30 protein-coding genes (1 of these 30 running past the window's edge) are annotated in these 41,123 nt (G+C 54.5%); 10 read left to right on the top strand and 20 right to left on the bottom strand.

Going from position 1 to position 41,123, the window contains the following annotated elements:
- Positions 1-440 (bottom strand): BapA prefix-like domain-containing protein (locus tag GVJ63_RS15625; RefSeq protein ID WP_159227102.1); only part of this gene is annotated, 440 nt, incomplete at its 3' end.
- Positions 441-1,178: 738 nt separating this feature from the next.
- Here GVJ63_RS15625 and GVJ63_RS15620 point away from each other — a divergent pair.
- The 3 genes from GVJ63_RS15620 to rcsB are packed head-to-tail and all read left to right on the top strand — an operon-like array spanning position 1,179 to position 5,662.
- Complete coding sequence (locus GVJ63_RS15620; RefSeq protein ID WP_022625065.1) at positions 1,179-2,333, top strand: MFS transporter; 1,155 nt, start codon at positions 1,179-1,181, stop codon at positions 2,331-2,333.
- A 19-nt stretch (positions 2,334-2,352) separates the two neighbouring features.
- Entirely contained in the window at positions 2,353-5,010 is a 2,658-nt protein-coding gene (gene rcsD / locus GVJ63_RS15615; RefSeq protein WP_010248389.1) for a phosphotransferase RcsD, read from the top strand.
- Position 5,011: 1 nt separating this feature from the next.
- Positions 5,012-5,662, top strand: a complete 651-nt coding sequence (gene rcsB, locus GVJ63_RS15610; RefSeq protein ID WP_009089068.1) for a response regulator transcription factor RcsB — start codon at positions 5,012-5,014, stop codon at positions 5,660-5,662.
- A 54-nt stretch (positions 5,663-5,716) separates the two neighbouring features.
- Here rcsB and rcsC read toward each other — a convergent pair whose 3' ends face one another.
- Positions 5,717-8,569: a two-component system sensor histidine kinase RcsC gene (gene rcsC, locus GVJ63_RS15605; protein ID WP_159227101.1), complete on the bottom strand. Its 2,853-nt coding sequence runs from the start codon at positions 8,567-8,569 to the stop codon at positions 5,717-5,719.
- 900 nt (positions 8,570-9,469) lie between these two features.
- A complete protein-coding gene (gyrA, locus tag GVJ63_RS15600) occupies positions 9,470-12,142 on the bottom strand; it encodes a DNA topoisomerase (ATP-hydrolyzing) subunit A (protein ID WP_064690246.1) in 2,673 nt (890 codons plus the stop codon).
- A 177-nt stretch (positions 12,143-12,319) separates the two neighbouring features.
- Between gyrA and ubiG the strand changes: the two genes are divergently transcribed.
- From ubiG to yfaE, 4 genes are all read left to right on the top strand, one after another.
- On the top strand, positions 12,320-13,045 hold the full coding sequence (ubiG, locus tag GVJ63_RS15595; protein ID WP_010671459.1) for a bifunctional 2-polyprenyl-6-hydroxyphenol methylase/3-demethylubiquinol 3-O-methyltransferase UbiG: 726 nt from the start codon (positions 12,320-12,322) through the stop codon (positions 13,043-13,045).
- Between the two features lie 526 nt (positions 13,046-13,571).
- On the top strand, positions 13,572-15,857 hold the full coding sequence (nrdA, locus tag GVJ63_RS15590; protein WP_010258098.1) for a class 1a ribonucleoside-diphosphate reductase subunit alpha: 2,286 nt from the start codon (positions 13,572-13,574) through the stop codon (positions 15,855-15,857).
- 72 nt (positions 15,858-15,929) lie between these two features.
- Positions 15,930-17,060 (top strand): class Ia ribonucleoside-diphosphate reductase subunit beta, encoded by a 1,131-nt coding sequence (gene nrdB, locus GVJ63_RS15585; protein WP_010258096.1) that lies wholly within the window; start codon positions 15,930-15,932, stop codon positions 17,058-17,060.
- Positions 17,061-17,062: 2 nt separating this feature from the next.
- Positions 17,063-17,323 carry a class I ribonucleotide reductase maintenance protein YfaE gene (gene yfaE / locus GVJ63_RS15580; protein WP_010258095.1) on the top strand — a complete coding sequence of 87 codons (261 nt, stop codon included), beginning with the start codon at positions 17,063-17,065 and terminating at the stop codon, positions 17,321-17,323.
- A gap of 335 nt (positions 17,324-17,658) precedes the next feature.
- Here yfaE and GVJ63_RS15575 read toward each other — a convergent pair whose 3' ends face one another.
- Positions 17,659-18,855, bottom strand: coding sequence for a nicotinamide mononucleotide deamidase-related protein YfaY (locus GVJ63_RS15575; protein ID WP_159227100.1), 1,197 nt, complete (start codon positions 18,853-18,855; stop codon positions 17,659-17,661).
- Between the two features lie 239 nt (positions 18,856-19,094).
- Entirely contained in the window at positions 19,095-19,406 is a 312-nt protein-coding gene (gene elaB / locus GVJ63_RS15570; protein WP_010258091.1) for a stress response protein ElaB, read from the bottom strand.
- A gap of 335 nt (positions 19,407-19,741) precedes the next feature.
- Between elaB and GVJ63_RS15565 the strand changes: the two genes are divergently transcribed.
- Complete coding sequence (locus tag GVJ63_RS15565; protein WP_029519447.1) at positions 19,742-21,400, top strand: glucan biosynthesis protein D; 1,659 nt, start codon at positions 19,742-19,744, stop codon at positions 21,398-21,400.
- A gap of 33 nt (positions 21,401-21,433) precedes the next feature.
- Here GVJ63_RS15565 and GVJ63_RS15560 read toward each other — a convergent pair whose 3' ends face one another.
- The 15 genes from GVJ63_RS15560 to lrhA form a co-directional block, all read right to left on the bottom strand.
- A complete protein-coding gene (locus GVJ63_RS15560; RefSeq protein ID WP_033788199.1) occupies positions 21,434-21,892 on the bottom strand; it encodes a GNAT family N-acetyltransferase in 459 nt (152 codons plus the stop codon).
- A 122-nt stretch (positions 21,893-22,014) separates the two neighbouring features.
- Positions 22,015-23,472, bottom strand: coding sequence for an NADH-quinone oxidoreductase subunit NuoN (gene nuoN, locus GVJ63_RS15555; RefSeq protein WP_010258083.1), 1,458 nt, complete (start codon positions 23,470-23,472; stop codon positions 22,015-22,017).
- A 6-nt stretch (positions 23,473-23,478) separates the two neighbouring features.
- Positions 23,479-24,999, bottom strand: coding sequence for an NADH-quinone oxidoreductase subunit M (gene nuoM / locus GVJ63_RS15550; protein ID WP_010258081.1), 1,521 nt, complete (start codon positions 24,997-24,999; stop codon positions 23,479-23,481).
- Between the two features lie 210 nt (positions 25,000-25,209).
- On the bottom strand, positions 25,210-27,045 hold the full coding sequence (nuoL, locus tag GVJ63_RS15545) for an NADH-quinone oxidoreductase subunit L (RefSeq protein ID WP_010258078.1): 1,836 nt from the start codon (positions 27,043-27,045) through the stop codon (positions 25,210-25,212).
- A complete protein-coding gene (gene nuoK, locus GVJ63_RS15540; protein ID WP_003854236.1) occupies positions 27,042-27,344 on the bottom strand; it encodes an NADH-quinone oxidoreductase subunit NuoK in 303 nt (100 codons plus the stop codon). The genes nuoL and nuoK overlap by 4 nt, the downstream gene beginning before the upstream one ends.
- A complete protein-coding gene (nuoJ, locus tag GVJ63_RS15535; RefSeq protein WP_010258075.1) occupies positions 27,341-27,892 on the bottom strand; it encodes an NADH-quinone oxidoreductase subunit J in 552 nt (183 codons plus the stop codon). The genes nuoK and nuoJ overlap by 4 nt, the downstream gene beginning before the upstream one ends.
- Before the next feature lie 10 nt (positions 27,893-27,902).
- The gene (nuoI, locus tag GVJ63_RS15530) at positions 27,903-28,445 is read right to left on the bottom strand and encodes an NADH-quinone oxidoreductase subunit NuoI (RefSeq protein WP_003854239.1); all 543 of its coding nucleotides are present in this window, start codon (positions 28,443-28,445) and stop codon (positions 27,903-27,905) included.
- Positions 28,446-28,456: 11 nt separating this feature from the next.
- On the bottom strand, positions 28,457-29,434 hold the full coding sequence (gene nuoH / locus GVJ63_RS15525; protein WP_003854240.1) for an NADH-quinone oxidoreductase subunit NuoH: 978 nt from the start codon (positions 29,432-29,434) through the stop codon (positions 28,457-28,459).
- Positions 29,431-32,154 (bottom strand): NADH-quinone oxidoreductase subunit NuoG, encoded by a 2,724-nt coding sequence (nuoG, locus tag GVJ63_RS15520; RefSeq protein ID WP_022625073.1) that lies wholly within the window; start codon positions 32,152-32,154, stop codon positions 29,431-29,433. The genes nuoH and nuoG overlap by 4 nt, the downstream gene beginning before the upstream one ends.
- 112 nt (positions 32,155-32,266) lie before the next feature.
- Positions 32,267-33,607: an NADH-quinone oxidoreductase subunit NuoF gene (nuoF, locus tag GVJ63_RS15515; RefSeq protein ID WP_029519446.1), complete on the bottom strand. Its 1,341-nt coding sequence runs from the start codon at positions 33,605-33,607 to the stop codon at positions 32,267-32,269.
- Positions 33,608-33,609: 2 nt separating this feature from the next.
- Entirely contained in the window at positions 33,610-34,125 is a 516-nt protein-coding gene (gene nuoE / locus GVJ63_RS15510; protein WP_010258066.1) for an NADH-quinone oxidoreductase subunit NuoE, read from the bottom strand.
- A gap of 2 nt (positions 34,126-34,127) precedes the next feature.
- Positions 34,128-35,927 (bottom strand): NADH-quinone oxidoreductase subunit C/D, encoded by a 1,800-nt coding sequence (nuoC, locus tag GVJ63_RS15505; protein ID WP_010258063.1) that lies wholly within the window; start codon positions 35,925-35,927, stop codon positions 34,128-34,130.
- A gap of 113 nt (positions 35,928-36,040) precedes the next feature.
- The gene (locus GVJ63_RS15500; RefSeq protein WP_159227099.1) at positions 36,041-36,718 is read right to left on the bottom strand and encodes an NADH-quinone oxidoreductase subunit B family protein; all 678 of its coding nucleotides are present in this window, start codon (positions 36,716-36,718) and stop codon (positions 36,041-36,043) included.
- Between the two features lie 15 nt (positions 36,719-36,733).
- The gene (locus GVJ63_RS15495; protein WP_010258058.1) at positions 36,734-37,177 is read right to left on the bottom strand and encodes an NADH-quinone oxidoreductase subunit A; all 444 of its coding nucleotides are present in this window, start codon (positions 37,175-37,177) and stop codon (positions 36,734-36,736) included.
- 639 nt (positions 37,178-37,816) lie between these two features.
- On the bottom strand, positions 37,817-38,740 hold the full coding sequence (gene lrhA, locus GVJ63_RS15490; protein ID WP_010258055.1) for a transcriptional regulator LrhA: 924 nt from the start codon (positions 38,738-38,740) through the stop codon (positions 37,817-37,819).
- A 960-nt stretch (positions 38,741-39,700) separates the two neighbouring features.
- Here lrhA and GVJ63_RS15485 point away from each other — a divergent pair.
- A complete protein-coding gene (locus tag GVJ63_RS15485; protein ID WP_010258051.1) occupies positions 39,701-40,918 on the top strand; it encodes a pyridoxal phosphate-dependent aminotransferase in 1,218 nt (405 codons plus the stop codon).
- Positions 40,919-40,993: 75 nt separating this feature from the next.
- Positions 40,994-41,123, top strand: partial view of a 5'-deoxynucleotidase gene (gene yfbR, locus GVJ63_RS15480; protein WP_159227098.1) — the 5' portion only. It continues 470 nt past the right edge of the window; 130 of the gene's 600 nt are visible here — the first part of the coding sequence; it begins with the start codon at positions 40,994-40,996; its stop codon lies off the right edge, out of view.

Genomic DNA, 41,123 nt, shown 5'->3' with positions numbered 1-41,123 from the left:
AGCACACCCAGACCGCCCGCCGTTATCACACCCATCGAGGTGTTGGCGTTATCTGCCAGCAGCAGCGGCTCTACGCTGTCGAGTGATTCATAGGTTGGCGTGACCGACGTGGAAGCGAGTTCAGCCCCTTCTGCGGTCTGTGGAAAGAGCGCATGTTCCGGTGGGTTGACGCCATCATCGAACACCAGTTCGCTGTGCTGGCCATCGGCGTCGTCGAGGAAGAATTTCTGATAGCGGACAGTCTTGCCGTCGCGCATATGCAGCACCAGATCGTTACCCTGGCGCTCATACTGCGTCACCATGTCGCGGGTGCCGCTGATGCGCACGACGCTGGGCTCGGTGAGGTTAATGGATTGTGACGAACCGCTGACGGACTGCGAGATGAGTGTGCCGTTTTCGCGCGAGATAATGTCTACACGGCCTTGCGTGAGTTCTGCCATTTGTAACCTCTACTCCACCAGATTAGCTAATATACTGAATCCATAAACATAAAATTATTTTATGCTTACAGTGTTCACACATAGTTTCACCTTCTGAAGATCAGAAGATGTCTTAACCTGGTGTATGTCGAAACGGCAAAGCCAAAGCTGGTCGCACGCCCCTAATCAGAGTGGCGAGTGACGCTATTATTGTTAGTTTTACTTGTACAGACTCACGCAAAATGTAACGTTTCTGACAGATTAAGTTTTAGCGTAGCCGTGTTAAAAAACAATTTCAATGTACAGATTTCATTATGGTTTAATCTTCATTACATAAGCCTCACTTGAAAAAAGGTTTTCATAAAATCCGCTTTGCCTTTGTTTTTACATGTCAATTTATTGCTGACTGTTTCCGGAAATGATGCGGAGAGGTTAAAAAACCACCACTACCGGAACATCAGGGCTGTAAAAAAAATTTGTTCATTAAGCGATTCAGCCATCATTTATCAGTGGCCCTGTTCCGATTTTTCAGCAGCAAGTCGTTGAAAAACGACAGTGAAATTTGAGTTAAGTCATTCTGCGGGGCGGTGGTCATGCCAGGAAAGTTCTGGAAAAAATTCGCAGCGCGACAAAAGTCGGTAAACTCCCGGTTTTGTCATTTATGCCATGTTGCAATCCCCTTCCTGATAAGAGGCGCAACGACCACTGACTCACGGCCAGTGCTACACTTTTCCGCTTTACCATTGATGAATCTGACCTATGACCGCACTGGACGCTGCACAACAAAACAAACATCAGAGCCGCCTGAACTGGGGCACGCGCACCATCTTTTTGATCAATGGCTTAGGAATGTCAGCCTGGGCTCCGCTGGTGCCGTTTGCCCGCGATCGTCTGCAGCTCAGCGGCGCATCACTGGGCGCGTTACTGCTCTGTCTGGGTATTGGTTCGCTGGCGGCGATGCCGGTGACCGGCACACTGGTGGCGCGGTTTGGCTGCCGTCGGGTGATGTGCTTCTCTACCCTGTTAGTGCTGATGATGATGCCGCTACTAGCCACGGCTGACTCTCATCTGGTCATGGCGGCTGCGCTGATGCTGTTTGGCGCCGGGCTGGGCATGCTGGATGTGGCGATGAATTATCAGGCGGTTCAGGTTGAGCAGGCGGCGGATAAACCGATGATGTCCGGCTTCCATGGCTTCTTTAGTCTTGGTGGGATTCTGGGTGCGGGCACGGTCAGCCTGTTGCTGAGCCAGTCTTTTTCACCCCTGGCCGCCACGCTGGTGGTAATGGCAGTGATGTTGTTGCTGTTGCTGTGGCGACTGCCGGTCTTAATGAATGAACGCCTGCATCAGCCCGATCAACCCTGGCTGGTGATCCCACGTGGCTGGGTCGCGTTTCTTGGCCTGCTCTGCTTTATTCTGTTCCTGGCGGAAGGGGCCGTGCTGGACTGGGGCGCGCTGCTGTTGCTGCAGAACCCGGAGATGTCACCCGCCTGGGCCGGACTGGGCTATGCGGTCTTTTCCGTGGCGATGACGCTGGGCCGTTTTAGCGGCGATAAGATCATCCAGCGTTTTGGTCGCTACCCGGTGATGCTGACCGGCGCGCTGACCGCCGCCGCGGGCATGAGTCTGGCCGTCTGGCTGCCGTGGCCGGAGATCGCCCTGCTGGCTTTCCTGCTGGTCGGCTTTGGTTTATCTAACACGGTGCCGATGTTGTTCAATGCTGCCGGGAATCAACAGGATATGCCTGCGAACCTGGCGATTTCTGCCATGACAACGCTGGGATATGCGGGTATTCTCTCAGGTCCGGCTTTAATCGGATTCATTTCGCAATGGATCAGCCTCAGCGGCGCATTTTTAGCGATCGCCCTGTTGCTGTTAGCGGTAGCCGCCAGTGCGCGAAAAGTTGCGCAATAATTCAGGTACCTGACACGCTATGTTGTATAAGTTTCCACTGACCTCCGGCAACGTCACCCGCTTTTTTGTGGTTTTCAATCTGGTGCTCCTGCTGGCGCTGGGCTTTATGGTGCATAACTCGGTGAATGCCTGGCTGACCGGGAAGCGCTATGCCATGGACGATCTGGCTCGTGACGTTCAGAAGCGCATTGATGCCTATCGCTTTGCCACCTGGCAGATCTATGAAAACCTCTCTACCAGTGCGGCAGGTGCAACACCCGGCAGTAACCTGCAGGAGACGCGACTGCGTCCCGACGTCTACTACCTGGAAAAAACCCGGCGTAAAACGGAAGCGCTGATTTTCGGCTCACATGACAGCAGCACGCTGGATATGACCATGCGGATGTCGAACTATCTCGACACGCTGTGGGGCGCAGAAAATCCCACCTGGTCGATGTACTTTTTAAATGGTCAGGACAATAGCCTGATTATGATCTCGACCCTGCCGCTGAAAGATATGGCGACGCGTTATAAAGAGAGTGCCATCAGTTCAATGGTTGATGGCCGTCGTGCTGAGATGTTGCAGCAGGCGAATGCGCTCGATGAGCGCGAGAGTTTCTCACCGCTGCGCCACCTCGCCTTCCAGAACGATCACTATTTCACGCTGCGTACCACCTTTAATCAGCCAGGCCATCTGGCCACGGTGGTCGCCTTTGATCTGCCGGTTAACGATATTGTTCCGCAGAACATGCCGCTGGAAAATTTCCAGCTGCGTCAGGACAGCTCAATGCCTGCCAGCAGCAGTGAACAGCAGGAGGTGGAAAATACCCGCATCTCACTGGTTAATCCCAATATCGAGATTACGGCCACTCTGCCCAGCACCTCGCTGCAGCTGGTTTATCAGGTGCCGATTGGCCGTCTGATTATCGACACCCTGCATAATCTGCTCTGGCCGCTGCTGATTAACCTGCTGCTGTTCCTGCTTTCACTGGCGGGTATCGTACTGCTGCGCCAGCAGTCGCTGCGTCCCAGCGAGAACCAGAGCGCTGAACTCGATTCGCTGCGGGTATTAAATGAAGAGATTGTGGCCAGTCTGCCGGTCGGTCTGCTGGTGTATGACTTTGCCAGCAACCGCACCCTGCTGAGCAATAAGATTGCTGAACATCTTTTGCCTCACCTCAATCTGCAGAAGATCATTAATATGTCCGACCAGCATCAGGGCGTGCTGCAGGCCACCATCAATAACGAAGTGTATGAGATTCGCCACGCCCGCAGCGTGCTGTCGCCGCATACCCAGCTGTTTATGATGCGTGACCAGGATCGCGAGCTGCTGGTGAATAAGAAGCTGCAAAAAGCGCAGCAGGTGCTGGATCGTAACCATCAGATGCGACAGCAGCTGCTGCACAATCTGGGCCACGCGCTGAATCAGCCCCTGGAGAAGATGGTGACGCAGCTGGTACAGCTCAGCCAGCGTGATGCCGATGAGACCGTGCTGGATCTGCTCGATGAGAGTCAGGGGCTGGCGCGGCTGGTGGATGATATTGTGCTGCTGAACCGGCTTGAGGCGCACGACTGGTCACCCGATGCGACCGTCTTTAACCTGCAGGAACTGCTGGATGAGATCGCGCTGGAAAGCCTGCCGCTGATGCGCCGCAAAGGGCTGTCGCTGGTGGTGAATAATCACCTGGCTAATGATGAGACGCGCTTTGGCGACCGTCGCGCCCTGCGTAAAGTGCTGACCACGCTGATGCACTACGCCCTGACCACCACCCGCTGGGGGAAAATCACCCTGGAAGTTAAGGCTGCGGACAAGCAGGCCGATAGATTGATTATCGAACTGGTGGATACCGGTGCGGGCCTGACGGTGGATGAACTGGCCAATGTCGACTTCCCGTTCCTGGGTGATACCAGTCAGGATCGCTACGGACAGGCTTCTGGCATGGCGTTCTTCCTCTGTAAGCAGCTCTGCAAGCAGATGGGCGGCAGCCTGGATATCGTGGCAAAAGCGGATATCGGCACGCGCTACAACATGCAGTTGCCGCTGGTGCTGGAGCAGAAGCGCGAAGAAGAAGAGGAAAAAATTCTGGATGGCGTTACCGCGCTGGTGGAGATCACCGTGGAGGACGTGCATAAAATTGTTTGCCGCCATCTGGAAAACTGGGGAGCGCGTTGTCTGACACCCGACGAGCGCATTTCCGGTCAGGATCACGATGTGCTGGTGACCGACGATCCATCAAAGCTTAGCGGCTGGGCACTGCTGCTGGCGGAAGATGAACTGGGGCATCATGCACTGAACGACCAGCAGTATCGGGTCAATTTCAATCTCAGTAATGCGCTGCTGGATGCATTGCTGGCACTGATAGAGAAGCAACTGTCGCATGATGTGATGGATAACGACACGGAAGACGACGCGGCCACGCCATTGATGAGCGGCGGCTATTTCCAGCTGTTTACGGAGACAGTACCGGTTGATGTGAAGAGGCTGTATACTGAGTCGGCGGAAAAGGACTACGCCTCGCTTGCTCAGACAGCGCATCGCCTAAAGGGCGTGTTTGCCATGCTCAATCTGACTCCCGGCAAACAGCTTTGTGAAGAGTTAGAACACCACATTAAAGCGTGTGACGATTCAAACATTACAAATACCACCAGTGATATTGACGCTTACGTCAATCAACTGCTGCAGCAAGGTAACCAATAAGATGAATAACTTAAACGTAATTATTGCCGATGACCATCCAATTGTCCTTTTCGGTATCCGAAAATCTCTGGAACAAATTGAATGGGTTAACGTTGTAGGTGAGTTCGAAGACTCAACAGCACTGATCAATAATCTGTCCAAGCTTGACGCCAACGTCCTGATCACCGACCTCTCTATGCCAGGTGAGAAGTATGGCGATGGTATTACGCTGATTAAATATATTAAACGCCACTACCCGGATCTCTCGATTATTGTTCTGACCATGAACAATAACCCGGCGATTCTGAGTTCAGTGCTTGATCTCGATATCGAAGGGATTGTACTGAAACAGGGCGCGCCAACCGATTTGCCAAAGGCACTGGCTGCACTGCAGAAAGGCAAGAAATATACGCCGGAAAGCGTTGCGAAACTGCTGGAGAAAATCAGCGCGGGTGGTTATGGCGACAAACGCCTGTCACCGAAAGAGAGCGAAGTGCTGCGTCTGTTTGCAGAAGGTTTCCTGGTCACCGAGATTGCCAAGAAGCTGAACCGCAGTATCAAAACCATCAGTAGCCAGAAGAAATCAGCGATGATGAAACTGGGCGTGGATAACGATATCGCACTGCTGAACTACCTGTCGTCTGTCAGCCAGACTCAGGTCGAAAGAGACTAAGTTACTTCCTGAGGCGGTGCAGCCTGCACCGCCTCGCCTCTGCCCTTTCCTGCCCTACCCAATCCGCGTTTTACGTACCCGATCAGCATAGATTGCCAGCGTCACTTTCAGCACATCTAACGTCACCGGTTTCGACAGGCAGTTATCCATGCCCGCATCCATGCAACGCTGTTTCTCTTCCGCCAGCGCATTCGCCGTCACGCCAACTACCGGGAAGAGATGGCCCAGCTGACGCAACCGCTGCGTCAGGCGATAACCATCCATATTCGGCATGTTCACGTCGGTCAGTACGATATCAATCTCATTACGACTCAGTACGTTAAGTGCATCAACGCCATCCTGCGCAGTTTTCACCTGATAGCCCAGCGTACCGAGCTGTTCCGACAGCAGCATGCGGTTAATCGGATGGTCATCGACAATCAACACCATGATGTCATCGTTATGCACTTTCTCTTCTACCGGTGCAGCCAGCAACAGCGCATCTGCGGCGTCGTTGCCGAGTGCGATCCGATAGATGCGCGCCAGCAGCGCCGGAACCTCGTGCAGCGTGGCGGTAGAGTGGATCCAGCGGCCAGGCTGACGTTCACGCGGCATATCCACATGCGATCCATCGAAAGTGACCAGTGCCCGCAACGGAACATCAATATCCAGTTCGTAATCGGTCATCACCACATCGTCATGGCCAGGCTTACCGTTATACTCCCCGACCTGAATGCCCTGCTGCTGAATCTGACGCGTAATAAATTCCGCGAGGTACTCGTTGCGCATCGCCAGCCAGATTTTCTTATCCTGTAAATCCTCCAGCAGCATCAGTGACGGCTTCTGCCCTTTGTAGATTGGAATACGCACAATAAACTGGCTGCCCATACCTGGCTCTGAGTCGACCTCGATGTCGCCATCCATCATATTGATCAGCTTTTCACAGATCGCCAGTCCCAGCCCGGTGCCCTGGAAATTACGCTGCACGCCATTTCCCACCTGGAAGAAAGGATCAAACAGGCGTGGCAGCTCTTTCGCCGGAATGCCAACGCCAGTATCACGGACGCGGAATGCCAGATAGCCCTGCGCAACGTAAGCGTGGAGGATAATACAGCCCGTATGCGTGAACTTAATCGCGTTATTCAGCAGGTTAGAGATCACCTGCTGCAGACGCAGCGGATCGCCGTCCAGCACCTGCGGAACGTCATGTTCTATAAAGCAGTAGAGCGTAAGCCGCTTCTTCACCACCAGCGACAGATAGTTGCCGACGATGTGGGTCACGATTTCACGAGGTGCAAACGGACGCGGCTCAATTTTCAGCTGCTCTGACTCGATTTTTGAGAAGTCGAGAATATCGCTGATGATTTTCAGCAGCAGGCTGGAGGAGTTGTTCATCGCCGTCACCAGCGAGTCGATACCGCTGGGCAGCTCTTTGGTCTGCAGCAGATCGAGATTCCCGATAATGCCATAAAGCGGCGTGCGCAGTTCGTGACTGACCGTGGCAAGGAACATCGATTTTGACTGGCTCGCCTGCTCTGCCGCGTGGGCCATCTCCTGCAGCGACTGCTCCATCCGCACGCGCGCCGAAACATCGACCAGCACGCAAATCGCCACGTTCTCATTACGATAGCGCGAATGCACGAAGCTGATTTGCAGATTGGTATTACTGCCGGTGAGCACATCGACAAAGTTGACCTGCTGCCCGCCAATAATCTCATTCAGCCGCAGGCGATCTTCCTGCGTCAGCAACGTCAGATAATTGTGCGCCAGCTCGTTACTCAGAATATTGGTGCCGTCGCTGGTGCGTAAAATACAGATCCCGACCGGCGCAGAGGCGACAATCTTACGGTTAAACTGCTCATGCTCTTCCAGCCGGTGCGCGTTCTCCTCCGCCGGCAGGAACATCCGGCGCTCAAATAGCCAGGCGAGGGTAAACAGAATGACAGCGCTGAAAATATTGAGCAGCAGCGCATTAATGATCATCAGCTTGAGCTGATCCACCATCACGTCGGTAGATATCGACCACACCACGTTAAGATCGGAAGGCGGCAGCGGCTTTTTCAGAACCAGCTGACGATAACCATTCAGGTATCCGAACCAGGTTTTATCATCAGGAAGACTATCGAGCGAGAAGCCCAGCCCGCCGCGCCGCGAATTTAGCAGTGGACGATAATTTTCATCGGTAATGGACGCGATAATCGGCAGGCTGCCCGGCTGAATAAACTCATCCAGACGGATATTCTGTTCGACGCCAAGCAGCGCCTGTAACTTATTAGCAACGTAGACGGGCACCACCATAAAGAAGGTTCCGACGCCTGGCTGAGCACTGCTGTTAATCCAGTACATCGGATTGCGGCGATCTTCTTCGCTGCTGTTGCGATAGCGCAGCACATTCTCACGCAGCGATTTCAGGCTGCGTTCCCGGTCAGCATTGCTGCTGCCAATCGTGAAGTCGGCCAGACACTGACTCTCGCCACCGATAAAGAACACCCGATTCAGCTCATACGATGAGGCGAAGTTACTTTTCCAGTAATTGATGTAGTAACTGAGTGAATCGAGCGAGTTGCGCCAGGTATTGCTCATCGAGGTACAGTCGCCATCCGAAAACAGGGGCGTAAACTGCGGCTGAGATGTTTTGCCTGGCATCATACCGGTCAGCACATCCAGACCGCTGCTGGCGTTGGTTAAGCGGTTCTCGGTGATATATTTCAGCTCACGCATCATGTCCGCCGAATGACGCACATACCACTGTATGGTGCCGTAGTTGCTGGCAAACTCCTGCCGAACCTGCGTCTCTTTATTGTGCAGCACGCTGATAATGTAAAACGCAGTAAGAACGGCGCCCAGCGTCCAGATTAGCAGCGCCAGCGCGCGGAAAAGATAGCGCGAGATGCGAAGCGTAGTGCGGAAAGAGACAGGATATTTCAAAGGTAACTCGCAGTTGGCAAGGTTAGTCGCATCATCGATTTTTAATGCCCATACACTAGCTTTATCGGGCGTAAAAAGCCAGCCAGCCGCAGGCTTAGCGGGCGGTTTGAGAATCTTTTAAGACAGCCAAAGCAACATCTTTATCTTAGGAAGAAGTCGCCGCCTCTCCCCCTCAAACAAATGCACGCACACATCTCCTTAAAGCGACACCACAACCCCAACAAGAAAGGCCTGCTATGCCCGAAGAGCAAAGCGTCTGGCCCGCGATGGCGTGGCCGATCCGCATGGATGCGGGAACCCTTTGCGATCGGGCACAGCAGTCCTTTCGACGGCTCCCATCTGACTGCCATCAGCCAGCCATTTTCCCGCCCCGCCTCTAAGACCTCAAACAACACGCCCATCCCCTCAAAGCGACACCCAAATCCCACCAAGAAAGGCCTGCTATGCCCGAAGAGCAAAGCGTCTGGCCCGCGATGGCGTGGCCGATCCGCATGGATGCGGGAATCCTTTGCGATCGGGCACAGCAGGCCTTGCGACGGCTCCCGACTCACAGCCACCAGCCACCAGCCACCAGCCACCAGCCATTTTCCCGCCCCGCCTCTAAGACCTCAAACAACACGCCCATCCCATCAAAGCGACATCACAACCCCAACAAGAAAGGCCTGCTATGCCCGAAGAGCAAAGCGTCTGGCCCGCGATGGCGTGGCCGATCCGCATGGATGCGGGAATCCTTTGCGATCGGGCATAGTGGGCCTTTCGGCGGCTCCCAACTCACAGCAACCAGCAACCAGCAACCAGCCCTAAGCTCCCTGCTCCCTCCCCATCACACAAAAAAAACGGCAGGCCGGGTTTCCCCTGACCTGCCGTTTCTGCAACGAACCTCAGCTCACGCCAGACAAATTACTCTTCGTCTTCAGCCGCGTCGTCTTCGTCTTCTGCATCCGCTTCCGGCGCAATCTCTTCATCGTCGTTCTCTGCTTCCGGCGCGATATCTTCCTCGCCTTCCGCCACGCTACCGTCGATTGAATCCAGCTCTTCTTCTTCAACCGGCTCGGCAACACGCTGCAGACCCACGACGTTCTCATCCTCTGCGGTACGAATCAGAATCACACCCTGGGTATTACGACCCACGACGCTCACTTCTGAAACGCGGGTACGCACCAGCGTACCGGCATCGGTGATCATCATAATCTGATCGCCATCAACGACCTGAACGGCGCCAATCACCGGACCATTACGTTCGGTCACTTTGATTGAAATAACACCCTGAGTCGCACGCGACTTGGTCGGGTATTCGCTGTTGGCCGTACGCTTGCCGTAACCATTCTGCGTCACGGTCATAATTGCACCCTCTTCACGCGGCACAATCAATGACACAACGCGATCGCCTTCAGCCAGCCTGATGCCGCGTACGCCAGAGGCGGTACGACCCATCGCACGGACTGCGGTTTCTGCAAAGCGCACCACTTTACCGGCCGCTGAGAACAGCATCGCCTCATCGTTACCGTTGGTCAGCGCCACACCGATCAGCTCATCGTCGTCACGCAGATTCACGGCAATAATGCCCGCGCTGCGTGGACGGCTGAACTCTTTCAGTGCGGTCTTCTTCACGGTACCGAGCGCGGTCGCCATAAAGATATTAAAGCCTTCGGTATACTCACGTACCGGCAGAATCGCCGTAATACGCTCGTTGGCTTCCAGCGGCAGCAGGTTGACGATTGGACGTCCACGTGCGCCACGGCTTGCTTCCGGCAGCTGGTAAACCTTCATCCAGTAGAGACGACCACGGCTGGAGAAGCAAAGAATCGTGTCATGCGTATTGGCGACCAGCAGACGATCAATGAAGTCCTCTTCTTTGATACGTGCGGCTGACTTGCCCTTACCACCACGACGCTGCGCTTCATAGTCGGTCAGCGGCTGATACTTCACATAGCCCTGATGCGACAATGTCACCACAACATCTTCCTGATTGATCAGGTCTTCGATATTAATGTCAGCCGTGTTGGCGGTAATCTCTGTGCGACGCTCATCACCGAACTGATCACGCATCAGCTCCAGCTCTTCGCGGATCACTTCCATCAGACGGTCCGCGTTCGACAGAATGCGCAGCAACTCAGCGATCTGCTCCAGCAGCGCTTTATACTCATCCAGCAGCTTCTCGTGCTCAAGGCCGGTCAGTTTCTGCAGACGCAGATCCAGAATCGCCTGAGCCTGCTGCTCGGTCAGATAGTATTGACCATCACGGATGCCGTATTGTGGATCCAGCCACTCCGGACGCGCGGCGTCATCACCGGCACGTTCCAGCATCGCTGACACGTTACCGAGATCCCACGCCTGCGCAATCAGACCCGCTTTCGCTTCTGCCGGGTTTGGTGCACGACGAATCAGCTCGATGATCGGATCGATATTCGCCAGCGCAATCGCCAGACCTTCCAGGATATGCGCACGATCGCGCGCCTTACGCAGTTCAAAGATAGTACGACGCGTCACAACTTCACGACGATGGCGAACAAAGGCGTCCAGAATCTCCTTCAGCGCCATGATCTTCGGCTGACCCTGATGCAGGGCGACCATGTTGATACCAAACGAGGTCTGCAACTGGGTCAGTGAATAGAGATTATTCAGCACGACTTCGCCGACCGCATCGCGCTTGATCTCAATCACGATACGCATGCCGTCTTTATCAGACTCATCGCGCAGTGCGCTGATGCCTTCGACACGCTTCTCTTTCACCAGCTCCGCAATCTTCTCAATCAGGCGTGCCTTGTTAACCTGATACGGCAGCTCATGAATGATGATGGTCTCGCGGCCCGTTTTAGCATCAGCTTCCACTTCGCCACGCGCACGAATATAAATTTTACCGCGTCCGGTGCGGTACGCTTCTTCGATGCCACGGCGACCATTGATAATAGCGGCGGTCGGGAAATCAGGCCCCGGAATGTGCTCCATCAGCTCTTCAATGCTGATGTCTTCATTTTCAATGTAAGCCAGGCAGCCGTTAATCACTTCACGCAGGTTATGCGGCGGAATGTTGGTTGCCATACCCACGGCGATACCGGAAGAGCCGTTCACCAGCAGGTTAGGAATTTTGGTCGGCAGAACTTCAGGGATCTGCTCAGTGCCGTCGTAGTTCGGTACGAAATCGACGGTCTCTTTTTCCAGGTCAGCTAACAGGTCGTGGGCGATTTTCGACATGCGAATTTCGGTATAACGCATCGCCGCGGCGGAGTCGCCGTCGATGGAACCGAAGTTGCCTTGTCCGTCCACCAGCATGTAACGCAGGGAGAAAGGCTGGGCCATACGTACAATGGTGTCGTAAACGGCGGAATCACCATGCGGGTGATATTTACCGATAACGTCACCGACGACGCGGGCAGATTTTTTATAGGGTTTGTTCCAGTCGTTACCCAGTACACTCATCGCAAAAAGTACGCGACGATGAACCGGCTTCAGGCCATCACGCACATCGGGTAAAGCTCGGCCAACGATGACCGACATGGCGTAACCGAGGTAAGAATTTTTTAATTCTTCTTCGATATTGACCGGTGTAATTTCTCTCGCAAGGTCGCTCATGGAGCCGCTATCCCTCTACTTAATCCCGGATTTTAAAGGTGCGAAAGTATATCACACTGCAATGCTCTGGTGAACGCTAACCACCGATTTCACCCGCTTTTCCTTGCGCCTGAAAGGTGTGCCATCTGCGGTTAAGCGTTTATACTGTGGGCACATTTTGTCAGGAGTTACGATTCAATGAATGCACAACCGCAGAATCATCAGCAGAACGTCGATGCGCAGGAAATTGCCAAGTTTGAGGCCGTTGCCTCGCGCTGGTGGGATCTGGAGGGTGAATTTAAACCGTTGCACCGCATTAACCCGCTGCGCCTGGGCTATATCGCGCAGCATAGCAACGGCTTGTTCGGTAAAACCGTGCTCGACGTCGGATGCGGCGGCGGCATCTTAGCCGAAAGCATGGCGCGCGAAGGCGCCGTGGTCACGGGTCTGGACATGGGCGCGGAACCGCTGGCCGTGGCGCGCCTGCATGCCCTGGAGAGCGGAGTGACGCTGGACTACGTGCAGCAGACCGTTGAAGAGCATGCGGAGCAGCACGCCGGAAAATATGATGTGGTGACCTGCATGGAGATGCTGGAGCACGTGCCGGATCCGCGCTCAGTGGTTCACGCCTGTGCGAAGCTGGTCAAACCCGGCGGCGAAGTCTTTTTCTCTACGCTGAACCGCAATCCAAAAGCCTGGCTGCTGGCGATATTTGGTGCGGAATATGTGTTGCGCATGCTGCCGCGCGGCACCCACGACGTGAAGAAATTTATCCGTCCTTCCGAACTGCTGGGCTGGGTCGATGAAACGGCCCTGCGTGAACGCCACATCATTGGCCTGCACTACAACCCGGTGACTAACCGCTTCAAACTGGCTCCCGGCACTGACGTGAATTATATGGTGCACACCCACCGCGCCGTCTGAGTGACCCGCCCGCCTGAATCAGGGCGGGCATCCCCTCTTCTGCGCCCGTTCTCCCTGTGCCGGTCACAGCACTCACCGCGCCAGAGGCATTCTGATGTCTGCCAATAGGTTACATCAGCCCGGTTCCATCCTCTTCAGCGTTACCGCATCCGATTCTCTGCTGACCAGCAACCCGCTAGCGGCTTTTAGCCATTTTTCATCCCTTTTCCTGCTGAATCCTGAGGATTGAATAAGAAACACGCGCCCGATCATAATAAGAAAAAAAAGTGTGATCTGGTTGACATGATGCCAGGCCTTACAAGGCGTGGGCTAAGAAATTTCGCAAGAATTACAACCCCTCCAGCCATCATTTTTTGCTCTTGTTAAGCGGCCGTAAAATACTAAAATATGCCCCCATGTAGTTATGGCTTTTCCCATCACCCCCTAGATGTAGTGTTTATCCACACATTATTCACAATGAATAGGCTGTGTATAAACCGGGATTTCTTTTAATTTTTGGATACTCACGCAAAGGTAAAAACGCGACATGAACCAGAGTCTGCTCGTTACTAAACGCGATGGCCGCCAGGAGCGCATTGATCTCGACAAAATTCACCGTGTGCTGGACTGGGCAGCTGAAGGGCTGAACAACGTCTCAGTTTCACAGGTTGAGCTGCGCTCTCACATTCAGTTCTATGATGGCATCAGAACCTCTGACATTCATGAGACCATCATCAAGGCCGCAGCAGACCTCATCTCCCGCGATGCCCCTGACTATCAGTACCTGGCTGCCCGCCTGGCGATCTTCCACCTGCGCAAAAAAGCGTATGGTCAGTTTGAACCGCCAAAGCTTTATGACCAGGTCGTTAAGATGGTCGACATGGGCAAATATGATCGCCACCTGCTGGAAGATTACAGCCAGGAAGAGTTTGCGCAGATGGACGAGTTCCTCGACCACTGGCGTGACATGAACTTCTCCTATGCCGCTGTGAAGCAGCTGGAAGGCAAATATCTGGTGCAGAACCGCGTTTCGGGTGAAATCTACGAAAGCGCGCAGTTCCTCTACATACTGGTCGCCGCCTGCCTCTTCTCCGGCTATCCGCGCGACACGCGTATGGATTACATCAAGCGTTTCTATGATGCGATCTCGACGTTTAAAATCTCCCTGCCGACGCCAATCATGTCTGGCGTACGCACCCCAACACGTCAGTTCAGCTCCTGTGTGCTGATCGAATGCGGCGACAGCCTGGACTCCATCAACGCCACCTCCAGCGCGATTGTGAAATATGTCTCTCAGCGTGCCGGCATCGGTATCAACGCCGGTCGTATCCGTGCGCTGGGCAGCCCGATTCGCGGCGGTGAAGCGTTCCATACCGGCTGTATCCCGTTCTACAAGCATTTCCAGACCGCGGTGAAGTCCTGTTCTCAGGGCGGCGTTCGTGGCGGCGCAGCCACCCTGTTCTACCCGATGTGGCATCTGGAAATCGAAAGCCTGCTGGTGCTGAAGAACAACCGTGGTGTTGAAGGCAACCGCGTGCGTCACATGGACTATGGTGTACAGCTCAACAAGCTGATGTATCAGCGCCTGCTGAAAGGCGAAGATATCACCCTGTTCAGCCCGTCTGACGTGCCTGGCCTGTATGACGCATTCTTCGCCAATCAGGATGAGTTTGAGCGCCTCTATACCAAATATGAGCAGGATCAGAGCATCCGCAAGCAGCGGGTTAAAGCGGTCGATCTCTTCTCACTGATGATGCAGGAACGCGCCTCTACCGGCCGTATCTACATTCAGAACGTCGATCACTGCAACACCCACAGCCCGTTTGACCCGAGCATCGCGCCGGTTCGCCAGTCTAACCTCTGCCTGGAAATCGCCCTGCCGACGAAACCGCTGGAAGATGTTAACGACGAAAACGGTGAGATTGCCCTGTGTACGCTCTCTGCGTTCAACCTCGGCGCCATCGAAAGCCTCGACGATCTGGAAGAGCTGGCTACCCTGGCAGTACGCGCGCTTGATGCGCTGCTCGACTATCAGGATTACCCGATTCCGGCTGCCCAGCGTGGCGCGATGGGTCGTCGTACTCTGGGTATCGGCGTCATCAACTACGCATACTATCTGGCGAAGCATGGTGTGCGCTACTCCGATGGCAGCGCCAATGGCCTGACGCACAAAACCTTTGAAGCGATTCAGTATTACCTGCTGAAAGCCTCAAATGAGCTGGCGAAAGAGCAAGGTGCCTGCCCGTGGTTCAATGAAACCACCTATGCGCAGGGCATTCTGCCTATCGACACCTACAAGAAAGATCTGGACGCGATCAGCAACGAACCGCTGCATCTCGACTGGGAAAGCCTGCGTGAAGAGATTAAAACGCACGGCCTGCGCAACTCGACCCTGTCTGCGCTGATGCCGTCTGAAACCTCGTCGCAGATCTCCAATGCCACCAACGGTATTGAGCCTCCGCGCGGTCACATCAGCATCAAAGCGTCGAAAGATGGCATCCTGCGTCAGGTCGTACCGGAGTATGAGCGTCTGAAAGATCAGTACGAACTGCTGTGGGAAATGCCGAACAACGACGGCTACCTGCAACTGGTGGGTCTGATGCAGAAATTCATCGACCAGGCGATTTCGTCCAACACCAACTACGATCCGTCGCGCTTCACCAACGGTAAAGTGCCGATGAAACAGCTGCTGAAAGATCTGCTGACGGCGTATAAGTTCGGCGTGAAAACGCTCTACTATCAAAACACCCGTGACGGTGCTGAAGATGCGCAGGATGACCTGGCACCTTCTATCCAGGATGATGGCTGCGAGAGCGGCGCCTGTAAGATCTAATGGTCAGGCGGGAGAATCTCCCGCCTCATTCATTTCACGAGGCCTGGCTTCGTCTACTTTTGGACAACTTTTATGGCTTACTCCACTTTCTCACAGAACAAAAATGATCAGCTGAAAGAGCCGATGTTTTTCGGTCAGTCCGTAAACGTGGCGCGCTTCGACCAGCAAAAATATGACATCTTTGAAAAGCTGATCGAAAAGCAGCTCTCTTTCTTTTGGCGTCCGGAAGAGGTCGACGTTTCACGCGATCGCATCGATTACCAGGCGCTGCCGGACCATGAAAAACATATCTTTATCAGCAATCTGAAGTATCAGACACTGCTGGATTCGATTCAGGGCCGCAGCCCGAACGTCGCGCTGCTGCCGCTGATCTCGATTCCTGAACTGGAAACCTGGATTGAAACCTGGGCGTTCTCAGAGACGATTCACTCCCGTTCTTACACCCACATCATCCGTAATATCGTTAACGATCCGGCAGTGGTGTTTGACGATATCGTCACCAATGAGCAGATTCTGGCGCGTGCTCAGGATATCTCACGCTATTACGACGATCTGATTGAGATGACCAACTACTGGCATCAGCTGGGTGAAGGCACGCATCAGGTCAACGGCAAACCGGTTGTCGTCAGCCTGCGCGCCCTGAAGAAGCAGCTCTATATCTGCCTGATGAGCGTCAATGCGCTGGAAGCGATCCGTTTCTATGTCAGCTTCGCCTGTTCATTCGCGTTCGCCGAGCGCGAGCTGATGGAAGGCAATGCCAAAATCATCAAGCTGATTGCCCGCGATGAAGCGCTGCACCTGACCGGCACCCAGCACATGCTGAATCTGCTGCGCAGCGGTGAAGACGATCCGGAGATGAAAGAGATTGCGGCAGAGTGCCGTGAAGAGTGCTTCGAGCTGTTTAAGAAAGCAGCGCTGCAGGAGAAAGAGTGGGCAGAATATCTGTTCAGCGGCGGCTCAATGATCGGCCTGAACAAAGATATTCTCTGCCAGTACATTGAGTACATCACCAATATCCGTATGCAGGCTGTCGGCCTTGATTTGCCGTTCCAGACGCGCTCAAACCCAATTCCATGGATTAACTCCTGGCTGGTCTCTGACAACGTTCAGGTTGCGCCGCAGGAAGTGGAAGTGAGCTCCTATCTGGTGGGTCAGATCGATTCTGAAGTAGGCGCTAACGACTTCGACGACTTCCAGCTTTAATTATGAGCCGCGACGTTGTTATTCTGCGCAGTTCCGGCACCCGGCTGGAATGCACAGACGAGCATACCAATCTGCTGACGCTGCTGGAAGCCAACAATCTCTGCGTGGAGTTTCAGTGCCGCGAAGGTTATTGCGGCTCCTGCCGGATGCGGCTGCTGAAAGGCGAAGTGCATTACCCACAGCGGCCGCTGGCCTTTGTGCAGCAGGATGAGATTCTGCCCTGCTGCTGCAAAGCCAAAGGCGAGATTGAGCTGGAGTTATAACTGAGGTGGAATAAGTCTGGCTTGATTTGCTGTGAGATCGAGTCAGCTTAGGGAACACGGTCAGATCGGAAAGACGCAAAAAGCGTCATCCCTGACAGCTCGGCCCGCGCGATTACGCACCTCATCCCTGAGGTGCGCCCGTAGCCGGGCCAACGCGTTGCGTTGTTCAAAAACGCTCCCGGCGTTTTTGTCCCAGGCGCGGGACGCTTTCCTCCTCTGCCCGTGTTCCCTGCGCTTTGAGCTAATTTATTGCTGCGAGAATGACGCTGTATGGGATTAATTCGCAGTCACATACAAGACGGGCGCCTCAGGCGCCCGTTTTATTTTCACTGATATTACTGTCTGACAGTTTCAACCACATCAATCCAGCCGTGACCGGTGCTCACTTCGCTGCCGTGTAACCAGCGGCGCAGCATGTTCATCGCCATCATTGCCACCACCTTCTGCCGCGTCTCCAGATTATGGCGACCGGTACTGAACTTCACGCGCTGACCAAAACTGCCATCCGGTGTATGCAGCGCCACCGAAATCTCTTCCTGCTCCAGGCTGCCAACAGAGAGCGCCAGCGCAGCCTGCTGCTGTGCAGTAAGTTCGCGGGTGCGGATCACCTGCTGCTCCAGCGTCTCCTGCCGGGGTGGAAAGATGTCAGCGCCACGCAGCGGCACGCTGGCGCCAGCCAACTGCCAGTAGAGCAGTCCGGCGGTGTATTGCTCACTGATTGCCAGCTGCTCACCGCGCTGCTCCAGCTCACGTGCCAGCAGCGCCGGTAAGCCTTCGGTGCCTTCGAAAATGGTGCACTCCGCCAGTTGCAGGCGCACCTGCTGCCACACCTGCTCCATCGCCACCCGCTGACTGGCCGGGCCGGTGAGCTTGATCTCAATGATCGGCATGGACGAGCGATATCCCATGACCACGCCTTCCGGCAGCGCCAGCGGCTCCAGTTCGGCGGCAATATCGCTTTCACCGCGACCAAAGGTGGTCAGCCGCAGACAAATCGGTGGCTCGGGGGGTGAAAATTTCGCTTTCAGACGGGGGATGATCTGCTGCTCCACCATCACTTTAAATTCAGACGGCACACCAGGCGTGAAGAACATCCAGCAGCGATTGAGTTGCAGGGCAAAGCCACAGGCGGTACCGACCGGATTATCAATCAGTTCCGCATTGGCCGGGATTTCCGCCTGCTTGCGATTGCTGGCCGCCATCACGCGTCCCCGGCTGGCGAACCAGGCTTCCATCTGTTCCAGCCACTCCTGCTGCACCTCAAGCTCAACGCCACAGGCTCTGGCTGCTGCCAGCGCACTGAGATCGTCACTGGTCGGCCCCAGACCGCCATTCACAATCAGCACATCTGCCTCATGGCTGCGCGCCTGTAGCGTGGCGATTAGCGATTCGAGTGAATCTCCTACCGTGGTACGGCTGGTCATAGGCAACCCTTGCTGGAACAACATATCCGCCAGCCAGGCTGCGTTGGTATCGACGATTTGGCCATGCAGCACCTCATCCCCGGTCGACAGCATCTCTACTCTAATCACGTTGAGTTCTCCTTTTCACGTTTGCTTTACTGTACGAACTCCTCCCGCCAGACACAATCGGCATCACCAGGGATTGTGACCATTGCGTCTCAGGCACGTTGCGCATAAAGATAGCGAGAGTGAAGCAGGAACAAGGGAGGTGAAGGTGTTCAGGGAGTTAAAAACCAATAAAAACGGCGGGGTTACCCCGCCGCTTTTTTACTACAGTTGTCTGCTACAACTGGGTCAGCGAATCGCGATTAACGACGCGCCAGCAGCAGACCAAGTACCAGACCGGCTGTTGCACCGATACCGACACCCTGCCACGGTTTTTCGTGCACGTAGTCGTCTGCACGGTAAGCCGCTTGTTTAGCGCGATAGTAGTAGCTATCGGACGCCTGGCTGACACGGGATTTCACATCGTTCAGCGCCTGTTCGGCTTTGCTCTTAAGCTCAATGTACTTCTGATCGGCCGGATCACCTGATGCCTTAAGAACTTCTTCCAGCGTTTCGGTCAGTAACGCAATATCGTCATCGAGGCCCGTTTCGAATTGATTTGTCTGATTTACCATCGTTTCCTCCGTGTGAATTGCAAAGCAGTTCATTAACTATAGTCATAATCTGGCGCTCTGCAGATTTCCTGCTCCAGGAATCACCTGATTTTTCATCTGTTAATCTTGCTCAGTGCAGGCTGTGCGCCGTTTCGCTACGCAAAGAAGTGTAAGACGCAGCGGCAACCGCGGAATTTCGCTTCGCTTCTTTGATTAATCTGATAAATTTTGTCGTGACTGAATTTTCCAGTAACCCTACTGTCGTACCCCTCTGTTGCCTGTGATTATCGGGCCATGAAAGTGCATTTTGCACGACAGTCACGACACCCTCGAACAGCTAAGGAATAATCTCTGGCATGAATCGAAGAATGTTTATGAAAGCGTCAATGGCCTTCTCCGCCGTCAGCGGCATGACCGGCCTGTCAACGCTGTTTGCGCAATCCGCATGGGCAGAAGATGGCATTGCTGACGGAACCGCCGTACGCTTCGATTTCGACGTATTGAAGAAAAACGCGGCTGCGCTGGCGAAAAAACCCTGGGGCGGAGCACCGGGCGCGCTGCCGGAGACGCTGGCCACATTGACCCCGCAGGCGTACAACGAAATTCAGTATGACGCCAACCACTCACTCTGGAACAACCTGCCCGATCGTCAACTGGACGTTCAGTTCTTCCATGTCGGTATGGGCTTCAAGCGGCGCATCCGTATGTTCTCTGTTGACGGTGAGAGTCGCGAAGCACGCGAAATTCACTTCCGTCCCGAATTGTTCAACTACAACGACGCCAGGGTCGATACGAAGCAGCTGGAGGGCAAAACTGACCTCGGCTTCGCCGGTTTCCGCGCCTTTAAAAAACCGGAACTGGCCCGTCGCGACATCGTCTCCTTCCTTGGCGCAAGCTACTTCCGTGCCGTTGACGATACTTTCCAGTACGGCCTCTCGGCGCGTGGCGTAGCGATCAACACCTTCAGCAATGGCCAGGAAGAGTTTCCCGATTTCACCGCCTTCTGGTTTGAAACGCCAAAAGCGGAAGATACCACCTTTACCTGCTACGCCCTGCTGGATGGTGCCAGCGTCACCGGTGCTTATAAATTCATCATCCATTGCGAAGAGAAACGCGTGGTGATGGAGGTGGAAAACCACCTGTTTGCCCGTAAAGAGATCCGTCAGATTGGCATCTCGCCAATGACCAGCATGTTCAGCTGCGGCACCAACGAACGCCGCATGTGTAACACTTACCATCCGCAGATCCATGACTCCGATCGCCTGGCGATGTGGACCGGTAAAGGTGAATGGATTGCCCGTCCGCTGAATAATCCTCAGCGTCTGCAGTTCAACGCCTATGAAGATGAGAATCCGCGTGGGTTTGGCCTGCTGCAGCTTAATCACGACTTCAAAGATTATCAGGATGTGATTGGCTGGTATGACAAACGTCCCAGCCTGTGGGTTGAGCCGGTCGGTAAGTGGGGCAAAGGCGCGATCAACCTGATGGAGATCCCGACTACGGGTGAAACGCTGGATAACGTGGTCTGCTTCTGGCAACCGGCTGAGCCAATCAAAGCGGGCAGCGAGCTGAACTTCTCCTACAAGCTTTACTGGAGTGGTCTGCCGCCGGTGCGTAGCGGTCTGGCGCGCGTGGATGCAACCCGTACCGGTATCGGTGGTTTCCCGGAAGGGTGGGCACCTGGCGAACACTTCCCGGAAACCTGGTGCCGCCGCTTCGCCATTGATTTTATTGGTGGCGATCTGCAGGCTGCTGCGCCGAAAGGGATTGAGCCGGTGATTACCGTTTCATCCGGTAGCGTGAAGCAGGTTGAGATTCTGTATGTCGATCCGCTTAAGGGCTATCGCATCCTGTTTGACTGGTATCCGAATAGCGATTCCACCGAGCCGGTAGAGATGCGTCTGTTCCTGCGCAGCAAAGATGAGACGCTGAGTGAAACCTGGCTCTATCAATATTTCCCGCCTGCGCCGGATCAGCGTAAATATGTCGATGACCGCCAGATGACGGTGGGTTGATGTAAAAAAGGCGAGGCTCAGGCCTCGCCTTTTTTATGGCGCGTTCTTCAGCATATCGACGTGAGGGATCCCATCTTCCAGGTAGTTCTCCCCCACCGCGACAAAGCCATGCTGCCCATAGAAACCTTCCAGATGCGCCTGCGCGGAGAGAAACAGATCGCGGCCCGGCCAGTGCTGCTGACAACTGTTGATTGCCTGCTCCATCAGACGATTCCCCAGCCGCGCACCACGAACCCGATCTGAAACAATCACCCGTCCGATTTTCACCGGGCTGGTCTCATCCTCCGGGGAGAGTAGTCGCGCATAGGCCACTAGTTGATCATCCGCCATTCCCAACAGATGCCGGTTTTCCGCCTGCAAATCATTGCCATCCACATCAAGGTAAGCGCACTGCTGTTCCACCACAAACACGGCACTGCGCAACGCCAGCAGTGCATATAGCTGTGAGGGGGTCAGTTCGCTATGGTGTTTATCCTGCCAGTTAATGTCCATGGTCTCTCCTTTAAACCACACACTCTACATCAGCGCGGTGTCGCCAGCACCTGCTGGTGACACTATCTTACAGGCAAAAAAATCAGGCCCGGAGGCCTGATTCGTCAGTCGCAGCAACGCGCTTACATCAGCGGCTGAGCCATCTGCACCAGTCTGATCAGCGGCTGCGGGTAAACCCCTAACAGCAGCACCAGAATGGCAGAAATCAGTACTACCACACCACCGGCCGTAAATGCCCAGTTAGCCGGGGTATCACGGGTATGCAGTTCTGGCGGGCTGAGGTAGAGACTCACCGTCACGCGCAGATAGTAGTAGAGGCCAATCGCACTACCCGCGACTACAGCACCGGTCAGCCACCACAGGTGCGCACTGACGCCTGAAGCGATAACGTAGAATTTACCGATAAAGCCCAGCGTCATCGGGATACCCGCCAGTGACAGCATCATCACCGTCATCACCGCTGACAGAATAGGTCGATGCCAGAACAGGCCGCGATAGGAGTAGAGCGAGTCAGCATCCGGGCCACGATACGGGCTGGACATCAGACTTACCACACCAAAGGCACCCAGGCTGCTGAACAGATAACCGGCCAGGTAAACGCCCGACGTTTCCAGCGACAGCTGATGATCTTTCACCGCAATCAGTGCCACCAGCAGATAACCGAGGTGGGCGATAGAGGAGTAACCCAGCAGACGCTTGATGTTGCTCTGCGAAATCGCCATCAGGTTACCGAACAGAATCGACACGAAGGCGATCATGGCCAGCACTGTGCGCACCGCTTCGCTGTCGGTCACCGGCGCATACATAAACAGACGCATGATGACACCGAAGATAGCAATCTTGCTGGCGGTGGCCAGGAAGGTTGAAACCGGCGCAGGCGCACCCTGATAAACATCGGGGGTCCAGAGGTGGAACGGAACCAGTGAGAGCTTAAAGCCCAGACCGATAATCATCATACCCAGACCCACCAGCAGCAACGGCTCGTGGATCATGCTGTCAGTCAGGCTCTGGCCCAGCGCCACAAAGCTCAGGTTACCGGAGTCGGCGTAGATCAGCGCAATACCAAACAGCAGGAACGACGAGGCCGCCGCCGAAAGAATGGTGTACTTCAGTGCGGCTTCCAGTGAACGTTTCTGGCGGAAGGCGTAGCCAATCAGACCAAACAGCGGCAGCGACAGCAGTTCAATACCGATGAACAGCGAAGCCAGATGGTTAGCACTGGCCAGCACGATGCCACCAAGTGCCGCAATCAGCACCAGCAGGTAGAACTCATCTTTGTTGTCCGGGAAGCCCGCCAGCCATGGATAGGCAAAGGTGCAGGTCGCCAGACTCGCCAGCATGACCAGCGCGGTATAGAACATCGAATAGCCATCGACGCGCAGCAGCGGCGTGACATCCATCGCCCCGACCTGACCGACAAAGTAGAGCGAGAGCAGCGCCAGGTTCAGGCCAACTACCGTTAGCGTGGCGTTAACGAAGTGGTTGCGTCGCCAGGCAATGGACAGCATCACAACCACCACCGTCAATCCGACGATTAACAGCGGTAGCAACGCAATCAATTGGTGAGGAGTTATTGTCATGGCGAATTACGGCCTTGTAGTTGAAATTGAAGCGGTAAACCACTGCTGAATATTGCTCATGGCAGCGTGCGAAGTATCCAGAATCGGCTGTGGATAGACGCCCAGCAGCACCAGCAGCACCACCAGAACACCGATGGTCATAAACTCACGCGGTGACATGCCTGGCAGCGGATCTTTCGATTTCGCTTCGCCGTAATAAGCGCGCTGCATCATCACCAGCGAGTAAATCGAGGCAAACACCAGACCAAAGGTCGCGATGATGATAATCATCGGCACCACCTGGAAGCTGCCGGTCAGAATCATAAATTCGCCGACGAAGTTACCGGTGCCTGGCATACCGAGGTTGGCAACAGCAAAGAACAGCGACAGACCCGGAATCCATTTGATGCGCGACCACAGGCCACCCATCTGACGCATATCACGAGTATGCAGACGCTCGTACAGCTGACCACACAGAATGAAGAGTGCTGCAGCGGAGAGACCGTGCGCAATCATCTGAATCACCGCGCCCTGCAGCGCCAGCTGGCTGCCGGTGTAGATGGCAATCAGCACAAAGCCCATGTGCGAAATCGAGGTGTAAGCAATCAGACGTTTGATATCAGTCTGCGAGAAGGCCATCCAGGCACCGTAGAAGATACCGATGATGCCTAACCACATGGCGATTGGCGCAAACTCGGCTGACGCATTCGGGAACAGCGGCAGACTGAAACGCAGTAAACCGTAAGCTGCGGTTTTCAGCAGGATACCCGCCAGGTCGACAGAACCAGCCGTTGGCGCCTGACTGTGCGCATCCGGCAGCCAGCCGTGCAACGGTACCACCGGCATCTTCACCGCAAAGGCGATAAAGAAGCCCAGCATCAGCAGATATTCAACACCGCTCGACATTGGCGTCTGCAGCAGCTGTTCGTAGTTGAATGTCCAGACGCCAGTCGCGTTGTAGTGGACAAACACCAGGCCCAGAATCGCAATCAGCATCACCAGACCTGAAGCCTGGGTGTAGATGAAGAATTTGGTCGCGGCGGAAATACGGGTTTTGCCGTCCGATGCTTTATGACCCCAGAGCGCGATGAGGAAGTACATCGGCACCAGCATCATTTCCCAGAAGAAGAAGAACAGGAACAGGTCGATGGAGAGGAACACACCGATTACGCCGCCCAGGATCCACATCAGGTTCAGGTGGAAGAAGCCCTGATACTTTGAAATCTCATTCCAGGAACAGAGCACCGCCATCAGACCGAGCAGGCCGGTCAGCACCACCATCAGCAGCGACAGGCCATCAATGGCTAAATGGAAGCTGATGCCGAAGCGTGGGATCCACGGAACGGAGAAACTTGACTGCCACTGCGGAATGCCCGCTGCCTGCGTCAGTGAATAGCCTCCCTGCAACCAGAGTTGCAGTGAAAGCGCCAACGTCAGCCCCATAGTGATCAGTGCGATCCAGCGTGGCACCTTCGCGCCGAGGCGCTCAGTGAGCCAGCAGATCAGACCACCGACGAAGGGTATGATAATTAGCCAAGGTAATAACACGGCACACTTCCCTTTTCTTTGTCTTAGTTCGGGCTATCTTACTTGCCATTTTGGCTCCCGGCAGTGCTCGCAATCCTCACATACCTCGGTATGCTCCGGTTGCTGTGCGCTGGCGGTAACCAAACTGGCCGCGACGATAACGCCCTTGCTCAGGACAATTTTTGACATTCTCAATGGGCAGATTAGCTAACCTGCCCCGCTCATCAATCTTTAAATCACCAGCAGCAGAGCCAGCACCAGCACGGCGCCCACGCTCATTGACGCAACGTACCAGCGCAGGTAGCCATTCTCACTGACTACCAGGCCTTTGTTGGCAATACGTGACAGCAGCGCAGGCAGGTTCATCAGGCCATTCAGTGGGTCGCGCTTCAGCAGCCACGCAATACCCAGATAAGGTTTGACGAACACTTTATCGTAGAGCCAGTCGAAGCCCCAGGCCGCAAACCACCAGGTGCCGAAGAAACGGCCTGGTGCACTGTTTGCGATACGAGTAACCAGCTCACGTTTGCCCAGCCACAGCGCGGCAGCGATCAGAATGCCGACAATCGCTACAACGCCCGAGGTGATTTCAAGTCCCACTTTGCCCGCTTCACCGAACTCATTGGCTGGCAGTACCCCTGCCAGCGGCGGCGTGATCAGCGCACCAATAAAGGTGGAGAGCAGCAGCAGCACAATCAGCGGCAGATGATGGGTAATACCCTTACCGGCGTGCGCATGAATTTTCTCTTCGCCGTGGAACACGATGAAGATCATACGGAAGGTATAGATAGAGGTCAGGAACGCCCCCACCAGACCCGCAACCATCAGGTTGATGTGACCGTTAGCCAGTGCGCCAAACAGGATCTCATCTTTACTGTAGAAGCCCGCCGTAATCAGCGGCAGTGCCGCCAGCGCCGCGCCGCCCACCAGGAAGCAGGTGTAGACCAGCGGAATGCTCTTACGCAGGCCACCCATTTTGAAAATGTTCTGCTCGTGATGGCAGGCCAGAATCACTGAACCCGAAGAGAGGAACAGCAACGCTTTAAAGAAGGCGTGCGTCATCAGATGGAAAATCGCCGCATCCCACGCCTGAACACCCAGCGCCAGGAACATGTAGCCAATCTGGCTCATGGTGGAGTAAGCGAGAACACGTTTGATGTCGGTCTGTACCAGCGCGGCAAAGCCTGCCAGCACCAGGGTAATCGCCCCGATAATCCCGACCAGATGCAGCACTTCCGGCGTCAGCAGGAAGAGACCGTGGCTACGGGCAATCAGGTAGACACCGGCTGTCACCATGGTCGCGGCGTGGATCAGTGCCGAAACCGGTGTCGGACCGGCCATCGCATCTGCCAGCCAGGTCTGTAACGGCAGCTGAGCCGATTTACCGACCGCGCCACCCAGCAGCATCAGCGTTGCCCACTGCAGCATATGGTTATCTGCGGCAAAGTGCGCAGGTGCCAGCTCCATCATCTCGCGGAAGTTCAGCGTGCCCAGCTCGTTGTAGAGGATGAACAGACCAAATGCCAGGAAGACGTCGCCCACGCGGGTAATGATGAACGCTTTCATCGCCGCTTTGCCGTTTTCCGGATTGCTGTAGTAGAAACCGATCAGCAGATAAGAGCAGAGTCCTACCCCTTCCCAGCCCAGATACATCAGCATCAGGTTATCGGCCAGCACCAGAACAACCATGCTGGCGATAAACAGGTTGGTATAGGCGAAGAAGCGGGAGTAGCCCTCTTCTCCGCGCATGTACCAGGAGGCGAACATGTGAATGAAGAAACCGACACCGGTCACGACAGACAGCATGGTCAGCGACAGGCCATCCAGCGTCAGGTTTACCTTCATGTCGAAGTTGCCGACATGCATCCAGGTCCAGAGCGCCTGCGTGTAGGCTTGCTGGCCGTTGGCGAAGAAGTCAAAACCGACCATCGCTGTAGTCAGGGCCGCCAGACCCACCGATCCCATACCAATCGTGGCCGACAGGTTCTCTGACCAGCGACCGCGCGAAAACGCTAACAGCAGAAAGCCGATCAGCGGAAACAAGACAGTTAAATAGAGAAGATTCATCCGCGCATCTCGCTCACAGTATCAATGTTCAGCGTCTGACGACGACGATAGAGCTGAAGCAGCAGTGCCAGACCAATACTGGCTTCCGCTGCCGCCAGGCTGATCGCCAGGATATACATCACCTGTCCATCGGCCTGACCCCAATAGCTCCCGGCAACCACCAGGGCTAAGGCGGCGGCGTTGATCATGATTTCAAGGCCGATCAGCATAAACAGCAGATTGCGGCGTATTACCAGCGACGTCAGTCCAAGGACAAACAGCACGGCAGCAAGAATCAATCCATGTTGTAACGGGATCATGCGTTCTCCTTTTTCACCTGAGCGGCGTCAGCATTACGGTTACTCAGGACTTCGCCCTGACGCTCTTCACGACCGATATGGAACGCCACGACCAGACCCGCCAGCAGCAGCATTGAGGCCAGTTCAACCGCCAGTACGTAAGGACCAAACAGGCTGATGCCGACCGCTTTGGCGTCGATGATGGTGCCATCGATGCCCTGATCGTTGGCGGTCAGAATGGCGTAGACCATTACGACCAGCAGCAGCAACGAGACGATACCCGGACCAATCCACAGTGACGGGCTGAGCCACTCACGCTCCTGCTTCTCGGTCTGTTTGCCCAGGTTCAGCATCATGACCACGAAGACGAACAGCACCATGATGGCACCGGCGTAGACGATGATCTCCAGCGCACCGGCAAAATAGGCTCCCATAGAGAAGAAGACGCCCGCGATCGATAACAGCGAAACGATCAGGTACAGCAACGCATGTACCGGATTAGTGTGGGTAATGACGCGCAACGTCGTCAGCACCGCCACCAGCCCGCAAAGATAAAACGCAAATTCCATGCCTTGCTCCTTAAGGTAATAAGCCTTTGACGTCGATAGGCTTCGCTTCGTTTTCTGCTTCGCCCTTATCTTTACCGTCAATCGCCATACCTGCCATGCGGTAGAAGTTGTACTCCGGATATTTACCCGGCCCCGAAATCAGCAGATCGTCCTTCTCATACACCAGATCCTGACGCTTAAACTCACCCAGTTCGAAATCGGGGGTCAGCTGAATCGCCGTGGTTGGACAGGCTTCCTCACACATGCCGCAGAAGATGCAGCGTGAGAAGTTGATACGGAAGAACTCCGGGTACCAGCGGCCATCTTTGGTTTCAGCTTTCTGCAGCGAGATACAGCCAACCGGACAGGCAACCGCACACAGGTTACAGGCGACGCAACGCTCCTGACCATCCGGATCGCGGGTTAACACGATACGGCCACGATAGCGTGGTGGCAGATAAACCGGCTCTTCCGGATACATCTGAGTTTCACGTTTGGCGAAGGCGTGCAGCCCGATCAGCCAGATACTGCGAACTGTCGTGCCAAAGCCTACGACAATATCTTTCAAAGTCATTTGTTAACCCCTTACGGCGCTGTGTAGAGAATCACTGCGGCAGTCGCCAGCAGGTTCAACAGCGTCAACGGCAGACACACTTTCCAGCCGAATGACAGCACCTGGTCGTAGCGCGGACGCGGAAGCGCAGCACGAATCAGGATGAACATCATCATAAAGAACGCCGTTTTCAGGGCGAACCAGATGAACGGCGGCAGGAATGGGCCGTGCCAGCCACCAAAGAACAGCGTCACAATCAGCGCTGAAACGGTGGTGATCGCCACATATTCACCGACAAAGAACAGGCCGAACTTCATACCGGCATATTCGATGTGATAACCGTCCGCCAGTTCCTGCTCCGCTTCTGGCTGGTCAAACGGATGACGGTGACACACCGCCACGCCAGCAATACAGAAGGTCACGAAACCGAAGAACTGCGGAATGATGTTCCACAGGTGCGTCTGGCTGTTGACGATATCGTTCATGTTGAACGAGCCCGCCTGCGCCACCACACCCATCAGCGACAGACCCAGGAACACTTCGTAGCTCAGGGTCTGCGCCGAGGCGCGCATCGCACCCAGCAGCGAGTATTTGTTATTACTCGACCAGCCGGCAAACAGCACCGCGTAGACCGCAAGGCCCGCCATCATCAGGAAGAACAGCAGACCGATATTCAGGTCTGTCACCATCCAGGTTGGCGAAACCGGCACGATAGCAAAGGCCAGCAGCAGTGAAACAAAGGCGATAACCGGCGCAAGGGTAAAGATAAAGCGGTCGGTAAACGGCGGAACCCAGTCCTCTTTAAAGAACATTTTGATCATGTCCGCTACCAGCTGGAGCGAGCCGCCCCAGCCTACGCGGTTTGGTCCGTAACGGTTCTGGAACAGGCCGAGCAGCCGACGCTCGGCGAAGCTCATGAACGCGCCGCAGGCCACAACCACCAGCAGAATCACGATGGCTTTAACAATGGCCAGCAGAATGTCGATAACGTCCGGTGTTAACCAGCTCATTGCGCCGCCTCCTGCAGAGTGTCGATTTTACCGTTCGCCAGGAATGGCGGAACGCCCGGCATGCCCAGCGGCAGACCAATCTGTCCCGCCTGCAGTGACGCCGAGAAACGGACCGGCAGACGCACTGTCTCACCGGCACAGATGAACTCAACCGCCGCGCCATTGTTGACGCCCAGCTTCGCTGCATCTTCCGGGTTAATCACCAGTGCAGGCGGTGCCATACGCTGCTGGAAGACCGGAGAACGCTGTGACATCTCTTCACTACCAAACAGCTGGTAGAGAGGGGCCACGCGCCACTGCGCTTCACTGACGAATGCCGCCGGAACGTTGCTGAACCAGGGCAGACTGGCTGCGCTGGCTTCAAACAGACGTACACCCGGATCGCCATTACGCAGTTTGCCGCCCACTTCAACCTGGAACTTGTTCCACGCCTGCGGTGAGTTCCAGCCCGGTGCCCAGGCAAACGGAATCTGCGAACGCGGTGCGCCTGGCTGGTTGTTCCCTTCCATTGAGAAGGCGAACATCGTGTCCTGATCCTGCGGCTGACGCGGTTCGTGCACGCTGATATTGGCGCGCGCCGCGGTACGGCCACTGGCACGGTGCGGTGAACGCGACAGTTTCTGTCCACGAATACGGAAGCTGGCATCCGGTGCCGCATCCTTGATTCCGGCCAGCTGTGGCAGATGACTGACCACCGCATCGATCACGTGGTCCAGCTGCGTCCAGTCGACGTGACGGCTTTCCAGCGTGCTGTGCAGCGAATGCAGCCAGCGCCAGCTCTCCAGCATCACTACGTTGTTGTCATAGTAAGAAGGATCGTAAACCTGGAAGAAACGCTGTGCGCGGCCTTCATGGTTGATCGAGGTGCCATCACTTTCGGCGAAGCTGGCGGTTGATAACACCAGACCCGCTTTCTCAAGCGTCGCGGTGCGCTGATGATCAACCACAATCACGTTAGTGGTCTGGGCCAGCGCCGCATCAACCAGCGCTTTCGGTGCATGGCGATAGAGGTCATTTTCCAGTACCACCAGCGCATCGGCTTCACCGTTGCTCAGTTGCTCCAGCGCGCTTTCCAGAGGATTGCCGCCCATCAGGCCAAGACCCACACTGTTGGCGTGTCCCGCCAGCAGCGTAATCCCGACGTCGGCACCGCGCGCTTTGAGCGCTTTGGCCACGTTGGCAGCCGCTTCGATCATCGCGCTGCTGCCGGAATGGGTCCCGGAAATAATTAACGGTTTTTTCGCGCCGGCCAGCGCCTGCACGATGACATCCATCTTGCCGTTCAGTTTGCTGTCGAAATCGGTCACCGCCGGGGCGGTTTCATCCAGCGCACTGGCGATAGCGAAACCGAGACGCGCCTGATCTTCAACCGGTGCGCGATAGCTCCATGCCGCGATATCATCCAGACGGGTTTCATCGACGTTGGTGATAAACAGCGGATGTTTCGCATTCTGTCCGATGTTCAGGATCGCGGCGATCTGCCAGTCTGCCACTTTCTGAGCGGCAGCCATGTCGCGCGCTTTGCCTTTCACGGCCTGACGCACTGACAGCGCCACGCGTGCGCCCACCTGGGTCAGATCTTCGCCCAGCACCAGCACCGCATCGTAGCTTTCAATTTCACGCAGCGATGGCGTATAGATACCGCCCTCACGCAGAATTTTCAGCATCAGTTCAAGCCGGGCCTGCTCGCCCGCTGGCATGCCGGTAGAGAAGTTCTCTGCACCGACCAGTTCACGCAGCGCGAAGTTACTTTCAATGCTGGCGCGCGGCGAGCCGATACCGATCACTTTTTTCGCCTGACGCAGCAAATCTGCACCGGCATTGACCGCCTGCTCTGCGTTCAGCGTCACCCAGTCGTTGCCGCGCAGCAGCATCGGCTGGCGTGGGCGATCTTTACGGTTCACGTAGCCATAGCCAAAGCGGCCACGGTCACACAGGAAATAGTGGTTTACGGTGCCGTTATAACGGTTTTCGATACGGCGTAACTCACCATAACGCTCACCCGGGCTGGTGTTACAGCCCACACTGCACTGCTGGCAGATGCTCGGCGCAAACTGCATATCCCATTTACGGTTATAGCGTTCGGAGTGCGTTTTATCGGTGAAGACGCCGGTCGGGCAGATTTCAACCAGGTTACCGGAGAATTCGCTCTCCAGCGTGCCATCTTCCGGACGACCGAAGTAGACGTTGTCGTGTGCGCCGTAGACACCCAGATCCTTGCCATCGGCATAATCTTTGTAGTAACGCACGCAGCGGTAACAGGCGATACAGCGGTTCATCTCATGGGAGATGAACGGGCCGAGATCCTGATTACGGTGGGTACGTTTGGTGAAGCGATAGCGGCGGAAGCTGTGGCCGGTCATTACTGTCATATCCTGCAGGTGACAGTTACCGCCCTCTTCACACACCGGGCAGTCGTGCGGGTGGTTGGTCATCAGCCACTCCACCACGCTTTCGCGGAACTCTTTCGCTTCGCCATCATCGATGGAGATGAATGTGCCGTCAGAGGCCGGCGTCATGCAGGACATGACAAGACGGCCGCGGGTATCTTCGGCATTCTGGAATTGCTTTACCGCACACTGGCGGCAGGCCCCAACGCTTCCCAGCGCCGGATGCCAGCAAAAGTAAGGAATATCAAGGCCCAGAGAGAGACATGCCTGTAGCAGGTTGTCCGCTCCGTTCACATCATACTCTTTACCGTCTACATGAATTGTAGCCATAGTGACATGCTTCCGTAAGGCTCGTCAGAGACGAGCGTTAATCATATTCTTGCCCCGACGCACGACATTGTCGGGGCGGCGGCACCAGGCCTGTTCCGTGTTCTTCGGCGAATTACCAGCGCGCTTTCAGCAGGTTTGGCTGGATCCCGCCAATGGCGCGGGTATTGCCAAACACCTGCGGTGCCATGCCGGCTTCAAACTCTTCACGGAAATATTTAATCGCACTCTGCAGTGGCTCAACCGCACCCGGCGCATGCGCACAGAAGGTTTTACCCGGGCCAAGCTGACGGCAGAGTTGCAGTAAGGTTTCGATATCGCCTGGCTGACCCTGCTTCTGCTCCAGCGCACGCAGAATTTTGACGCTCCACGGCAGGCCATCGCGACACGGTGTACACCAGCCGCACGACTCACGGGCAAAGAACTCTTCCAGGTTACGCACCAGCGAGACCATGTTGATCTCGTGATCGACCGCCATCGCCAGCGCCGTACCCAGACGACTGCCCGCTTTGCCGATGCTGGCAAACTCCATGGGCAGATCCAGGTGCTGGTCGGTCAGGAAGTCAGTCCCTGCCCCGCCGGGCTGCCAGGCTTTGAACTTCAGTCCGTCACGCATACCGCCCGCATAATCTTCAAGGATTTCACGTGCGGTGATACCGAATGGCAGCTCCCAGACGCCGGGATTTTTAACCCGTCCGGAGAAGCCCATCATTTTGGTACCGGCATCTTCGCTTTTAGAGATGTTTTTGTACCACTCCACACCGTTGGCCAGAATCGCCGGAACGTTGGAGAGGGTTTCCACGTTGTTCACGCAGGTCGGTTTGCCCCACGCGCCCGCACTCGCCGGGAATGGCGGTTTCGAACGCGGATTGGCACGACGGCCTTCCAGTGAGTTAATCAGTGCCGTCTCTTCGCCGCAGATATAACGACCTGCGCCGGTGTGGACAATCAACTCAAAGTCAAAGCCGGTACCGAGAATATTTTTACCGATATAGCCCGCTTCCGTCGCTTCAGCAATCGCACGACGCAGATGCACCGCGGCTTCAATGTATTCGCCACGTAAGAAGATATAGCCACGGTAAGCCTTCAGCGCAAAGGCGCTGATCAGCATGCCTTCCACCAGCTGGTGAGGCATCTGCTCCATCAGCAGGCGGTCTTTATAGGTGCCCGGCTCCATCTCATCGGCGTTACACAGCAGGTAACGGATATTCATCGACTCATCTTTCGGCATCAGGCTCCACTTCAGCCCGGTGGAGAAGCCCGCACCGCCGCGCCCTTTCAGGCCTGAATCTTTGACTGCCGCAACGATTTCATCCTGCGACATGCTTTTCAGCGCTTTTTCCGCACCGGCATAGCCGTTTTTACTGCGATATTCGTCAAGCCAGACAGGTTGCTTGTCGTCACGCATCCGCCAGGTCAGCGGATGGGTTTCTGCAGTGCGAATGATCTGTTTAATTGTCATTGATACTGCTCCAGCAAACCAGGGATGCCTTCCGGCGTCAGATGCACATGCGTGTCTTCATCCACCATCATCGTTGGCCCCTTATCGCAGTTACCCAGACAGCAGGTTGGCAGCAGTGTAAAGCGGCCATCGGCAGTGGTCTGACCCGGTTTGATATTCAGTTGCTGTTCCAGTGCTGACTGGATGCCCTGATAACCGGTGATATGACAGACCACGCTGTCACAGTAACGGATCACATGACGGCCAACCGGCTGACGGAAGATCTGGCTGTAAAATGTCGCCACACCTTCAACATCACTCGCCGGGATACCCAGAACCTCGGCAATCGCATTGATGGCGCCGTCCGGCACCCATCCGCGCTGTTTCTGCACGATCTTCAGCGCTTCAATCGAGGCTGCACGCGCATCTTCATAGTGGTGTTTTTCGTGCTCAATGGCGTGATGCTCTTCCGCGCTCAGCACGAAGACCTCGTTAGGGTCGATCGTTTTAATGGCAATGTGTTGATCGTGCATAATTAGCGGTCCACGTCTGACATAACAAAATCGATACTACCCAGATATACGATCAGGTCGGATACCAGGCTGCCACGGATTACTGAAGGAATCTGCTGCAGATGCGGGAAGCTCGGCGTGCGCACGCGGGTGCGGTAGCTCATGGTGCTGCCATCGCTGGTCAGGTAGTAGCTGTTGATCCCTTTCGTCGCTTCAATCATCTGGAACGACTCATTGGCTGGCATCACCGGCCCCCACGAAACCTGCAGGAAGTGCGTGATCAGCGTTTCAATGTGCTGCAGCGTGCGCTCTTTCGGTGGCGGCGTGGTCAGCGGATGATCCGCTTTAAACGGACCCTCTGGCATGTTGTTGAGACACTGCTCAAGAATGCGCAGCGACTGCCACATCTCTTCCATTTTCAGCATGACGCGGCTGTAAGCATCGCTGATGCCGTCGCCGACCGGGATTTCAAAATCGAAGTTTTCGTAGCCGGAGTAGGGACGCCATTTACGTACGTCAAAGTCGAGACCGGTAGCACGCAGACCAGCACCGGTAGTGCCCCACGCCAGCGCCTCTTCCATGTTGTAAGCAGCAACGCCTTTGGAACGGCCAATCAGTACGCTGTTGCGCAGTGCCGCTTTGTCATACTCTTTAAGACGTTTTGGCATCCAGTCGAGGAAGTCACGCAGCAGACGTTCCCAGCCTCGCGGCAGGTCATGCGCGACACCACCGATGCGGAACCACGCCGGGTGCATACGGAAACCGGTAATCGCCTCAACCACGTCATAGATTTTCTGACGGTCGGTAAAGGCAAAGAACACCGGCGTCATGGCCCCGACGTCCTGAATAAAGGTGGAGATATAAAGCAGGTGGCTGTTGATGCGGAACAGCTCAGAGAGCATCACGCGGATCACATTAACGCGATCGGGCACCACGATACCGGCCAGTTTCTCCACCGCCAGTACGTACGGCATTTCGTTTACGCAGCCGCCGAGGTACTCGATGCGGTCAGTGTAAGGAATGTAGCTGTGCCACGACTGACGCTCGCCCATCTTTTCGGCACCACGGTGGTGATAGCCGATGTCAGGCACGCAGTCGACAATCTCTTCACCATCCAGCTGCAGAATGATGCGGAATGCCCCGTGCGCCGACGGGTGGTTAGGCCCGAGGTTCAGGAACATGAAGTCTTCGTTGGTGGTGCTGCGCTTCATGCCCCAGTCTTCAGGCTTAAAGGTCAGCGCTTCCATCTCCAGATCTTCTTTCTGCTTGGTCAGCGTAAACGGATCGAATTCGGTGGCGCGCGCCGGGTAATCTTTACGCAGCGGATGGCCTTCCCAGGTCGACGGCATCATGATGCGCGTCAGATGCGGGTGACCATCAAAGGTGATACCAAACATCTCCCAGGTTTCACGCTCATACCAGTTGGCATTCGGGAAAAGGCGGGTGATGGTCGGCAGATGCATATCGTTTTCAGAGAGTGCCACCTTGAGCATGATGTCGCGGTTGCGTTCAATCGACAGCAGGTGGTAGAAAACGGAAAAATCCGCCGCAGGCAGGCCTGCACGGTGGGTACGTAAACGCTCATCCACGCCATGCAGGTCATAAAGCATGACGTAAGGCTTGGGTAATTTACGCAGGAACTCGATAATTTCCAGTATCTGTTCACGCTTCACCCACACCACCGGAATACCGGTACGGGTTGGCTGAACAGTGAAGGCATCCGGCCCAAAACGGTTACGCAACTCGCCGATCACCGGGTCATCAAGGTGATCACGGGTTTGCCATGAAGGCTGAGCGAGATCTTGCGTGGTCAAATCTGTCATACGTTACTCACCATTCCGGCCTGGTCTCAGGCACTCAAATGAAGGCGTCAGGATGGGGCCATGCATTAAATTGTGATGTTCTGCTGCAGGCGCTGTTTTCCATCCATACGGTTTTAAACTTCGTCCGGGCTGCGCAGGTTTGTGACTGCAATGCGCTCGCCGCGTTTTCTTTCACGCTCAGATGGCATGTTGGCGCGATAAACGCCCTGATCGCCAACCACCCACGAGAGCGGACGGCGCTCTTTGCCGATCGACTCCTGCAACAGCAGCAGTGCCTGCATATACGCTTCAGGACGTGGCGGACAGCCAGGAATATAAACATCGACCGGCAGGAATTTATCGACACCCTGCACCACGGAATAGATGTCATACATGCCGCCAGAGTTGGCGCAGGCACCCATGGAAATCACCCATTTGGGTTCCAGCATCTGATCGTACAAACGCTGAATAACCGGGGCCATTTTGGTGAACGGCGTACCGGCAATGACCATGAAATCGGCCTGACGTGGCGAAGCGCGCATAACTTCGGCGCCAAAACGTGCCACGTCGTGGACCGCGGTGAACGATGTTGTCATCTCAACGTAACAACAGGACAGGCCAAAGTTATAAGGCCAGAGGGAGTTTTTACGCCCCCAGTTCACCATGTCATGCAGGGCATTTTCAAGTTTGCCCATATAAACGCTGCGATGAACGTGCTGCTCCAGCGGATCGCTGACGATTTCCAGCTTTTGCAGAGGATAACGGTCGTTCTCACCACCGTTCGGGTCTATGCGGGTGAGCGTATAGTCCATCTTATTGCCTCTCTTTTACTGCTTATGAGGATTGGTGTGGCTGACCGTAGTGGTTTTGACCACCACGCGACGGCGAGCTGGAGCCCAGTCCAGTGCGCCAATGCGTACCAGATAGACCAGACCCGCCAGGAGCACCAAAATGAAAATTGCGGCTTCCACAAAGCCGATCCAACCGCTTTCACGGATTGAAGTCGCCCATGCGTATAAAAAGAGGGCTTCGACGTCGAAGATGACGAAAAACATCGCAACCAGATAAAATTTCGCCGACAGGCGGATATGGGTATCACCAACGGATTCAATGCCCGATTCGAATGGCGTGTCTTTGTAGCGGGCGCGCGCTCTGCCGCCAAGCAGCCATCCTCCGGTCAGCATGAAAGCACACAGGCCAAAGGCAATAACGATAAATACGATAAACGCCCAGTGCTGAGCGATGATTTCGGTGGTAGTTGACATACTCATTGCTTACTCATCAAAAGTGGCGCTGGCATCCTGCACGCGTTTCCCGCAGCAAACTGACCACATCGATTCAAGGGAAGGATAAAAACCTTTCAAATGTCGCTGTTATTACGTAATAAGCAGCTATTTTATGGGGTTTTTTACTCCTTTCTATAACCTTTTGTCAACTTTGACAAAAGTATCCAAACATTATTTCACACCTGCATCATATTATTAACAAATGATGCCCCGCTTTCCAGCTAAATCGCTTCAGTCTGTAGGGTTAATTTTAGTGTAGCGGGTATTCACATGCATGGATCGTGCATTTAACAAACATATTTTGACAGGTATCACTGAATTTTCCCTCCCCTTTCCAGGGCTATTTTTTTGATCCAGAACACACTTTTGCCCTTTATGCGTTAATTTTCCCCACCTGAAACCGTGATTCGGAACAAAGCGTTCGGTTTTTTGGTCTGGAAATTTCAATTCAGTAGATGGTGAAATTTTTTTAGTCGGGTCAGAAGAGGCAGATTAGTCAGTAAGGAGCATCGGGCGGGGGTCAGACACAAAAAAGCCTCTCGTTCTTTTCAGGGAAGGAGAGGCTTATTTATAAGCGTTTATTAAGGCAATCACGCGGGTATTGAGTACAACACGTTAGCGAAATTACTCTTCGTCATCCAGCAACAGTGAACCGTCGGGATTATTGCTCAGGTTATAAGGATCATTGGTGGACTGCATGGCATTGAAGATAGCCAGCGCCAGTTCATTATCGCTGTCAGGATTACGGCACAGCAGATATTGCGTATCCGGCAGTACCGGCAGTCCTTCAGCTGCACCCATAACACGCAGTTCCGGGCTCATCATCTCGACCGGACGTGCCGTCACGCCCAGTCCCGCTTTCACCGCTGCGCGTACTGCAGCCAGTGTGGAAGCGACATAAGAGATACGCCACGGGATGCCCGCTTCGTTGAGATGATCGATAGCCATATCACGATAAGGACTTGGCTCATCCAGCAATACCAATGGAATGGCTTCGCCACGCTGGAAGATATAATCCGCTGCGCAGTACCACAAGGTAGGTGAAGTACGCAGTACCTGATAGGTAAAATTGCCCGGGCTGGAAGTGGTCACAACCAGGTCCACTTCACCCTGATTGAGCATTTCCATCATAAACGGATTACGTTTAACCCGCACATCGATTGCCAGTTTCGGATAAACCGAGGTCACCCGGTTTAGCAGGAACGGCAGAATAGTGTCAGAGGTGTCATCAGAGGCGCCAATAGTCAGCACGCCCTGAATGTTGCTGTACATCAGAGATGTGCAGGCTTCGTCGTTAAAACGAAGAATTTTTCTCGCATAGCCTAAAAGCTGGATACCGTGCTCTGTCAGAAGCTTATTACGTCCATGTCTGGCAAACAGCTCTTTACCTACCAATTGTTCCAGACGCTGCATCTGCTGACTGACTGCTGACTGGGTTCTGCAGACCGCTGCAGCAGCAGCTGCAAAGGTATTCAAATCCGCAACGGCAACGAAGGTTCTCAGCAGATCGAGGTCGAGATTCAGTATCGGACGATTTGCATTAGTCATGTTTTTTCTTCACTTATAAGATTTTTACGAACTACTACCCTGGTGTTATCACAAGCTTATCAAAGTGATAAGCAGTAATGGTGCTCAATGACAGTCCTGTGTGAAGACTGACACAAAAAAAGTTTATGTGGATCCTGCACTGTTGACTCCTCTGAAGGGTCATAGTGCTATTCAAGACAGATACAACTTCTGAACCGATGGCGCTGGGTGCGCAAATGCAGGAAGCTGCGTAGTTGTCTTATTCCCACCAGAAAGAATCGTGTGGGATAGAAAGCGCACTTTACGGGCTATCAAAGCGAAGCGGCAAAGTGCACTAAATAATAAATTATACTTAATCATTTTTGACTTCAAAATGGAAATGATTTTGTGAAAAGCGCTGTAAATTTTGTGCTAAAGGCATTTCCAGACCCTTATGCCACATTATTGATCACTTTTTAAGCCTTCAGCGTTCTGAAATTTAGTGAGGAAGTGTTAAGTACGGCTCACAATCCTGCAATAAAGGTGCCATATGAAGCTCTGCTTTTGGCACTTTTCCGGCGAACACAAGGCCTTAAACGCGCCACTCTTAAGCAGCGTTAAGGCGTAATCTTCAGGCACGTTATAAAATCGTCCATAATTTGAACATTTATAAAATATCCTTTAACTATTTCTCTAAGTGTATATTTCAGGTGCAAAGAAAAGTTCCATTTCAATAACTTCCAGATAGCGTTCATGATGCTAAAGCCATATGTCGGTTCAACAGCGCTTTGGACAAGTTAAAATCCTGCATTAATGCAAATTTATGGTTTTATTAACCAGTTTACGCGACAACAAATATTTTTTACGCTGCGCACCGGGCAAAAAGTTGTTGAACCCGCCAAAACGGGGCGGCACCCTTCTTTTGTGACTGTCAGGAGAGTACATTGTGCTGGTTGGATTTCTGTGGCAGCCAAAAGGATTCTGCCCATTAAGGCGGTAACAATGACTTTTCAAATTGATAAATCCGGAAAACTCGATAACGTCTGCTATGACATCCGTGGCCCGGTACTGAAAGAGGCTAAGCGCCTCGAAGAAGAAGGTAACAAAGTTCTGAAGCTGAACATTGGCAACCCGGCGCCGTTTGGTTTTGAAGCACCGGATGAGATACTGGTCGATGTTATTCGTAACCTTCCCAGCTCTCAGGGCTATTGTGACTCCAAGGGTCTCTATTCCGCCCGTAAAGCGATCATGCAGCACTACCAGGCGCGCGACATGCGCGATGTCACCGTAGAAGATATCTACATTGGCAACGGTGTTTCAGAACTCATCGTGCAGGCGATGCAGGCGTTACTGAACAGCGGCGACGAAATGCTGGTGCCGGCCCCCGACTATCCGTTATGGACGGCTGCGGTTTCCCTCTCCAGCGGTAAAGCAGTGCACTATCTCTGTGACGAATCAGCAGGCTGGTTCCCTGACCTCGATGATATCCGCAGCAAGATAACGCCTCGTACCCGCGGCATCGTGATTATCAACCCGAATAACCCCACTGGCGCGGTCTACAGCAAAGAGCTGCTGTTAGAGGTGGTTGAAATTGCGCGTCAGCATAACCTGATTATTTTCGCCGATGAGATCTACGACAAGATCCTCTATGACGATGCACAGCATCACTGCATCGCAGCGCTGGCACCCGATCTGCTGACTGTTACCTTTAATGGCCTTTCTAAAACCTATCGCGTTGCCGGTTTCCGTCAGGGCTGGATGGTACTGAACGGGCCAAAGAAACATGCTAAAGGCTATATAGAAGGACTGGAGATGCTCGCCTCGATGCGCCTGTGTGCCAACGTACCGGCGCAGCATGCGATTCAGACGGCGCTGGGCGGCTACCAGAGCATTAGCGAATTTATCATGCCGGGTGGTCGTCTCTACGAGCAGCGGCAGCGCGCCTGGGAGTTGATCAACGATATTCCAGGCGTCAGCTGTGTGAAGCCACAGGGCGCGCTTTATATGTTCCCGAAAATCGATGCCAAAAAATTCAACATTTTCGACGACCAGAAGATGGTGCTGGATTTTCTGTTACAGGAGAAGGTGCTACTGGTTCAGGGCAGTGCCTTTAACTGGCCATGGCCCGATCACCTGCGCATTGTTACGCTGCCTCGTGTGGATGATCTTGAGATGGCGATCAATAAATTTGGCCGCTTCCTGCAAGGCTATCGTCAATAATCAGGCCCGCGTATACTGACGCTATTTGGGGAGAGCCAGAACCTGTCTCTCCCCCGCCAGCCAACAGGAACGCTCATGACACAAAGCCACTTCTTTGCTCATCTCTCCCGTCTTAAGCTGATCAATCGCTGGCCGCTGATGCGCAATGTGCGCACCGAAAATGTCTCCGAACACAGTCTGCAGGTCGCCATGGTGGCGCATGCCC

Source organism: Pantoea sp. 18059, assembly GCF_902706165.1.
GTDB classification, from domain to species: domain Bacteria; phylum Pseudomonadota; class Gammaproteobacteria; order Enterobacterales; family Enterobacteriaceae; genus Pantoea; species Pantoea agglomerans.
The sequence above is the reverse complement of the archived record's forward strand: the minus strand, read 5'-3'. Positions and strand labels throughout refer to the sequence as shown.

What these genes read in the sequence shown, in the direction of transcription:
- nuoG (WP_022625073.1), bottom strand. Translation starts at nt 32,154, where the DNA reads ATGGCTACAATTCATGTAGACGGTAAAGAGTATGATGTGAACGGAGCG.
- nuoN (WP_010258083.1), bottom strand. Translation starts at nt 23,472, where the DNA reads ATGACAATAACTCCTCACCAATTGATTGCGTTGCTACCGCTGTTAATC.
- nrdA (WP_010258098.1), top strand. Translation starts at nt 13,572, where the DNA reads ATGAACCAGAGTCTGCTCGTTACTAAACGCGATGGCCGCCAGGAGCGC.
- elaB (WP_010258091.1), bottom strand. Translation starts at nt 19,406, where the DNA reads ATGGTAAATCAGACAAATCAATTCGAAACGGGCCTCGATGACGATATT.
- rcsB (WP_009089068.1), top strand. Translation starts at nt 5,012, where the DNA reads ATGAATAACTTAAACGTAATTATTGCCGATGACCATCCAATTGTCCTT.
- GVJ63_RS15500 (WP_159227099.1), bottom strand. Translation starts at nt 36,718, where the DNA reads ATGGACTATACGCTCACCCGCATAGACCCGAACGGTGGTGAGAACGAC.
- nuoE (WP_010258066.1), bottom strand. Translation starts at nt 34,125, where the DNA reads ATGCACGATCAACACATTGCCATTAAAACGATCGACCCTAACGAGGTC.
- rcsD (WP_010248389.1), top strand. Translation starts at nt 2,353, where the DNA reads ATGTTGTATAAGTTTCCACTGACCTCCGGCAACGTCACCCGCTTTTTT.
- lrhA (WP_010258055.1), bottom strand. Translation starts at nt 38,740, where the DNA reads ATGACTAATGCAAATCGTCCGATACTGAATCTCGACCTCGATCTGCTG.
- ubiG (WP_010671459.1), top strand. Translation starts at nt 12,320, where the DNA reads ATGAATGCACAACCGCAGAATCATCAGCAGAACGTCGATGCGCAGGAA.
- GVJ63_RS15560 (WP_033788199.1), bottom strand. Translation starts at nt 21,892, where the DNA reads ATGGACATTAACTGGCAGGATAAACACCATAGCGAACTGACCCCCTCA.
- nuoL (WP_010258078.1), bottom strand. Translation starts at nt 27,045, where the DNA reads ATGAATCTTCTCTATTTAACTGTCTTGTTTCCGCTGATCGGCTTTCTG.
- GVJ63_RS15620 (WP_022625065.1), top strand. Translation starts at nt 1,179, where the DNA reads ATGACCGCACTGGACGCTGCACAACAAAACAAACATCAGAGCCGCCTG.
- nuoI (WP_003854239.1), bottom strand. Translation starts at nt 28,445, where the DNA reads ATGACTTTGAAAGATATTGTCGTAGGCTTTGGCACGACAGTTCGCAGT.
- yfaE (WP_010258095.1), top strand. Translation starts at nt 17,063, where the DNA reads ATGAGCCGCGACGTTGTTATTCTGCGCAGTTCCGGCACCCGGCTGGAA.
- nuoK (WP_003854236.1), bottom strand. Translation starts at nt 27,344, where the DNA reads ATGATCCCGTTACAACATGGATTGATTCTTGCTGCCGTGCTGTTTGTC.
- nuoJ (WP_010258075.1), bottom strand. Translation starts at nt 27,892, where the DNA reads ATGGAATTTGCGTTTTATCTTTGCGGGCTGGTGGCGGTGCTGACGACG.
- GVJ63_RS15485 (WP_010258051.1), top strand. Translation starts at nt 39,701, where the DNA reads ATGACTTTTCAAATTGATAAATCCGGAAAACTCGATAACGTCTGCTAT.
- GVJ63_RS15565 (WP_029519447.1), top strand. Translation starts at nt 19,742, where the DNA reads ATGAATCGAAGAATGTTTATGAAAGCGTCAATGGCCTTCTCCGCCGTC.
- GVJ63_RS15495 (WP_010258058.1), bottom strand. Translation starts at nt 37,177, where the DNA reads ATGAGTATGTCAACTACCACCGAAATCATCGCTCAGCACTGGGCGTTT.
- gyrA (WP_064690246.1), bottom strand. Translation starts at nt 12,142, where the DNA reads ATGAGCGACCTTGCGAGAGAAATTACACCGGTCAATATCGAAGAAGAA.
- nrdB (WP_010258096.1), top strand. Translation starts at nt 15,930, where the DNA reads ATGGCTTACTCCACTTTCTCACAGAACAAAAATGATCAGCTGAAAGAG.
- nuoH (WP_003854240.1), bottom strand. Translation starts at nt 29,434, where the DNA reads ATGAGCTGGTTAACACCGGACGTTATCGACATTCTGCTGGCCATTGTT.
- nuoC (WP_010258063.1), bottom strand. Translation starts at nt 35,927, where the DNA reads ATGACAGATTTGACCACGCAAGATCTCGCTCAGCCTTCATGGCAAACC.